This is a genomic window from Frigoribacterium sp. CFBP 8766, from assembly GCF_014841435.1.
GTDB lineage: Bacteria > Actinomycetota > Actinomycetes > Actinomycetales > Microbacteriaceae > Frigoribacterium.
Genome location: NZ_JACYTX010000001.1, coordinates 393,170 through 450,054, shown reverse-complemented (window position 1 = coordinate 450,054; position 56,885 = coordinate 393,170). Strand labels below are relative to the sequence as shown.

52 protein-coding genes and 1 pseudogene (2 of these 53 running past the window's edge) are annotated in these 56,885 nt (G+C 70.4%); 14 read left to right on the top strand and 39 right to left on the bottom strand.

The features are described 5' to 3' along the window. From IFT90_RS02165 to IFT90_RS02155, 3 genes are all read left to right on the top strand, one after another. Window positions 1-1,124, top strand: the 3' portion of a protein-coding gene (locus tag IFT90_RS02165; protein ID WP_192040772.1) for a RecQ family ATP-dependent DNA helicase. It extends 601 nt beyond the left edge of the window; 1,124 of the gene's 1,725 nt are visible here — the last part of the coding sequence; its start codon lies off the left edge, out of view; it ends in the stop codon at window positions 1,122-1,124. A gap of 104 nt (window positions 1,125-1,228) precedes the next feature. Continuing rightward, window positions 1,229-1,639: an ester cyclase gene (locus IFT90_RS02160; RefSeq protein ID WP_192040771.1), complete on the top strand. Its 411-nt coding sequence runs from the start codon at window positions 1,229-1,231 to the stop codon at window positions 1,637-1,639. A gap of 48 nt (window positions 1,640-1,687) precedes the next feature. Beyond that, window positions 1,688-1,921, top strand: coding sequence for a hypothetical protein (locus tag IFT90_RS02155; protein WP_192040770.1), 234 nt, complete (start codon window positions 1,688-1,690; stop codon window positions 1,919-1,921). A gap of 247 nt (window positions 1,922-2,168) precedes the next feature. On the opposite strand, the gene IFT90_RS02150 is transcribed toward IFT90_RS02155, so the two are convergent. Continuing rightward, entirely contained in the window at window positions 2,169-2,864 is a 696-nt protein-coding gene (locus tag IFT90_RS02150) for a hypothetical protein (protein ID WP_192040769.1), read from the bottom strand. A gap of 657 nt (window positions 2,865-3,521) precedes the next feature. Further along, on the bottom strand, window positions 3,522-3,740 hold the full coding sequence (locus IFT90_RS02145) for a hypothetical protein (protein WP_192040768.1): 219 nt from the start codon (window positions 3,738-3,740) through the stop codon (window positions 3,522-3,524). A 405-nt stretch (window positions 3,741-4,145) separates the two neighbouring features. Here IFT90_RS02145 and IFT90_RS02140 point away from each other — a divergent pair, with 405 nt between their 5' ends. Further along, complete coding sequence (locus tag IFT90_RS02140; protein WP_192040767.1) at window positions 4,146-4,862, top strand: DUF3223 domain-containing protein; 717 nt, start codon at window positions 4,146-4,148, stop codon at window positions 4,860-4,862. 94 nt (window positions 4,863-4,956) lie between these two features. Here IFT90_RS02140 and IFT90_RS02135 read toward each other — a convergent pair whose 3' ends face one another. Beyond that, window positions 4,957-5,481, bottom strand: a complete 525-nt coding sequence (locus tag IFT90_RS02135) for a hypothetical protein (RefSeq protein WP_192040766.1) — start codon at window positions 5,479-5,481, stop codon at window positions 4,957-4,959. Window positions 5,482-5,670: 189 nt separating this feature from the next. Continuing rightward, on the bottom strand, window positions 5,671-6,408 hold the full coding sequence (locus IFT90_RS02130) for a hypothetical protein (protein ID WP_192040765.1): 738 nt from the start codon (window positions 6,406-6,408) through the stop codon (window positions 5,671-5,673). Window positions 6,409-6,773: 365 nt separating this feature from the next. On the opposite strand from IFT90_RS02130, the gene IFT90_RS02125 reads away from it, so the two are divergent. Beyond that, window positions 6,774-8,402: a DUF6119 family protein gene (locus IFT90_RS02125; protein WP_192040764.1), complete on the top strand. Its 1,629-nt coding sequence runs from the start codon at window positions 6,774-6,776 to the stop codon at window positions 8,400-8,402. A gap of 50 nt (window positions 8,403-8,452) precedes the next feature. On the opposite strand, the pseudogene IFT90_RS02120 reads toward IFT90_RS02125, so the two are convergent. The 4 genes and pseudogenes from IFT90_RS02120 to IFT90_RS02105 form a co-directional block, all read right to left on the bottom strand. Continuing rightward, window positions 8,453-9,010, bottom strand: a pseudogene (locus IFT90_RS02120) (recombinase family protein). Between the two features lie 361 nt (window positions 9,011-9,371). Beyond that, window positions 9,372-11,798 carry an ATP-dependent helicase gene (locus IFT90_RS02115; RefSeq protein ID WP_192040763.1) on the bottom strand — a complete coding sequence of 809 codons (2,427 nt, stop codon included), beginning with the start codon at window positions 11,796-11,798 and terminating at the stop codon, window positions 9,372-9,374. Window positions 11,799-11,910: 112 nt separating this feature from the next. Beyond that, window positions 11,911-12,537 (bottom strand): hypothetical protein, encoded by a 627-nt coding sequence (locus IFT90_RS02110; RefSeq protein WP_192040762.1) that lies wholly within the window; start codon window positions 12,535-12,537, stop codon window positions 11,911-11,913. A 10-nt stretch (window positions 12,538-12,547) separates the two neighbouring features. Beyond that, window positions 12,548-13,534: a glycerophosphodiester phosphodiesterase family protein gene (locus IFT90_RS02105; RefSeq protein ID WP_192040761.1), complete on the bottom strand. Its 987-nt coding sequence runs from the start codon at window positions 13,532-13,534 to the stop codon at window positions 12,548-12,550. A 243-nt stretch (window positions 13,535-13,777) separates the two neighbouring features. Between IFT90_RS02105 and IFT90_RS02100 the strand changes: the two genes are divergently transcribed. After that, window positions 13,778-14,623: a Bax inhibitor-1/YccA family protein gene (locus IFT90_RS02100; RefSeq protein WP_192040760.1), complete on the top strand. Its 846-nt coding sequence runs from the start codon at window positions 13,778-13,780 to the stop codon at window positions 14,621-14,623. A gap of 248 nt (window positions 14,624-14,871) precedes the next feature. On the opposite strand, the gene guaA is transcribed toward IFT90_RS02100, so the two are convergent. From guaA to IFT90_RS02065, 7 genes are all read right to left on the bottom strand, one after another. After that, entirely contained in the window at window positions 14,872-16,458 is a 1,587-nt protein-coding gene (gene guaA, locus IFT90_RS02095; protein ID WP_192040759.1) for a glutamine-hydrolyzing GMP synthase, read from the bottom strand. Continuing rightward, complete coding sequence (locus IFT90_RS02090; protein WP_123547737.1) at window positions 16,455-16,898, bottom strand: DUF3817 domain-containing protein; 444 nt, start codon at window positions 16,896-16,898, stop codon at window positions 16,455-16,457. Before IFT90_RS02090 ends, guaA begins: the two co-directional genes overlap by 4 nt. Window positions 16,899-16,997: 99 nt before the next feature. Then, the gene (locus tag IFT90_RS02085; protein WP_192040758.1) at window positions 16,998-17,813 is read right to left on the bottom strand and encodes an SURF1 family cytochrome oxidase biogenesis protein; all 816 of its coding nucleotides are present in this window, start codon (window positions 17,811-17,813) and stop codon (window positions 16,998-17,000) included. 136 nt (window positions 17,814-17,949) lie between these two features. Next, window positions 17,950-19,458 (bottom strand): cation:proton antiporter, encoded by a 1,509-nt coding sequence (locus IFT90_RS02080; protein WP_192040757.1) that lies wholly within the window; start codon window positions 19,456-19,458, stop codon window positions 17,950-17,952. Window positions 19,459-19,464: 6 nt separating this feature from the next. Further along, window positions 19,465-19,977 (bottom strand): cation:proton antiporter regulatory subunit, encoded by a 513-nt coding sequence (locus IFT90_RS02075; RefSeq protein ID WP_370544911.1) that lies wholly within the window; start codon window positions 19,975-19,977, stop codon window positions 19,465-19,467. Window positions 19,978-20,208: 231 nt separating this feature from the next. After that, window positions 20,209-22,068 (bottom strand): glycerol-3-phosphate dehydrogenase/oxidase, encoded by a 1,860-nt coding sequence (locus IFT90_RS02070; protein ID WP_192040755.1) that lies wholly within the window; start codon window positions 22,066-22,068, stop codon window positions 20,209-20,211. 117 nt (window positions 22,069-22,185) lie between these two features. Next, on the bottom strand, window positions 22,186-23,307 hold the full coding sequence (locus IFT90_RS02065; RefSeq protein ID WP_123547732.1) for a GuaB3 family IMP dehydrogenase-related protein: 1,122 nt from the start codon (window positions 23,305-23,307) through the stop codon (window positions 22,186-22,188). A gap of 291 nt (window positions 23,308-23,598) precedes the next feature. On the opposite strand from IFT90_RS02065, the gene IFT90_RS02060 reads away from it, so the two are divergent. Then, window positions 23,599-24,552 (top strand): hypothetical protein, encoded by a 954-nt coding sequence (locus IFT90_RS02060; RefSeq protein ID WP_192040754.1) that lies wholly within the window; start codon window positions 23,599-23,601, stop codon window positions 24,550-24,552. 145 nt (window positions 24,553-24,697) lie between these two features. On the opposite strand, the gene guaB is transcribed toward IFT90_RS02060, so the two are convergent. Continuing rightward, the gene (gene guaB, locus IFT90_RS02055; protein ID WP_192040753.1) at window positions 24,698-26,200 is read right to left on the bottom strand and encodes an IMP dehydrogenase; all 1,503 of its coding nucleotides are present in this window, start codon (window positions 26,198-26,200) and stop codon (window positions 24,698-24,700) included. A 377-nt stretch (window positions 26,201-26,577) separates the two neighbouring features. On the opposite strand from guaB, the gene IFT90_RS02050 reads away from it, so the two are divergent. The 4 genes from IFT90_RS02050 (at window position 26,578) to IFT90_RS02035 (ending at window position 30,797) form a co-directional block, all read left to right on the top strand. After that, window positions 26,578-27,843, top strand: coding sequence for a branched-chain amino acid ABC transporter permease (locus tag IFT90_RS02050; protein WP_123548293.1), 1,266 nt, complete (start codon window positions 26,578-26,580; stop codon window positions 27,841-27,843). A gap of 11 nt (window positions 27,844-27,854) precedes the next feature. After that, window positions 27,855-28,841 (top strand): branched-chain amino acid ABC transporter permease, encoded by a 987-nt coding sequence (locus IFT90_RS02045; protein WP_123547729.1) that lies wholly within the window; start codon window positions 27,855-27,857, stop codon window positions 28,839-28,841. A 103-nt stretch (window positions 28,842-28,944) separates the two neighbouring features. Beyond that, window positions 28,945-30,012, top strand: a complete 1,068-nt coding sequence (locus IFT90_RS02040) for an ABC transporter ATP-binding protein (protein ID WP_371812136.1) — start codon at window positions 28,945-28,947, stop codon at window positions 30,010-30,012. A gap of 17 nt (window positions 30,013-30,029) precedes the next feature. After that, entirely contained in the window at window positions 30,030-30,797 is a 768-nt protein-coding gene (locus tag IFT90_RS02035; RefSeq protein WP_371741009.1) for an ABC transporter ATP-binding protein, read from the top strand. A gap of 359 nt (window positions 30,798-31,156) precedes the next feature. Here IFT90_RS02035 and IFT90_RS02030 read toward each other — a convergent pair whose 3' ends face one another. The 3 genes from IFT90_RS02030 to groES all read right to left on the bottom strand — a co-directional run bounded on the left by IFT90_RS02030 (window position 31,157) and on the right by groES (window position 34,092). Further along, complete coding sequence (locus IFT90_RS02030) at window positions 31,157-32,485, bottom strand: ABC transporter substrate-binding protein (protein ID WP_192040750.1); 1,329 nt, start codon at window positions 32,483-32,485, stop codon at window positions 31,157-31,159. Window positions 32,486-32,593: 108 nt separating this feature from the next. Further along, window positions 32,594-33,634, bottom strand: coding sequence for an EamA family transporter RarD (gene rarD, locus IFT90_RS02025; protein WP_192040749.1), 1,041 nt, complete (start codon window positions 33,632-33,634; stop codon window positions 32,594-32,596). Window positions 33,635-33,795: 161 nt separating this feature from the next. After that, window positions 33,796-34,092 carry a co-chaperone GroES gene (gene groES, locus IFT90_RS02020; RefSeq protein ID WP_123355202.1) on the bottom strand — a complete coding sequence of 99 codons (297 nt, stop codon included), beginning with the start codon at window positions 34,090-34,092 and terminating at the stop codon, window positions 33,796-33,798. Window positions 34,093-34,233: 141 nt separating this feature from the next. Here groES and IFT90_RS02015 point away from each other — a divergent pair, with 141 nt between their 5' ends. Then, window positions 34,234-35,421 carry an SAM-dependent methyltransferase gene (locus IFT90_RS02015; RefSeq protein ID WP_192040748.1) on the top strand — a complete coding sequence of 396 codons (1,188 nt, stop codon included), beginning with the start codon at window positions 34,234-34,236 and terminating at the stop codon, window positions 35,419-35,421. Between the two features lie 72 nt (window positions 35,422-35,493). On the opposite strand, the gene IFT90_RS17410 is transcribed toward IFT90_RS02015, so the two are convergent. From IFT90_RS17410 to IFT90_RS01985, 6 genes are all read right to left on the bottom strand, one after another. Beyond that, the gene (locus IFT90_RS17410) at window positions 35,494-36,012 is read right to left on the bottom strand and encodes a DUF4190 domain-containing protein (protein WP_192040747.1); all 519 of its coding nucleotides are present in this window, start codon (window positions 36,010-36,012) and stop codon (window positions 35,494-35,496) included. Between the two features lie 637 nt (window positions 36,013-36,649). Next, window positions 36,650-37,024 carry a DUF4190 domain-containing protein gene (locus tag IFT90_RS02005; RefSeq protein ID WP_192040746.1) on the bottom strand — a complete coding sequence of 125 codons (375 nt, stop codon included), beginning with the start codon at window positions 37,022-37,024 and terminating at the stop codon, window positions 36,650-36,652. A gap of 101 nt (window positions 37,025-37,125) precedes the next feature. Next, window positions 37,126-38,175, bottom strand: coding sequence for a tRNA (adenosine(37)-N6)-threonylcarbamoyltransferase complex transferase subunit TsaD (tsaD, locus tag IFT90_RS02000; RefSeq protein ID WP_192041392.1), 1,050 nt, complete (start codon window positions 38,173-38,175; stop codon window positions 37,126-37,128). A 26-nt stretch (window positions 38,176-38,201) separates the two neighbouring features. Further along, window positions 38,202-38,723: a ribosomal protein S18-alanine N-acetyltransferase gene (gene rimI / locus IFT90_RS01995; protein WP_371812057.1), complete on the bottom strand. Its 522-nt coding sequence runs from the start codon at window positions 38,721-38,723 to the stop codon at window positions 38,202-38,204. After that, window positions 38,720-39,394: a tRNA (adenosine(37)-N6)-threonylcarbamoyltransferase complex dimerization subunit type 1 TsaB gene (tsaB, locus tag IFT90_RS01990; RefSeq protein WP_192040745.1), complete on the bottom strand. Its 675-nt coding sequence runs from the start codon at window positions 39,392-39,394 to the stop codon at window positions 38,720-38,722. The genes rimI and tsaB overlap by 4 nt, the downstream gene beginning before the upstream one ends. Window positions 39,395-39,460: 66 nt before the next feature. Next, window positions 39,461-40,207 carry an SDR family oxidoreductase gene (locus tag IFT90_RS01985; protein ID WP_192040744.1) on the bottom strand — a complete coding sequence of 249 codons (747 nt, stop codon included), beginning with the start codon at window positions 40,205-40,207 and terminating at the stop codon, window positions 39,461-39,463. A 165-nt stretch (window positions 40,208-40,372) separates the two neighbouring features. Between IFT90_RS01985 and IFT90_RS01980 the strand changes: the two genes are divergently transcribed. Continuing rightward, window positions 40,373-41,215 (top strand): helix-turn-helix transcriptional regulator, encoded by an 843-nt coding sequence (locus IFT90_RS01980; protein ID WP_192040743.1) that lies wholly within the window; start codon window positions 40,373-40,375, stop codon window positions 41,213-41,215. Here the strand turns inward: IFT90_RS01980 and tsaE are convergent. From tsaE to glmS, 5 genes are read right to left on the bottom strand one after another with little or no spacing between them, the layout of a single operon-like run. Beyond that, complete coding sequence (tsaE, locus tag IFT90_RS01975) at window positions 41,202-41,783, bottom strand: tRNA (adenosine(37)-N6)-threonylcarbamoyltransferase complex ATPase subunit type 1 TsaE (protein WP_371812135.1); 582 nt, start codon at window positions 41,781-41,783, stop codon at window positions 41,202-41,204. The two genes, IFT90_RS01980 and tsaE, sit on opposite strands and share 14 nt — an antisense overlap. A gap of 2 nt (window positions 41,784-41,785) precedes the next feature. Beyond that, window positions 41,786-42,985, bottom strand: coding sequence for an alanine racemase (gene alr / locus IFT90_RS01970; protein ID WP_192040742.1), 1,200 nt, complete (start codon window positions 42,983-42,985; stop codon window positions 41,786-41,788). Further along, window positions 42,982-44,070, bottom strand: coding sequence for an alanine racemase (gene alr, locus IFT90_RS01965; RefSeq protein WP_192040741.1), 1,089 nt, complete (start codon window positions 44,068-44,070; stop codon window positions 42,982-42,984). Before alr (IFT90_RS01965) ends, alr (IFT90_RS01970) begins: the two co-directional genes overlap by 4 nt. Further along, a complete protein-coding gene (locus IFT90_RS01960) occupies window positions 44,067-44,501 on the bottom strand; it encodes a holo-ACP synthase (RefSeq protein ID WP_192040740.1) in 435 nt (144 codons plus the stop codon). The genes alr (IFT90_RS01965) and IFT90_RS01960 overlap by 4 nt, the downstream gene beginning before the upstream one ends. Before the next feature lie 30 nt (window positions 44,502-44,531). After that, entirely contained in the window at window positions 44,532-46,391 is a 1,860-nt protein-coding gene (glmS, locus tag IFT90_RS01955) for a glutamine--fructose-6-phosphate transaminase (isomerizing) (protein WP_192040739.1), read from the bottom strand. Between the two features lie 161 nt (window positions 46,392-46,552). On the opposite strand from glmS, the gene coaA reads away from it, so the two are divergent. Further along, complete coding sequence (gene coaA, locus IFT90_RS01950) at window positions 46,553-47,497, top strand: type I pantothenate kinase (protein ID WP_123547713.1); 945 nt, start codon at window positions 46,553-46,555, stop codon at window positions 47,495-47,497. A gap of 43 nt (window positions 47,498-47,540) precedes the next feature. Here coaA and IFT90_RS01945 read toward each other — a convergent pair whose 3' ends face one another. The 9 genes from IFT90_RS01945 to IFT90_RS01905 form a co-directional block, all read right to left on the bottom strand. Beyond that, window positions 47,541-48,578 (bottom strand): YdcF family protein, encoded by a 1,038-nt coding sequence (locus IFT90_RS01945; protein ID WP_192040738.1) that lies wholly within the window; start codon window positions 48,576-48,578, stop codon window positions 47,541-47,543. 60 nt (window positions 48,579-48,638) lie between these two features. Continuing rightward, window positions 48,639-50,000, bottom strand: a complete 1,362-nt coding sequence (glmM, locus tag IFT90_RS01940) for a phosphoglucosamine mutase (protein WP_192040737.1) — start codon at window positions 49,998-50,000, stop codon at window positions 48,639-48,641. 23 nt (window positions 50,001-50,023) lie between these two features. Beyond that, entirely contained in the window at window positions 50,024-50,509 is a 486-nt protein-coding gene (gene rpsI / locus IFT90_RS01935) for a 30S ribosomal protein S9 (RefSeq protein WP_123547710.1), read from the bottom strand. Between the two features lie 32 nt (window positions 50,510-50,541). Further along, entirely contained in the window at window positions 50,542-50,988 is a 447-nt protein-coding gene (gene rplM, locus IFT90_RS01930; RefSeq protein ID WP_146902850.1) for a 50S ribosomal protein L13, read from the bottom strand. A 210-nt stretch (window positions 50,989-51,198) separates the two neighbouring features. Next, window positions 51,199-51,681, bottom strand: coding sequence for a GNAT family N-acetyltransferase (locus IFT90_RS01925; RefSeq protein WP_192040736.1), 483 nt, complete (start codon window positions 51,679-51,681; stop codon window positions 51,199-51,201). Next, window positions 51,678-52,604, bottom strand: a complete 927-nt coding sequence (locus tag IFT90_RS01920; protein WP_371741016.1) for a tRNA pseudouridine(38-40) synthase TruA — start codon at window positions 52,602-52,604, stop codon at window positions 51,678-51,680. Before IFT90_RS01920 ends, IFT90_RS01925 begins: the two co-directional genes overlap by 4 nt. A 109-nt stretch (window positions 52,605-52,713) precedes the next feature. Then, window positions 52,714-55,476, bottom strand: coding sequence for an ExeM/NucH family extracellular endonuclease (locus tag IFT90_RS01915; RefSeq protein WP_192040735.1), 2,763 nt, complete (start codon window positions 55,474-55,476; stop codon window positions 52,714-52,716). Between the two features lie 211 nt (window positions 55,477-55,687). Continuing rightward, a complete protein-coding gene (rplQ, locus tag IFT90_RS01910; RefSeq protein WP_192040734.1) occupies window positions 55,688-56,254 on the bottom strand; it encodes a 50S ribosomal protein L17 in 567 nt (188 codons plus the stop codon). A 49-nt stretch (window positions 56,255-56,303) separates the two neighbouring features. Then, window positions 56,304-56,885, bottom strand: the 3' portion of a protein-coding gene (locus IFT90_RS01905) for a DNA-directed RNA polymerase subunit alpha (protein ID WP_123547705.1). The gene runs 411 nt beyond the window's last position; the window shows 582 of its 993 coding nt (coding positions 412-993); its start codon lies off the right edge, out of view; its stop codon occupies window positions 56,304-56,306.

The window sequence follows — 56,885 nt, the reverse complement described above, 5'->3', positions numbered from 1 at the left end:
ACGAGGTGATCGAGCGGCTGCGGCTGCGCGACCCGCTCGTCATCAGCCGTGGCTTCGACCGCCCCAACCTGTCGCTCGCCGTGCACCGCCACGAAGACGAGGCCGAGAAGCGCCGCGCGATCGTCGAGCAGGTCGCCGAGCTCACGACGCCGGGCATCGTCTACGTCGCCACCCGCAAGGAGAGCGAGCGCTACGCCGACGAGATCGGCGAGCGCTGCCCCGACCGCACCGTCGAGGCGTACCACGCAGGCCTCCGCTCGGCTGAGCGCGGGGCGCTGCACGAGCGCTTCCACGCCGGCGAGATCGACGTGATCGTCGCGACGAGCGCCTTCGGCATGGGCATCGACAAGCCCGACGTCCGGTTCGTCGTGCACGCCGACGTGCCCGAGTCGCTCGACGCCTACTACCAAGAGATCGGGCGCGCCGGGCGTGACGGCGAACCTGCCGACGCGACCCTGCACTACCGGGCAGAGGACCTGTCGCTGCGGTCGTTCTTCGCGGCGGGGCTGCCGTCACGAGCCGAGCTGCGGCGGGTGCACGAGGCGATCCGCGCCTCCTCGGGTCCGGTCAAGCGCAAGGCGGTCACCGAGGCGACCGGGCTCAAGCCGCGGCAGGTCTCGCGGCTCGTCGACCTCCTGCTCGAGGCGGGCGTGGTCGCCGAGACCACGAAGGGCGCTGAGACGTCGAGGGGCTACGAGGTCACGACCGATCTCGGGTCGAAGGAGGCGGCCGAGGAGGCGCGCCAGATCGCCGAGGGACGCGAGCGGGTCGAGAAGTCGCGCATCGAGATGATGCGCACGTACGCCGAGTCGCACGGCTGCCGGCGGCGGTTCCTGCTCGGCTACTTCGGCGAGGAGGCGCCGGAGCGCTGCGGCAACTGCGACGACTGCCGTGCCGCTGCGGCCGAGCCCGACCGCCCGGCCGATGCCGAGAAGGCGCGGGTCGACGACTCGGAGCACGCTCCGCTCTTCGACCCCGACACCCGCGTCTCGCACCCTGCCTGGGGCGAGGGCACGGTGATGAGCACCGAGGGCGACCGCATGACGGTGTTCTTCGAGGGCGAGGGCTACAAGGTGCTCGCCCTGGAGGCGGTCGAGGAGCACCACCTGCTCACGGCCGTCTGAGCACGATCCCGACGCTCGTTCCCTGTGAAGCTCCGCAGGGGCCGGGGCACGGGGCGGGAGTAGACGGGAACCACCTGACACACACGAGAGACACGGAGAACGAGATGTCGAAAGACAAGAACGTCGCCACCCAGCAGCTGATCGGCGAGATCCTGACCGCCCGCGAGATCGACCGACTCGGCGAGGGCTTCCACGCCGCTGTCGTCGACCACGACCCGGCGCCGGGTGCGCCCGCAGGCGTCGAGGGGATCAAGGCGTTCTGGAGCGACTTCTTCACGGCGTTCCCCGATGCCGACCTGGGCGTCGAGACGCTCGTCGCCGACGATGAGAACGTCACAGCGGTCTTCACGATCAAGGGAACGCACACCGGGCCGTTCCAGGGCCACCAGGCCACGGGCAAGAGCTTCACGGTGCGCGGCATCCAGGTCGGTCGCTTCGACGACGACGGCCTGCTCGTCGAGCGCTGGGGCGCCACCGACGAGGCCGGCCTGATGCAGCAGCTCGGCCTGGCCTGAGCCGCTCCCCCACGAGCAGCACCGCACCACCGATCGGAAGGACGCACCATGAGCGACACCCAGACCCCCGCATCCTCGGGCGACGAGCCCTACGACGAGGGGACCCAGTTCGAGGAGAGCCAGCAGATCGTCACGAACGACGCGGTCGCCGGCGAGACCGTGCTGCCGGGCCTCGGCGACGGCAACGACGGCCCCACCGGCGGCTCGCCGCGCGAAGCTGAGCCGAGCCTGGCCGAGAACGACCTCGACGACCAGGACGTCGACCTCGACGAGACCGAGTAGCGCGAAGCACCACCCGATGCCCATCAACTACACCCGCGTAGATGGGCGCAGACAGTGGTTGGCAAAAGAATTCAGACCAGAAGAGTCGGGTTATGCGTGTAACAGAAGATGCGAATCTGCACGCCATGACACCCCGCCGCGGGCTTGCGCGTTGAACGTGGCAGGCCTACTGACAACGTCGGCGAGGGCGACCTACTCAACAGGACCGAGTAGGTCGCCCTACCGTCTACCTCAGAGAGGTCGGAACTTATGCGCGAGTCAAGGTATCCGCGTTAATCGGTCTCGCGAATGTCCGAGATTTGTAAGGCTGCGCGGTGTAGTTCACGTTGCCCACCCAGAGGCCAGAGGATTTGTCACCCCCCGCGAGACGAACAACATTGAGCCAGGTGCCTTTCAACGCACCGGTGCCTCGGTATCCATAGTGGATGTTCGAAGTGTTCGTGATGCAGGCGCTCGTCGTTGAGCAACCCGGCCCGACCGGGGTGATGGCTCGCGTTCCAGGACGCTGCGGCACAGCGACAGCGGCGCTAGTGCTGCCATCCAGCTCGGTCAGCAGCTCAACGCTCATCCCCGGCCCCGCCATTGCCTCGATGGCAGCCATTTCGGCGACGGTTTGCGACCCGCGCGCCGCGAAAAGTCTTTCACGAATGACCTCGTAAGGCGCCCCGGCCTCCAAGACTGCGCCCTCGGACGCGTCAGCCGCCGGGGAAGCCGTGGCCGCACTTGCGCCTACCCCCGCCAGTCCAGTGGCAAGCATGCCCGTAACGGCTACGTGGACAACCACTCTTCGAATATTCATCAGGATCCAATCTGTCAACCGACGGGTCTGTCCCGCCGCGAGCAGCATACAGATACTCTTCATTTCGTACATCACCGCCTCGGGTGCCGAATGGAGCAGCTCGGCCTGGTCTGAGCCGCTCGCCCCAAAGAGCAGCCACAGCATCAACGATCAAAGGATGGATGAGACCCCCGCATCCTCGATCGATGAGCCCTACGACGACGAGACCCAGTTCGAGGAGAGCCAGCAAATCGTCACGAACGAGGCGATCGCCGGCGAGACTGTGCTAGCGAGCCTCGGGTCCGGCAACGACGGCCCCACCGGTGGCTCACGCATGAAGACGAACCGTCGCATGCCGAGAATGACCTCCACAACCAGGACGTCGACCTCAGCGAGACCGAGCAGCTCGCGGGGCCCGCTGCTGCTAGGACCTTGGACGTCCAGAGCCCAAGTTGTGGAGGGAAGCGGCCCCGTCGGCCCGGCCTTAGTCTGGCGACGTTCAGGAGGAAGCCCCCGACCGGCAGGGAGAAGCCGGCGTGCGCGGGATGCCGCTGCCTAGCAAGCTAAGGACCGCGCGGCAGCTCTCGGACCGCTTGGGGGGAATCTAACCGGAGCCAAGCTACGCGCGACCGCTGACGGCTTTCTCGGGGCCAAGAGGGAGCAACCGAGGTCACGATCCGTTCCTCAGGGAGCGTGCCGCGCACCTGGTCGATCGCGTCGGCCGGCGTCGTGGCATTCACCTCGACGGCCGCGGCCTCGGCGCTCGTGTCGCCCTTGGGGCCGTGCCTGACGAACCAGCTCAGGGCTCGACGCTACCCGCGGTCACGACGGCCACTCGTCCGGCTCGGGGTGAAGCCGGACCGTCAAGGCCGTCAGCTCGGCCTCGTGCTGGATCATCCACGCGACGGCGCTGTTCAGGCTGCCCTCCCGGCGCAGCCAGGGCCGGCCGCCGGCATCGTCTCGGCCGTGGGCGTAGCAGTGGTAGGCGATGCCGCCCAGCTCGGGGCGCGAGAGGACGTAGCCAAGGGGCGCAGAGCGCACCCGGCGGACTTGCCACACACCGAACTGTTCCGGCGCCGGCGGCACCGCAAACGGGTGCGTCGGGATCGGCCGGCGCAGAATCTTCGCCGCTGCCTCACCCGACCCTCTATGTGCCACGGCGGGAGCGTAAGCCGCGCCACCGACGCTGAACACGGGGGTCGAGCAAGCTCGACCCCCGCTGGTCCAACCCGTAATGAGGGGAGGCGGCACATGCGTTGCCCGGTGTAACCCATGAACTCTCGCGGTCACCGTACGGCCTCGCTGCGCGTCTGTCATCGGGAGTACGCGTCCCCCTACCCGAGCGGTCTTGGCGCCCCCCAAGGGCACTAGAAAGCAACTAGATTCCGAGTATGGACATCCGCTCAACTTGCACAACGTCTCCCGAGTGGAAGGGACGAAACTGACGTGGGCGTTTCAATTCCAGTCATTCTTGATTCGTTCTCTTGGTCTTCCAAGTCACGCGCAGAGGCAGCGTTTCGCGACATTCTGCGAAATAGCGGTTATGACACGTACGACACCGTTTCCGACCCAATTCACGATCAAATGCTCCGCGAGCTTGTTGACCGGCACTCTGAGGGCGGGGAGAAAACTGGCGCAGGAATTGACCACTTCTACATCGGCAAAACCAGCGACGGCGACATGTTCAATGTGCCAAGCGACGCCATTGGCATTTGGATTTCGCGCGTTGACGGAAGCAAGGCCGACTTCAGCTACGTAACAGCCATCAAGAGCAGCACGCCGAAGTCCGACGCCAAAGAGGCCATGAGGGCCGCCGTAGACACCAAACGCATGGCCTACCGGGCAGACCGTTTTAAGTCGGGAGGCCCTGTCCCTAGCGACATCACCGGTGCCGGTATTGCTGATCGGGAAAGCGCGCATGTTGTTTACCTCGACCCGACGTGGGGCCAGCTGACCTACCGGTTTGCCGAGTCAGAAGGAGGCTGGGACAAGATCAACATTCGACGCGGCGGAACAGCCGTCCAAATCGGCAGCTCGCTTCTTGACTCCCCCGTGGAAAAGCGGTGGCTGGATTTTCACGCCAAGCACGCACAGCTGGGTGTCGCGACGGCGAGCGAAAGCGCGCAGCGGCGTCGCACTCCTGATGACGGCTGGACCCCATAACTGCGCCTCATTAGCCGGCCGACCACGGACGCGACGAACCCCCGCCGCACAGATGTGCTGTGGGGGTTCGTTGTGTCTGCCAAAGCAGGGATTCTTACCGCAGCCAGCGACCGAAGATGTACATGTTCGACCAAGCACCAGCGTCGCTCGGACTTCCGCTTTCCGTGACACTGACAATCTCGTAGCCGCTTTCGTTGAGTAGCTGCACGGCTTCCGCAACCGATCTGGCGGCGTCCACTCCTTCAACCCCTGAGAACGTCCATGAGGCGACAGAAGGGGAACTCCTTTGAAAACGCCCGTAGACGACGACGTTCTCGGGCGTTCGAGCCTTGTAATTGTCCTCCAACGACTGCCGCTCCCCTTCGATGTAGGCGATCGAATCAGCGGTGTGCCGCGCAGCACCTCGCTCGTCCGGCAGCCACGTCTCAGTGATTGCGAAGCGAAGGCCAGGACCAAAAGCAAGCTGCACAGAGACTTCGTCCCGTTCGTCCCGGTAGCCCGCAACTGGCCACACTGCGTACTTGCCCTCTTGCATGAACGCCGTAGCCGACTCTTCAATCGTTTGTGCCAGACGATCGGAGATGGCGATGACGAGACTGTCGTAGTGAAGGTGCTTCATTGGAGCACCATAAGCGAAAGCGTTGCCCGTCATCCTTGCTACGGCCAGGGTTTGGAGGGTCGCTGATCATGCGCAGAGGCGTCCGATAGCCGAACCCTTATCGGGGCACGCAGCAGCTCAAGGCCCGCACACCGATCGTCTATCGAATACCTGTGTTGCACCTTCATCGAACTCGACGCACGGTGAGCGCTAGAAAGGCTCGTTACCAACTTCTCCGGTGCGCCTTTGGCCAGCGCCCAGGAATTCGAGGAACCGACGCCCCTGCTCTGTCGTCCGGATCTGAGTGAGCGCGGAGCCCGATGTGGTCGCTTCTAAGGTCCGAACGGGGAGAGACAGGAGTCCCTCGCGGTCCAATTCGGCGACCATGTCAGTGAGGTGTCCCTTCAGCTCTCCGTCACCGCCAGCGATGTCATCGCGGATAAAGGTGTGGAGGGACGTAAACGTCACTCGCTCATACTTCTCCGGGTCGCCGCCATGAGAAGCGATCCATCCGGCTGGATTGTCGTAGGCCACGAGTAGACGGATGTGCCAGGGCCTCAGGCGCGCAACCCAGTCGATGAAACGGTCCTGCTGCTCCGGTGTAGCCGCATTGCCGGCGCCGATGCCTGCGGCAGCTTCTGCAAGGAGTCGTCGCTTCTCATCGCCAGCGGACTCGTGAGCGGCACGCAAAAGCCTGTTCACTGCCGCGCAAAAGTCTGGGTCCGCCGCATCGAACCGGATGTCGCCGTTCTGCTCTTCTAACCATCGCACTCGTGCTGCGAGTGAAGCCAGGTACTCGTCTTGGACTTCTTGTCGTCGGGTCTCGATAGCTGCCTGGATGCCGCCCAGAACAATACCGAGGCCGGGCACCTGGCTTGCAGCAGCCATGCCGACTCCGACAACGACACTCTGAACAATTGAACGGTCAGGAAGGGCCTCGTCGCTCATGAACCCATTCTTGACGCAATAAGAGACCGAATCCAAGGCAAGCAATCCTGCGCCCTCAACGCCTAGCACCAGATCCATTTTCGCGCAGACCCGAGTCGCAGCGCCCACCCTTCGAGGGCGGGAGCTGGCACTTGATCCCCCTATCAGCGGAGGCAGGCGTAAGCGGTGCAGCCCAGGTCAGGTAGTGGCTCGCTTGAGCGCACGCATGAGTTGAGGCCAGACACCCAGTTCCAAACCGTTTGCCCGATATGACCAGCCTGCCCGGCGCGCATAGCGTGAACACCTTGCTCCCTAGGCTAATTTGAGTCATTCACACTTCTGCTGGCCTTGCGCCAGAGCGACCTAGTCCGGAACGAGTACCACCAATGGCTGACATTGAAGTTATCGCCACGAAGCGAACGACGCTCTACCGAATGGTCGACGACACAACAGTCGAGTCCGCCTTCGTCGAAGAGAGACGTACGACTACTTACGACTACGAGTCCACCCCGATACAGCTCGAAGGCCAGCCTGCACTGTTGGTGCGCGGCGCCATCACCTCCTCGGCCAAATGGACCAACGACGTGGCTCTGCTGACCGGAGAGTCGGTCAGCCTGAAGACCAGCTCGCCGGGTGCCGCGCTTGCAGTTCAGGACAAGCATGGAACCGTCTGGGCGGTCACATGGGGGACCGGCTTCCATTTTCTCGATTCCGAACGAATCGATTTCCGCTTCGGCCCTGGCGTGGTCGCTCGATCTGCCTTGCCAATGGAGATCAAGTCCTTGACGAAGACCATCCTTGATCACCGCGCTCGAGTGGACCGTAGTTCGCTACCGAATGGCAGCACGGTGCGAGATCTAGGCGTGGACGGTTACGGCGAAGTCGTGAGCCGCATTGAAGCCAAGGCGCGGATTCCTGGACTCGGGGTCGGGGATGATGTCATCCAAGTCCGTGCAGCAGAGAGCCTGAACCTGCCCCTCTCTAAGAGAGCGGACCATTTGCTTGAAGACCTGGAGGTGCTTCATAAGCTGTCTGAACAGGAAGTGCTTCAAGGTCTAGAAAGCCTGGAGCAGCTTGTCGCACTCAAGCCGCGCGATCGCCAGGTCCCCCGCCTAGAGCAGATGCTCTTGAACGACATTTACTCAGGCGAGAACACGACCATGGGCCTCTCCTGGCCCCACGAGCGCCTTAACATCTGGGGGCCAGTCGTGGCCTGCAAAGTGACTGGATTGGGCGATCGAAAAGTACGCATCTCAAACGACGTCCCGGTTATCGATGAAGTCCTCGGGTGGCTCCGTGAGGTCCCGCGCGAGCAGCTCCTCGCCCGTCTCGACGCCATCCGTATTGAGCTGCACAGCAGTCCAGATCCTGAACCAAGCACGCTCGTTGCCACCACGGTGCCCCTACGTCGTTGGCTCGCCTTTGAGGTCCGGGAGGACGGGCAACGCTTTTGCCTTCACGATGGACGTTGGTACCGCATGGATGACCAGTATCTAGATCGCATCGATCGCCGCGTCGTGGAAATTCTTGCTCGACCCGCCCCCGTACAATTCCCCGCTTGGCCTTTGGAAGAGGACGAAAAGGACTACAATCTGCGCGCGGCCAAGGCTCTCGGAGGCTTGAGCATGGATCGCAAATTGATCACGACACCCCTGCACTCCCGAGGAGGCATTGAGCCGTGTGACATTTACCTCTCCCCAGGCAAGCTCATTCACGTCAAACGCGGTCGGAGCTCAGCCGATCTGAGCCATCTCCTGGCTCAAGGCCTTGTGTCCACGGACTCACTGGCCAGAGACGACACTGCAAGGACGGCCTGGACCAAGCGCGTGCTTTCTGAATCGGAGGGCACCATTACGGATGCAAGCGTGACGGATGTAGTTCTCGCAATTGGAACGCCAAAGCCGCTCACCATCGAAACCCTCTTTACTTTTACCAAGGTCAACCTTGTCAAACAGGCTGACGCACTCCATGCTCTCGATGTCGTAGTAACGGTGTGTGCTGTTCCCCAGAAATAGCGATCGCGGACTATGCCTTAGCAATATTTCCCGCGCGGCGCTCACGCTTATTAAGCACGTTGAATAGCGCGGTAAACCGTGGAGCGGGCGACGCCGAACAGATCCGCGATTTCAGTGGCCAGATGGGCGCCGCCGCGGTGCAGCTGTATGAGGTGCTTTTCCTGCGAGGCGGTGAGCTTGGGCTTGCGGCCGCGGAGCTTGCCGGTAGCTTTCGCGATCGCCATCCCCTCACGGTACGAGCCCGATGAGGCGGCCTCGTACTCGGCCACCATTCCGAGCGCGTTGAACAGGAGTCGGCCGACCGGGTCGGTGGGGTCGTAGACCGCTCCTCCGAGGTTCAGGGCCACGCTCTTGTTCGTCAGCTCGTCCGTGATGTTGGTCGCGTCACGCAGCGACCGAGCAAGCCGGTCGAGCTTCGTGACGACCGGGACATCGCCGGCACGGCACGCAGCCAGCGCCTCACGGAGCCCCGGCCGAGCTCGAGTCGTGCCCGACAAGCCGTGATCAAGATGCACGTGGTGATCATCAACACCGAGTGCTGCGAAACCGTCACGTTGTGCTGCGAGATCTTATCCCGAGGTCGAGACACGGGCACATCCGATGAGCATTCGACGCCTGTAGCGTTTAAACCCCATTACCGAGCATCTTTGCGCGACAGGCATACGCGAATCCGCAGGCCAGATGCCACTTGACCTCAACCGACCGAGATGGGCCCGAGCATTTATTCCGATGAACGACCAGCCAACGTCACGTCCGCTGACGATGTCCCCGCCAACCCGAGAGGAATTACTGCAAGTTCAAGCCTTGACCTTCACGCCGGGACTTGAAAATCGCACGCGTGAAGCGGCTCAAGGTCTCGGACAAAGTCCAAGTCGCGATCAGAGGGAGAGACGACCAAAGACACGCCCGTAGACGTCCAAATTATGCCTGTCGGCGGACCTGGAGGAAATGGACCCCGCTCAACCACCCCTAACTCACCTTCTCGATCGGCGCGACCTTGATCAGCAGCTTCTTGCGGCCGGCGGTGTCGAAGAGCACCTCGGCGATGCGGCGGGCGCCCTCGCCGGTGACGGCCATGACACGGCCCTCGCCGAAGTCGACGTGCGAGATGCGGTCGCCCGCCTCGAGCACCAGGTCGCCGTTGTCGCGCACCGTGCCGGTGACGCGGTTGGCCCACTCGGTCTTCGGCTTCGTCTTCGCCGCCGCCGTGGCGCGGTCGTAGCTGCCGCTGCCGTAGCCGCCCGACGCGCGCGGCGTCGCCCCGCGGTTGGTGTCAGGGCCGCCCTCGCGACGCGCGTTGAGCGCCCGCGGCTGGGTGCCTCCTCGGCTGTTCGCCATGCCCGGCGACTGCTTCCAGTCGATCAGGTCGACCGGGATCTCCTGCAGGTAGCGCGACGGCATCGCCACGTTCACCTCGCCGAACTGGGCGCGGGTCATCGCCAGCGACAGGAACAGCTGCTTGCGAGCCCGGGTGATGCCGACGTAGAACAGCCGGCGCTCCTCAGCGGGGCCGCCGGGCTCGCTCGCCGACATGCGGTGCGGGAGCAGGTCTTCTTCGACACCGGTGAGGAACACCGCCTCGTACTCGAGGCCCTTCGCCGTGTGCAGCGTCATCAGCGAGACCGTGCCGCTCGAGTCGTCGAGGTCGTCGGCCGCGGCGACCAGCGTCACCTCGGTGAGGAAGTCGAGCAGGGTGCCGTCGGGGTTGTTCCGCTGGAACTCTTTCGTGACCGCGACGAGCTCGTCGATGTTCTCGGCCCGCGCCTCGTCTTGCGGGTCTCTCGACGCCCGCAGCGCCTCCACCAGGCCGCTGCCCTCGATCAGCCGGGTGAGGATCTCGTGCACCGGCGCCGTGTCGGCCGTCGCCTGCACCTCGTCGAGCAGGGTCGCGAGACCGGTGATCGCGCCGGTGACCTTGGGGCCGAGGCCGAGCTCGCGGGCGTTGCGCATCGCGTCGCGCAGGGGCGCCTCGCGCTCGTCGGCCCAGCGCTGCATCGCCGTCTCGGTCGCCGGGCCGATGCCGCGCTTCGGCACGTTCATGATGCGGCGGAGCGCCATCGGGTCGGAGGGGTTCGCGACCGTGATCAGGTACGCCATCGCATCTTTGATCTCGGCACGCTCGTAGAACTTCGTGCCGCCGAGCACCCGGTACGGGATCGCCGAGCGGATGAAGATCTCTTCGAGCGCACGGGTCTGCGAGTTGGTGCGGTAGAAGACGGCGACGTCTTTGTAGGCCGTGCCCTGCTCGTGCAGCTTCGCGATCTCGTCGGCGACGAACTGTGCCTCGTCGTGCCCGGTGTAGCCCGTGAACCCGACGATCTTGGCGCCCTCGCCGACGGTCGTGAACAGGTTCTTGGCCTGCCGGTCGAAGTTGTTGGCGATGACGGCGTTGGCCGCGTCGAGGATGTTCTGGGTCGAGCGGTAGTTCTGCTCGAGCAGCACCACTTTCGAGTTGGGGAAGTCGCGCTCGAACTCGACGATGTTGCGGATGTCGGCACCGCGGAACGCGTAGATCGACTGGTCGCTGTCGCCGACCACCGTGAGCGACGCCCCGGGGATGCGGCCGCTGCCGTCGCGCATCGACTGCACGAACTGCCCGCCGCGCTCGAGGGCGTCGACGTGGTCGGGGTCGACGGGACGCGTCAGCTCGCGGATCAGCGCGTACTGCGCGTGGTTGGTGTCCTGGTACTCGTCGACCAGCAGGTGGCGGAACCGCCGCTGGTACGTCGCCGCCACGTGCGGGAACGCCCGGAACAGGAACACCGTCTGCGCGATCAGGTCGTCGAAGTCGAACGCGTTCGCCTGCTGCAGCGACCGCGTGTACTGCCGGAAGATCTCGAGGAACATCACGTCTTGCGGGTCGCCGGCGTTGATCTGCCGCGCGTACGTCTCGACGTCGCTGAGCTCGTTCTTGAGCTTCGAGATCTTGCCGGCCGCCTGGCTGACGGTGAAGCCGAGCGAGTCGGCGTCGAGCTGCTTGAGGATGCGCTTGAGCAGCGCCTTCGAGTCGGCCGAGTCGTAGATCGTGAAGCTCTTCGTGAAGCCGAACTGCTCGGCCTCACGGCGCAGGATGCGCACGCACGCCGAGTGGAACGTCGAGATCCACATGCCCTCGGCCGCCTGGCCGACGAGCTGCTGCACGCGCTCGCGCATCTCGGCCGCGGCCTTGTTCGTGAAGGTGATGGCGAGGATCTGGCTCGGCCAGGCCTCACGCGTCGCGATCAGCCCGGCGATGCGGCGGGTCAGCACGCTCGTCTTGCCCGAGCCGGCACCGGCGACGATCAGCAGCGACTGCCCGCGGTACTCGACCGCCTCTCTCTGCTGCGGGTTCAGCCCCGCGGTCAGGGGATCACCGGCAGAACCGGAAGCGTCAGAGGGCTCGAGCACGATCGTCATGGCGCGGCCAGTCTAAGCCGGGCCCCCGACATCCGAGGCGGGACGGAGGAGGCGCACCAGCCGAGCGAGCACCAGGTCGAGCACCGGCTCGAGCACCAGCTCGACGACCAGGTCAGAGAGGCACGCCCGCTGCCCAGCACACGAGGGCGTAGAGCCCCGTCTGTGCCCCGGCGGCGACGAAGACGACGTACCACGTCCCCCGCGGCGCACTGGTGCGCACGCGGTCGAAGAGCCGGCTCGGCCACGGCGCCCGGAACGGTCGCGGCGGGACGAGCCAGCGCTCTGGCCGGGGCGGCAACGACCCCGCCGCATCGGTGTGCAGCCACCGCTCGTCGCCCGTGTGCACGGGAGTGAAGAAGAAGCCCACGAAGCGCACGCCGGTGAGCAGCCAGTCGACCTCGAGGTCGGAGTCGGGGAGGTGCGGCGAGCGTCCGGCGCGCTGGGCCACCGCCTCCTCGTGTCGTCGCGTGCGCACGCGCGCGACCCAGACGGCCGGGACGACGCTCGTGCTCAGGACGGAGCTCACGACGAGGCCGCACATCATCGCGGCGAAGGGTCCTGCGACGAACAGGCCCGCACCGGTGCCCTGCGCAGCCGAGACGGGCCCCGCCACCACCAGCACGGCCCAGAAGACGGCGACCGGCACCTGCACGAGGGTGAGCACGAAGGCAGCGAGGCACGCGACGACCGCCCGCGCGAGCAGCACCTCCGAGCGCTGCCACCACCGGTCTGCGCTCACGACCTCGCCCTCACAGCGCCTCGCGCACCGCGACCGCGCGCTCGGGGTGGTCGGCGAAGACCCCGTCGAGGCCCAGCGCCATCAGGTCGGCGAACTCCGACTCCCAGTCGCCCTCCGCCTCCTTGCCGCCGGCCTGGCGGTTGCCCTTCGCGAGGAACGCGTTCTCGATCCGCAGGGTCCAGGCGAACACGTCGAGACCGACCGCGTGCGCCCGGTCGACCAGCTCGGGCCGGGTCTCGCCGGAGGGGCGCAGCAGCATCGCCTTGTCGAACGAGACCCCGTGCAGGCCCGCCTCGACCAGGGCCGTCAGCGACGCCTCGTCGAGCTGGTCGGCGTAGGTCGGCGCCGCCGAGCCGAGCCGGGCCACCTGGTCGGCCGCCGAGCCCGCCTTCTCGACGAGCCAGACGAGGCTGCCGCCGACTCCCCTCTCTTGCAGCTGGCACAGCACGGTCTGCTCGAAGCTCTCGACGGTGAGGCGCGAGTCGTCCGCCCAGCCGTGCTCGGCCAGCTCGGCGGCGACGAGCTCGTCGAGGGGCAGCCCGAGCGCCTCGAAGTGCTGGGCGTGCTTCACCTCGGCGACGAGGCCCACCTCGCGCGGGGCGTCGTCGAGCAGCCGCAGCAGGTCGCTCAGCCGCTGGATGCCGCCCTCCCCGTCGTGGGCCGCGCTGAGCGGACGCAGGTGCGGCAGGCGCTCGCGCACGGCCAGGGTGGCGAGCTCGGCCCAGGTGAAGTCCTCGGTGAACCAGCCTGCCACCTCCTTGTCCTCGATCTGCTTGGTGGTGCGCCGGTCGGCGAACTCCGGGTGGTCGGAGACGTCGGTCGTGCCCGAGATCTCGTTCTCGTGCCGCAGCACGAGCACGCCGTCGCGGGTGGGCACGATGTCGGGCTCGATCGCGTCGGCTCCCAGGTCGATCGCCAGGCGGTAGGCCGCCTCCCCGTGCTCGGGCCGGTGCCCGCTGGCTCCGCGGTGGGCGATGACGAGGGGGCGAGGCGACATGGCAGCCACGGTACCGGCGGCGGGCGACGGACGAGGAGGTGCGGCGTCGACAGGCAGCTGCACCCCGGCCCCGAGACGGTGCAACCCTGCAGCCGGTGCACGTTCGCCTGCCGCGAATACGGGCCTCATCAGGCAAATCCTCAGCCCTCCCCTGGCCGACACCCGTTAGCCTCTTCTGTACGGCGACGCAGCACACAGCACCTCGCGTCGCGACCACGTCTCACGACCAGAAGAGGAACTCCCTTGGCATTCTCGAATCCCGGCTTCAGTCAGTCGCCGGCCTTCTCGGAGAAGGGCGCCGCCGTCATCCGACAGGAGCGCGCCGCTGCGGGACAGCGCCCCGTCGAGTACAACGGCATGACCGCCGAGCAGCTGCAGGATCTCTACACGCAGCCCGCCGCCGGCCCCGTCGAGACCGACCGCATGACCTACGAGGACACGATCACGAAGACGGTCATCGCCTTCGCCGTCGTCGCCCTCGGTGCGGCCGTGGGCTGGTTCATCCCGGCCCTCGCCATCGTCGGTGCGATCGCGGGCTTCGTGCTCGCCCTCGTCAACATCTTCAAGAAGCGCCCCTCCGCCGGTCTGGTGCTCGCGTACTCGGCAGCCCAGGGCCTCTTCGTCGGCGGCATCTCGTCGATCTTCGAGGCTCGGTTCGACGGGATCGTCACGCAGGCGCTGCTCGCCACCGCCTCGGTGTTCGTCGTCACCCTGCTGCTGTTCCGCAGCGGCAAGATCCGCGCGTCGGCCAAGGCCACGAAGATCTTCATGATCGGCATGATCGGCTACGCCGTCTTCTCGCTGCTCAACCTCGGCCTCATGGCCTTCGGCGCCAACTCGAACCCCTGGGGCCTGCGCGGCACCGACATCCCCGGCACCAGCATCCCGATCGGGTTCGTCCTGGGCATCCTCGTGATCCTCATGGCCGCCTACTCGCTGGTGCTCGACTTCACGAACATCAAGACGGGCGTCGAGCGCGGCGCCCCGCGCATCTACGGCTGGTCGGCCGCCTTCGGCCTGGTCATGACCGTCGTGTGGCTCTACGTCGAGATCCTGCGTCTCCTCGCCATCCTGCGAGGCAACGACTAGCAAGCCGGCGACACCAGGAGGCGGGGCTCGTTCCGAGAGGGACGGGCCCCGCTTCTCTGTGTGCACGGCGCCGTGCGCGGNTTTTCACCTGCGACGCGGGGTCGGTGCCACCCGTGGGCTCCACCCGCCTCAGCACGCTTCGCCGAGGCGTCTGCGGAACGCGATGCTCAGCACCTACTGGTGGGCACCGGGGTCGCAGGCTCCCCCGGAATGACGGGGCTCGACGCTTCGCGTCGAGACCAGCCCCGTCATTCCCACTCGATGGTGCCCGGCGGCTTCGACGTGACGTCGAGCACGACGCGGTTGACGCCGTCGACCTCGTTCGTGATGCGGTTCGAGATCTTGGCGAGCACGTCGTAGGGCAGGCGCGTCCAGTCCGCCGTCATGGCGTCCTCCGACGAGACCGGGCGCAGCACGATCGGGTGGCCGTAGGTGCGACCGTCGCCCTGCACGCCCACCGAGCGGACGTCGGCGAGCAGCACGACGGGGCACTGCCAGATGTCGCCGTCGAGGCCGGCGGCGGTCAGCTCGGCGCGCGCGATGGCGTCGGCGTGACGCAGCAGCTCGAGGCGCTCGTGCGTCACCTCGCCGATGATGCGGATGCCGAGGCCGGGCCCGGGGAACGGCTGGCGGCCGACGATGACCTCGGGCAGGCCGAGCTCGCGGCCGATGGCGCGGACCTCGTCCTTGAAGAGGGTGCGGAGCGGCTCGACGAGCTCGAACTGCAGGTCCTCCGGCAGGCCTCCCACGTTGTGGTGGCTCTTGATGTTCGCGGTGCCCGTGCCGCCGCCGCTCTCGACGACGTCGGGGTAGAGCGTGCCCTGCACGAGGAACTTGACGTCGGACTCGCCCTCGGCCGCGGCCTCGAGCACGAGCGCCTCGGCGGCGCCCTCGAAGCTGCGGATGAACTCGCGCCCGATGATCTTGCGCTTCTGCTCGGGGTCGGTGACGCCGGCGAGCGCGTCGAGGAACTGCTGCTCGGCGTCGACCGTGACGAGGCGGACGCCCGTCGAGGCGACGTAGTCCTCCTCGACCTGGCGACGCTCGTCGGCGCGCAGCAGGCCGTGGTCGACGAAGACGCAGACGAGCTGGTCGCCGACCGCCTCGTGGACGATGGCGGCCGCGACGGCCGAGTCGACGCCTCCGGAGAGACCGCAGATCACGCGCGACGAGCCGACCTGCTCGCGGATGCGGGCGACCTGCTCGGCGATGACGTTGCCGCTGTTCCAGTCGGCGGGGATGCCGGCGGCGCGGTGCAGGAAGTTCTCGAGCACAGCCTGGCCGAACGACGAGTGCTTCACCTCGGGGTGCCACTGCACGCCGTAGAGCTTGCGGGCGTCGCTCGAGAACGCGGCGACGGGGGTCGCGGCGCTCGACGCGAGCACGTCGAAGCCCTCGGGCGCCTTCGAGACCGAGTCGCCGTGGCTCATCCACGTCGTCTGCGAGGTCGGCTGGCCCGAGAGCAGGGTGCTGTCGCCCGCGGCGAGGGTGACGTCGGTCGCGCCGTACTCGCGCTGGCCGGTGCGCGAGACCTCGCCGCCGAGGGCCTTGGCCATCGCCTGGAAGCCGTAGCAGATGCCCAGCACGGGCACATCGAGCTCGAGGATGGCGGGGTCGAGGCCCGGCGCGCCCTCTTCATAGACGCTCGACGGCCCGCCGCTGAGCACGATGCCGACGGGGTTCTTCGCTGCGATCTCAGCGGCGGTGATCGTGTGCGGCACGATCTCGGAGTAGACGTTGGCCTCCCGCACGCGACGCGCGATCAGCTGCGCGTACTGCGCCCCGAAATCGACGACGAGGACGGGGCTCTGGGCCGTCTCGGTGGCTTCTGTCACGCGGGGGCTCCCTGGGTGCTGGGGGTGGGCTCGGCGACCAGCGCTGCGTGCTCACGCATCGCCAGCTTGGTCATGTGGCTCTCGACGAAGAACGAGAGGAACGGCACGACGCCGCCGAGCGCGATGATGATGAACCGCGAGAACGGCCAGCGCATCAGGCTCCAGAGGCGGAAGTCGGCGAAGAGGTAGACGACGTAGAGCCAGCCGTGCGCGATCAGGATCGCGGTCGACAGGTTGAAGCCGGTGGTGATCGAGTCGACGGGCACGAGGAACCCGCCCTCGCCGCCGAGCTGCATCTCGAGCTGCAGGGGCGTGTACTTGAAGGCCATCTCGAAGACGAGCAGCAGCAGCATCACGCCGGTGACGTAGGCGGAGATCTTGTAGAACTTGACGGCACCCGGGATCTTCGGGATGTCGCGTTGCCGGGGCTTCAGGGGCATGGCCTCGATCCTACCCGCGGAGCCGGAGCCGCCACGGCGGGGTCGGTCGTCGTCGAGCCAGCGCAGGAGGCGCGGGTCGGCGCGCGCAGGAGGAGCAGGTCAGGAGGCGGTCCCGGCCTCGAGCCGCGCCTCCTCGGCCTCGTCGACCTCGCGCTCGAACCGGTCACGGACCAGCCGGAACCACAGGAAGATGGCGAAGCCGGCGAACACGACCCACTCGATCGCGTAGAAGACGTTCAGCCAGTTGAGCGAGCGGTCGCTCTCGGGGGCGACCGAGTCGATGGCGGCGAGGCCGTCGACCGGGTCGGCCGAGACGACGTAGCCGGAGTAGACGTCGCCATCGAGGTCGGTCCACTCGTTGACGAGCATGGGCACCGACACGACGTTCTCGCGGCCGCCCTTGAAGTCGCCGTCGGAAGGCTGGTCGCTCGGCATGTACCGGCCGGTCACGGTGACCGTCCCCGTGGGCACGGCGCGCTCGGCGGCCTCGGCACCTCCCTCGTCGCTGCTCCAGCCGAGGGCGACGACGACCGACGACCCGTCGACGTCGTCGACGAGACGGCCGATCAGCCACGAGCCGGGGTTGCCGCCGTTGTAGCGGTCGACGACGACGCGGTAGTCGTCGGGCGCGAACTGCCCGGTGAGCGTGACCATCTGCCCGCCGACGCGGTCGTAGAACGGCGACTGCGGGTCGACGACGTCGCTGAGGATCTTGACCGTCTCGGTCCCGGGGTTGACCTCCTGCCCGCTCTCGACGCTGCGCTCGATCTGCCAGTGGCCGAGCCAGGCGAAGATGCCCGAGATGACGAGGCAGAGGGCGAGCATCGCGATCCAGCGGGGGCGCCGGGCGACCTCCCACATGGAGGCGGGCACGTCGACGTCGCGCGAGACGGGAGGGTTCTCGGTGCGGGTCACGAGCCCGATGGTACCTGCGCCCCCGCGGGAGCCTGCTGGGTGCCGACCGTGCGCGCGACCTGCATCGGGGACCTCAGCACTCGGGTCAGCCCCCGGCGTCAGCGCTCAGGGTCAGCGCTCGAGTCGGCACTCGGGATCAGTACTCGGGGTCGCGCTGACGCGTGGCCCGCTGGTCGGACTGCTGACCGGCCTGGTCGGCGAGGATCGCGGCCCGGGCCCTGTCCTGCTCGTCGAGGTCGTCGTCGTCTGCGGCGTCGGCGTCGGCCTCCGCTGCCGCCTCGGCGGCGGCGCGCTCGCGCGTGCCGAGCAGCGCCTCCTCGTCGTCGGCGTCCGCGTCGGCGCTGCTGCCGCTGCCGTCGCTCCTGCGGGGCGTGCCCGGCTCGCCGCCGGCGAGCGCCGCCTCCATCAGGGCGATCTCCTCCGACTGGCGCGTGTCGCGCTCGAGGCGCCGGGCCTCTCTCGCCTCGCGCTCCGCCCGTCGACGGGTGCGCAGCACGACCCCGCCGATGCGCTCGGAGTTCGAGGCGAGCACCGGGCCGAGCACGGCCATGATGAGGACGTAGAGCCCCGCGAAGGGCTGCAGCCGCTCGTCGAGCCCGGCCCCCGCCGAGAGCGTCGCGAGGATCAGCGCGAACTCGCCCCTGTTCTGCAGGATGACCGCGGTGTTGATGCCCGCCTGCGGCCCGAGCTTGTTGAGCCAGGCGACGAACTGGCCCGCGATCACGTTCAGCGTGATCGTGATGCCGACGGCGATCGCGACGGGCCCGAGCACGCTCGGGAACAGCGACGGGTTGAGGCCGAGGCCGAAGTTGAGGAAGAAGAAGGCGCCGAAGACGTCGCGCATCGGCAGGGCGAACTGCTCGACCCTGTTGCGGTACCGCGTCGCGCCGATGATCAGGCCGATGAGGAACGCGCCGATCGCGTCGGTCACGCCGAGGATCTCGCCGAGGCCCGCGAACAGCACGGCGAGGCCGAAGAACAGCACCGTGAAGAGCTCGTCGTCGCGCGTCCGCATCAACTTCGACACGACGGCGCCGCCCCATCTCGCGACGGCGAACATCGCGACCAGGAACGCGAAGGCGACCACCAGCTTCAGCACGACCGGCAGCGGGTCGGTCTCGCCGCTGAGCACCACCGACACGATCGCCAGGTAGATGGCGATGAAGATGTCCTCGACGACGGTGACGCCCAGGATCATCGGCGTCTCGCGGTTCGCCAGGCGGTTCAGCTCGATGAGCAGCTTCGTGACGATGGCGCTCGACGACGTCGCCGTCATGCCGGCGATGATCAACGCCTCCCGCGTGCCCCAGCCGAGCATGAAGCCGAAGACCAGGCCGACGCCCATGTTGACCGCGATGTAGCTGCCGCCCGAGACGATCAGGCGGCCGGCGTTGGAGAAGAACTCGTCCTGGTCGAACTCGAGGCCGAGGTTGAACAGCAGCAGGATGAGCCCGAAGATCGCGATCAGCTCGATGTTGTGCGAGTCGAAGCTGATCGGGAACCAGCCGGTGTTCGTGCTCGCCAGCAGGCCGACGATCATGTAGATCGGGATGGACGGCAGGCCGATCAGCTTGCCGGCCCTGCCCAGCCCGTAGGCGATCAGCAGCAGGACGCCGAGGACGACCAGCTCTTCACCCAGGTGCACCGGCGATCAGCTCCCGGGCGGGGCGTCGGCCGGGCTGCGGTGGCGCAGCTCGCCCGTGCGGTACCAGGCGAAGGCCTTCGCGACCTTCTCGGGACTGCCCGCCACGACGAGGGTGTCGCCCGGGAACACCTTGAAGTCGCCCGACGGTGCCGGGTTCGCCGCGTCGCCCCGCACGACGGCGACGACCGTGAGGCCGACGACGCCCTTGGCGCCGAGGTCGCCGAGCGGCTGGCCGGCGATGTGGTCGTCGTAGTCGACCGTGAACCAGTCGATGCTGAGGCCGGGGATCTGGTCGAGCGCCGACAGGGACTCGGTGATGCGCGTGCCGCCGAGCAGCTCGGCGAGCGTGTGCGCCTCGTCCTCGCTGAGGCGGAGGGACACCTTCTTGACGTCGGCGCCGTCGGCGTCGTCGCTGAACGTGATCAGGTCGCTGTGGCCCGATCGGTGCGTGATGACGCCGCACTTGCCGCCGTCGTCGGTGACGAAGGTGTGCAGCACGCCCACACCGGGGAGCTTCACTCGACGCACATCAGCCATGGTCCGACTCCAGGTCACTCAGGGGCAGTCGTCTCAGCTTAGCGACGGGCACGGACGCGGACACCGGGCTGCTCATGCGGTGGACAACCCGCGCCTCTCCCCCGGTGTTCCCGGAGCGACGCGGTGTTCTCGGCGGGCGGACGCAGGAGGCGCGGTGCCCGACCAGCGTGCACCGCGCCTCCTGCAGCCTGGTCGCGTCGCGACCTCGTGGTGCTAGCTGGCGCGACCGCCTGGGGCGTCCGCCGACGTGTCGTCGCCGGGTGTGCCCGCGGGCTCCACGACGTCCTCGCCGGGCTTGGGCGCGCCGCCCTGGTCGGCGCCGGGCACCACCATGTCGTCCTCGTCGAAGCCGAAGGTGATGTCGGGCGCCTCGAGGCGGACCCGGTCGGCGGACTCGTCGTCGGGCTCGAGCTGGCTCGCGCGCTCTGCCGCGACGCGCTTGAGGTAGTTGCCGACCTCCTCCTCGGTCTCGGCGTCGGACCAGCCGAGCACCTCGGCCATCAGCTTCGCGGCGACGGGAGCGGCGGACTCGCCCCTGTCCCACGCCTCGATCGAGATGCGGGTGCGCCTCGCCAGCACGTCCTCGAGGTGGAGGGCGCTCTCGTGGCTGGCCGCGTAGACGACCTCGGCCCCGATGTAGTCGTCGGCGCCCGGCAACGGCTCGGCGAGCTCCGGACGCTCGCGCACCAGCGCGAGGACCTCGTCGGTCAGCGTGCCGTAGCGGTTCAGCAGGTGCTCGACGCGCACCCGGTGCACGCCCAGCTGCTTCGCGATCTTGCCGCGCTTGTTCCAGGCGGCGTGGTAGCCCTCGGCGCCGAGCAGCGGGATCTCCATCGTGGTGCTCTCGGGGATGCGGCCGTCGAGCGCGGCGACTGCCTCGTCGATCGCGTCCTCGGCCATCACGCGGTAGGTCGTCCACTTGCCGCCAGCGACGACCACGAGGCCGGGCACGGTGTGCGCGACGATGTGCTCACGCGACAGCTTCGACGTCTGGTCGGACTCGCCGGCCAGCAGGGGCCGGAGACCCGCGTAGACGCCCTCGACGTCGTCGCGGCTGAGGGGCACGGCCATCACCTTGTTGACGTGCTCGAGGATGTAGTCGATGTCGGCCGCCGTCGCCGCCGGGTGCGCCTTGTCGAGGTCCCAGTCGGTGTCGGTCGTGCCGACCAGCCAGTGGCGGCCCCACGGGATGACGAACAGGACGCTCTTCTCGGTGCGGAAGATCATGCCCATGTCGGAGTGGATGCGGTCGCGGGGCACGACGAGGTGCACGCCCTTCGACGCGCGGACCTTGAACTGGCCCCGCTCGCCGACCATGGCCTGGGTGTCGTCCGTCCAGACGCCGGTCGCGTTGACGACCTGCTTCGCGCGGATCTCGAAGTGTTCGCCCGTCTGGTAGTCGTGCGCCTTCACGCCGACGACGCGCTCGCCGACCTTGACGAAGCCCTCGACCCGCACGCGGCTGGCGGCGTGCGCGCCGTAGCTCGACGCCGTGCGCACGAGCGACGAGACGTAGCGGGCGTCGTCGACCTGGGCGTCGTAGTAGGTGAGGCCGCCGACGACCGCGTCCTTCGAGAGGCTCGGGATCGCCCGGAGCACCTGCGTCTTGCTGAGGTGGCGGTGATGAGGCACCCCGGGCGGACGCCCGCCCGTCCAGCTGAAGATGTCGTAGAGGGCCATGCCGGCGCCGATGTAGAAGCGCTCGTAGACGGGCTTGCTCAGGGGGTAGAGGAACCGCACGGGCTTGACGAGGTGCGGCGCGAGGCGCTGCAGCAGCAGCCCGCGCTCGATCAGGGCCTCGCGCACGAGGCGGAAGTTGAGCTGCTCGAGGTAGCGGATGCCCCCGTGCACCAGCTTCGAGGAACGGCTCGAGGTGCCGGAGCCCCAGTCGCGAGCCTCGACGATGCCGACGTTCAGGCCCCGCGTGACCGCGTCGAGGGCGGAGCCTGCCCCGACGATGCCGCCCCCGATCACGAGGATGTCGAGCTCTTCGGTCTTCAGCGCCTCGACGGCGCGCTCGCGCTCGTCTGGCCCGAGCTTCGCGGAGAGGGATTCGGTCGCGGTCGTGGCCATGCGGTGCCTCCATCGTCGGATCGGTCGCGGGCCCGAGGACCCGTGCATGCGACCATCCAACGCCCGATCAGCTGGCAGCGCCAGGTGAGATCGGGGTGCCTGGGGAGGCGATGCCGCCTAGTGCGGCTGGTAAGGAGCGACGACGACCTCGCTGCGCTGGAACTCCTTGAGGTCGCTGTAGCCGGTCGTCGCCATCGAGCGGCGGAGCGCGCCGATGATGTTCGCCTGGCCGTCGACCGAGTCGGCCGGTCCGTAGAGGATCTTCTCGAGCGTGCCGACCTGGCCGACGTGGACGCGACGGCCTCGCGGCAGCTCGGGGTGGTGCGCCTCGGCGCCCCAGTGGAACCCGCCGCCGGGCACGTCGGTGGCGCGGGCCAGCGCGGCACCCAGCATGACCGCGTCGGCGCCGCAGGCGACGGCCTTCACGATGTCGCCCGAGGTGCCGAGCCCGCCGTCGGCGATGACGTGGACGTAGCGCCCGCCCGACTCGTCGAGGTAGTCGCGGCGCGCACCGGCGACGTCGGCGACCGCGGTCGCCATCGGCGCGTGGATGCCCAAGGAGGCGCGGGTCGTGCTGGCGGCACCGCCGCCGAACCCGACGAGCACGCCCGCCGCGCCCGTGCGCATGAGGTGCAGCGCCGACGTGTACGTGGAGGCGCCTCCGACGATGACCGGCACGTCGAGCTCGTAGATGAACTTCTTGAGGTTGAGCGGCTCGGTCGTCTTCGACACGTGCTCGGCCGACACCGTGGTGCCGCGGATGACGAAGAGGTCGACGCCGGCGTCGACGACCGTCTGGTACAGGTCCTGCGTGCGCTGCGGGCTGAGCGAGCCGGCGACCGGCACGCCGGCGGCGCGGATCTCGGCGATGCGCGCCGTCACCAGCTCGGGCTTGATCGGCTCGGCGTAGATCTGCTGCATGCGGGCGACCGTCTCGTCCTCGGGCAGCCCGCGGATCTCGGCGAGCACCGCCTCCGGGTCGTCGTAGCGCGTCCAGACGCCCTCGAGGTCGAGGACGCCGAGGCCGCCGAGCTCGCCGATGCGGATGGCCGTCGCCGGGCTCACGACCGAGTCCATCGGCGCCGCGATGATCGGCGACTCGAAGTGGAACGCGTCGATCGACCAGCTGACGGACACGTCTCGGGGGTCGCGGGTGCGCCGGCTCGGGACGATCGCGATGTCGTCGAACGCATAGGCGCGGCGCGCGCGCTTGGAAACGCCGATCTCTACCTCAGTCACGCCGCAACCCTACCGGAGGCGCGGGCCGAGCCCCCGGGACCGCCCGCGCCCTGCCCCGCCCCGGTCGCCCGCGCGCTGCCCCGAGCCCGGGCCAGGGCCTGCCACGTTCGAGTCAGCGGCGTCGAGGGACGAGGTAGGCGCGGCCCCACGCCTCATTCGTCCCAGGACGCCGCCGACGCTGCTGACCTGCGCCGTCGCGTGACTCCTCCCCAGCCGCCGTCGGGCTCGGCGCGTTCCCCCGCGGGCAGCTGCAGGGCTGCAGCGACCTGCGTCGGTCGGCAAGCTGGCGTCGTGATCACGTCCCTCGCCGAACAGCTGCTCCTGGCCCGCGACCTCGTCGAGACAGGGCGCGACGACCGCGAGCTCGCCCGCGCCTGCGCCGCGGGAGAGGTCGCTCGCGTCTGGCCCGGTGCCTACGTCGAGATCGGCACCTGGCGCATGCTCGATCCGCGTGAACAGCAGCGCCTCCGCTCGATCGCGGCCCTCGCGACTCGCCGGAAGGACGGGCTCCTCCTGTCCCACGAATCGGCCGCGCTCCTCTGGGGGCTTCCGACATGGGGCTGGCCTGCCGGACCGGTCGAGCTCGTCGACCCGACCGCCCGGCGAGGCACGTCGACCGCGCGCCTCCGCGTCCGGGCCTCGCCCCTCCACGCGGTCGAGCGAGCGAGCCGCTCGGGACTCCCGGTCACGTCCCTGGACAGGACGGTCACGGACCTGCTCTTCTCACGGAGCCGGGTCCAGGCCGTCGTCCTCGTCGATCACCTGTTGCACTCGGGGCTGGCGACCCGCGAGCACCTTCGTGTCCTGCTCGCTGCACGCCCCGCCGCAAGGCGACGTCGAGCGGCGGGATGGGCCGTCGACTTCGGGAGCGCCGGGGGCGAGTCACCCGGGGAGTCCGTCAGCCGCGTCCTCGCGCACGACGCGAGGTTCGTCGAGCCTCTGCTCCAGGTCCCGTTCGCCGACGGGGACGGGCCCATCGGGGTCGTCGACTTCGCGTTCCCCGTCCCGAACGACTCGGGTCGGCTCGTACTCGGGGAGTTCGACGGCGACGTCAAGTACCGAGGCGCGACCTACCGGCACGGTCGGACTCCGGAGCAGGTCGTCCAGGACGAGAAGGAGCGGGAAGACCGTCTCCGCGCCCTGCCCGCGACGGCCGGCTTCGTCCGCTGGACGCGCCGAGACCTCGCCGACGCCTCTCGCCTGACGGAGAAGTTGCGCCGTGCGGGCGTCGCCCGGAGGCGGTGACGGCGAAAAGGGACGAGGTAGGGGCGGACCCGCCCCTACCTCGTCCCTTTTCGCCTGTGACACGCGGCGCGGCGCCCGGGGCCGGCGCGCCGGGGCCGCCGCGCACCGCGGCGCACCGCGGCGCGGCACGGCGCGCGGCCAGGCGCTAGCGGCGGTAGTTGGGCGCCTCGACGACCATCTGCAGGTCGTGCGGGTGGCTCTCCTTGAGGCCGGCCGCCGTGATGCGGACGAACTTGCCCTTCATCTTCAGCTCGTCGACCGTGCGGCCGCCCACGTAGAACATCGACTGGCGCAGTCCGCCGGTGAGCTGGTAGACGACGTTGCCGAGCGCGCCGCGGTAGGGCACCTGGCCCTCGACGCCCTCGGGGATGAGCTTGTCGTCGGTGGGGACGTCGGCCTGGAAGTACCGGTCCTTCGAGTACGACGTGTTCTTGCCGCGGGTCTGCATGGCCCCGAGCGAGCCCATGCCGCGGTAGTTCTTGAACTGCTTGCCGTTCACGAAGACGAGGTCGCCGGGGCTCTCGTCGCAGCCGGCGAGCAGCGAGCCGAGCATGACGGTGTCCGCGCCGGCGACGAGCGCCTTGGCGATGTCGCCCGAGTACTGCAGGCCGCCGTCGGCGATGACCGGCACGCCGGCCTCCCGCGCGGCGAGCGACGCCTCGTAGACGGCGGTGACCTGGGGCACGCCCACGCCCGACACGACGCGGGTGGTGCAGATCGAGCCGGGGCCCACGCCGACCTTGATGGCGTCGGCGCCCGCCTCGATGAGCGCCGCGGCGCCCGAGCGGGTCGCGACGTTGCCCCCGATGACGTCGATCGCCGCGAACGACGGGTCGGCCTTGATGCGCTTGATCATGTCGAGCTCGCCGGCGCTCTCGCCGTTGGCGGTGTCGACGACGAGCACGTCGACGCCGGCGTCGCGGAGTGCGCACGCGCGCTTCCAGGCGTCGCCGAAGAAGCCGATCGCGGCGCCGACACGGAGGCGGCCCTCGTCGTCCTTCGTGGCGTCGGGGTACTTCTCGCTCTTGTCGAAGTCCTTCACAGTGATGAGGCCGCGGAGCTTGCCCGACTCGTCGACGAGGGGCAGCTTCTCGATCTTGTGCTGCGCGAAGATCGCGACGGCCGAGTCGGGGTCGACGCCCTCGGGGGCCGTGATGAGCGGCGCCTTCGTCATGACGTCGCGGACGAAGGTCGTCTGCATCTCGAACGGCGACACGAAGCGCATGTCGCGGTTGGTGATGATGCCGACGAGCGTGCCGTCGCGCTCGACGACCGGCAGGCCGGAGACGCGGAACTGGCCGCACAGGGCGTCGACCTCGGCCACGGTCGCGTCCGGGGACGTCGTGACGGGGTTCGTGATCATGCCCGACTCGCTGCGCTTGACCTTGTCGACGTGCGCAGCCTGATCTTCGATCGAGAGGTTGCGGTGGATGATGCCGATGCCGCCCTGCCGGGCCATGGCGATCGCCATGCGCGACTCGGTGACCGTGTCCATCGCGGCGGAGAGCAGCGGGACGGCGACGCGGATGCGCTTGGTGAGGCGCGACGAGGTGTCCGCCTCGCTCGGGATCACGTCCGTGCGCCCGGGGAGGAGCATGACGTCGTCGTACGTGAGTCCGATGAATCCGAACGGATCCGGCTGGTCCATGAGTCCCCTTCGAAGGAGCGAGTGAGGTGGGAGGAGGGAGCACCGGATCGCCGTCGAGTCCGGTGATCGATCTTAACCCGGCCCGCGCCTCCTGCATTCCTGCCCCTGACACGCCGAGATCCGGCCATCAGGACACGATTCGATGACGAATTTTCGACTCTCGCCTGTGTCCTGCACGAAACACGGCCGACACACAGCGAAAGTATCTTCACCAACGACGGTGAGCCAGCGGCACCCGGGGCATCGCCCCGACTGGCACCTGTCCAGGAGGTTCCGTGAAACCCGACACGACCATCGCACCGCGCGCGCTGCGGCCTGCCCTGATCGTCACCGTCCTCGCGCTGTTGCTCGGCCTCGCCGGCTCCTTCGTCTCGGTGATGCTGGCGCCCGCCGCAGCCCACGCGTCCGGCGGTGCGACCGCCTCGTGCACCGTCGACCCCGCCACCGGCTGCATCCAGGGCAGCATCCGCACCTCGGAGGGCGAGCCCGCGAGCGGGGTCGTCCTGCAGGTGGCCGGCCCCGGCGGCTTCGAGCAGACCGCGGAGGTGGACGGCACCGGCCGCTGGGCGCTGCCCGTCACCGAGGCCGGCCAGTACACGGTCACCCTCGACACCGACTCGCTGCCCGACGGCCAGTTCCTCACCAACGCGGAGCAGGACGAGCGCATGGTGAACGCCACGCTCGGCGCCAACGCGGGCGTGATCTTCCAGCTCAGCGAGACCGAGGGCGCCACCACCGGCGGCGCGCAGGCCTCGTCGTTCAGCTGGGACCGCGTCGCGCAGCAGTTCGCCTCGGGCATCCGCCTCGGCCTGCTGCTGGCCCTCGCGGCGATCGGCCTCTCGCTGATCTACGGCACCACGGGCCTCAGCAGCTTCTCGCACGGCGAGCAGGTCACCCTCGGCGGGCTCCTCGCCTACGTCTTCGCGAACCAGCTCGGCATGAACATCTTCCTGGCGGCGACGCTGACGGTGGTCATCTGTGCCGCGACCGGGTTCCTGCAGGACGCCGCGATCTGGAAACCGCTGCGGAAGAAGGGGCTGAGCCTCACGCAGCTGATGATCGTCACCATCGGCCTCTCGATCGCCCTGCAGTACGCGTTCCAGTACTTCTTCGGCGCCGCGACGGTGCGCATCCAGACGGCCAACCCGACGACGATCACGCTCGCCGGGGTCACCCTGACCGTGCAGTCGTACGTGGCCATGGGCATCTCGATCGTGGTGCTCGTGCTCACCGGGCTGTTCCTCACGAAGACGCGCACCGGCCGCGCCACCCGCGCCGTCTCGGACAACCCGGCGCTGGCCGCCGCCTCCGGCATCGACGTCGACCGCATCATCCGCCTGGTCTGGACGCTGGCCGCCGGCCTCGCGGGCCTCTCCGGCGTGATGCTCGGCCTCGTCCTCAACGGCGTCAACTGGATGACCGGCCTGCAGATCCTGCTGCTCATGTTCGCGGCCGTCACGCTCGGCGGACTGGGCACCTCCTTCGGGGCGCTCGTCGGCTCGCTCATCATCGGCGTCATCGTCGAGCTCACCAACCTGGTGCTCCCGGGTGACTTCAAGTACGCCACCGCACTGCTCATCCTGATCGTCATCCTGCTGTTCCGGCCGCAGGGCATCTTCGGTCGCGCCGAGCGGATCGGTTGAGGGGAAGAACCATGGACTACGTCATCGACCTCATCCGCCAGCTCACCGGCGAGGCGCTCGCCCCGACCACCGCGGCGTTCGCGCTCGCGGCCATCGGCCTCAACATCCACTTCGGCTTCACCGGCCTGATCAACATGGGCCAGGCGGCGTTCCTGCTCGTCGGCGCCTACGGCTTCGCGATCTCGCTCGTCAACGGCCTGCCCCTCGGGCTCGCCGTGCTCATCGGCCTCGCCGGCGGTCTCGTGTTCGCGCTCATCCTCGGCGTGCCGACGCTGAAGCTCAGGGGCGACTACCTCGCCATCGTGACCATCTGCGCCGCGGAGATCATCCGCATGGTCGGCCGCTCGAGCATCCTCACCGACGTGACCGGCGGCTCCAACGGCATCACGGGCTCGTCGTACCGCGACCCGTTCACCGCCCTGTCGCCGCTGCCGGACGGCCAGACCACGATCCTGTGGTTCACCTACGACAACAACGGCGTCAACGGCTGGTGGATCCGCATCGTCGCCTGGGCGCTCGTGGCCCTGCTCTGCCTCATCGTGTTCCTGCTCAGCCGCAGCCCGTGGGGCCGCGTGCTCAAGGGCATCCGCGAGGACGAGGACGCCGTGCGCAGCCTCGGCAAGAACGTGTTCTCGTACAAGATGCAGGCGCTGGTCTTCGGAGGCGTGATCGGCTCGTTGGCGGGCATCATCTACGTGCTGCCCTCGTCGGTCCAGCCCGACGCCCTCGGCCGCTCGACGACGTTCTTCATCTGGACGGCCCTGCTGCTGGGAGGCGCCGCGACGGTGTTCGGACCGGTGCTGGGGGCGATCCTGTTCTTCGTCGTCCGCCTCCTGATCCGCACCCTGGCAGGCGACTTCATCCCCGCGAGCATCATGAGCAACCAGCAGGCGGACCAGTTCTCGTACGTCCTCGTCGGCATCGCCCTGATGTGCCTCATCATCTTCCGCCCGCAAGGGATCCTCGGGAACAAGAAGGAGTTGTCGTTCAGTGTCTGAGACGAACGCGTCGAGCACGACCTCGGCGAACACGACCGGCGCCGCCGGCACGTCCGGCACCGCCGGCCGTCGCGACAAGCCCGGCTACGACTACGACCGCGAGGTGCTGCGCGGCAAGCTCGGCAGCGTCGAGCGCACCCCCGGCTCGGCCAAGCCCGACTCGATCCTCACCGTCGACAACGTCGTCCGTCGCTTCGGTGGCATGACCGCCGTCGACGTGCAGCACGTCGAGGTGCAGCGCGGCGCCATCACCGCGCTGATCGGCCCGAACGGCGCCGGCAAGACGACCTTCTTCAACCTGCTCACCGGGTTCGACAAGGCGTCGTCGGCACCGACCACGTTCAAGCGCGGGGCCGACACGGCCAAGTGGGTCTTCGACGGCAAGCCGATGGGCAACGTCGGCGCGGCCAAGGTCGCGCGGGCCGGCATGGTGCGCACGTTCCAGCTGACGAAGGCGCTCTCGCGCCTCACCGTCATGCAGAACATGCTGCTCGGGGCCCGCGACCAGCCCGGCGAGAACTTCTTCGTCGGCATCGTGCCGCCGCTCTGGCGGGCACGTGAGCGCGAGATCACGATCAAGGCCGAGGACCTGCTGCACCGCTTCAAGCTGCACGAGAAGAAGGACGACTACGCGGGCAGCCTCTCCGGCGGCCAGCGCAAGCTGCTCGAGATGGCCCGCGCGCTGATGAGCGACCCCGAGATGATCATGCTCGACGAGCCGATGGCCGGTGTGAACCCGGCCCTGACGCAGTCGCTGCTCGGCCACATCCAGAGCCTGCGCGACGAGGGCACCACGGTGCTCTTCGTCGAGCACGACATGCACATGGTGCGGCACATCTCGGACTGGGTCATCGTCATGGCCGAGGGCAAGGTCGTGGCCGAGGGCCCGGCCGACACCGTCATGGACGACCAGGCCGTCATCGACGCCTACCTCGGCGCGCACCACGACACCGACCTCGGCGACGACTCGCTGCTGACGGACGCGGTGCTCGAGGAGCTCGAGCAGGAGGTGGCGGCCGAGGACGCGGCCCGCGAGGGCGACGCGACGGGCGCCTCCTCGACGACCGGCTCAGGCGGCACGCCGGGACGCGACCTGCCCGGCTCCCCCGACCCGTCGACCCCGGCGGCCACGAACGCGGCCGCCGACCAGCAGAGCGGAGACAAGCGATGAGCGCCTCGACGACCGAGATGCACCCCGGCACCGAGAAGTTCGCCGGCATCGAGCCGATCATGAACGCCAGCGACCTCACGGCGGGCTACCTGCCGGGGGTGAACATCCTCAACGGGTGCGACCTGGTCTGCTACCCCGGCGAGCTGATCGGCATCATCGGCCCGAACGGCGCCGGCAAGTCGACGCTGCTCAAGGCCCTGTTCGGCCTCGTCAAGATCCACTCGGGCAGCGTCACGCTCGGCGGCGAGGACATCACGAACCTCAAGGCCAACAAGCTCGTGCAGGCCGGCGTCGGCTTCGTGCCGCAGACGAACAACGTGTTCCCCTCGCTCACCATCGAGGAGAACCTGCAGATGGGGATGTTCCTCCGCCCCAAGCTGTTCGCCGAGCGGCTCGAGTACATCTACGACCTGTTCCCCGTGCTCGGCGACCGCCGCGGCCAGCGTGCCGGGTCGCTCTCGGGCGGTGAGCGCCAGTCGGTCGCGATGGCCCGCGCGCTGATGATGGACCCCAAGGTGCTGCTGCTCGACGAGCCGTCGGCCGGCCTCTCGCCGGTGCGCCAGGACGAGACCTTCATCCGCACCCGCCGCATCAACAAGGCCGGCGTCTCGGTGATCATGGTCGAGCAGAACGCCCGCCGCTGCCTGCAGATCTGCGACCGCGGCTACGTGCTCGACCAGGGCCGCAACGCCTACTCGGGCACCGGACGCGAGCTGGCGGACGACCCGAAGGTGATCGAGCTCTACCTCGGCACCCTGGCCAAGGACGTCGACGACTCGCACTGACGACAGCACGACGAAGGCCCCGCACGTTCTCGTGCGGGGCCTTCGTCGTGTTCGAGGGGCAACTTGGATGCGTGGGGAAGATGTGCGTCGCGGGTGTCTCGGTGACGGGACCTGTCGCGTGGGTGCTGCCCGCACCTCCTTCGCCGGGGTCGTCGTCTCAGCGCGCGACGAAGTCGACAAATGCCGACCGTGAGCCTCTCAGCGGCTCGCTGAGCCTCCGAAAGTCCGTCATTGCAGGTCCTTTGGTCGGCATTCGCGAGCCCGGCAGCAGCGACCGGCGACCACCAGCCCGAAGGAGGCGCGGGCGACCGCCCAGNGGTGCCGCAGCACCGGGGCCTCTCCGTCACGCATGGGCCGTGTTACTCGACCTGGCCCTCGACCGCCGTCTGGTAGACGGGGACGTTGTTGTCGTCGAACTTGTAGATGCCGATGAAGGCGCTCGACGGGTCGTTCTGGTCGTCGAACGGACCGATGCCCGAGGGGCCGGTGTAGTGGATGTCGTCGCCGGCCTCGATGGCCGTGACGCACTCCGCGAACGTGGTGCACTCGGTGCCCTCGTCAGCACCGGACACCGCAGCCATGTTGGCCTGGATGGTGCCCGAGTCCGTGCCCCCGCCCTTCACCGCGGCGAGCGCGGCGAGGATGACGGCGTCGTAGGACTCCTGCGCGTACGAGTAGTCGGCCAGGGCCGAGCCCGCGGTGCGCTGGTAGTACTCGGCGAAGCGCGACTGCAGGTCGGTCGACGGGAACGCACCGGGGATGGTGCCCTGGGCGCCGGCGAGGGTGCCCGGGTCGAAGTCCTCGCTGTAGTCGGCCGTGTTGCCGTCCGACATGTAGACCGTGCTGATGTCGGCGCCCTGCGAGATGAGCTCGGGGACGATCGACTTGGTCTCGTCGAAGGTGACGATCGCGTCGGGGTTCGTGGCCAGCGCGGCCGTCACCTCGGACGAGAACGTGGTCTGGCCGGGGGGGAACTCCTGGCCCTCGCCGGACGCGCCGTAGACGACGGTGCCGCCCGAGGCCTCGATCGACTCCTGGACGGAGTCGCGCAGGCCGGTGCCGTAGGTGTCGTTGAAGACGAGGAACGCGACGTTGGCACGGCCGTCGTTGACGATCTGCGTGCCGAGCGCGCTGCCCTGGACCGAGTCCGGCGGAGCGGTGCGGAAGTAGTACGACGAGTAGCCGCTGAGCGAGGTCGCCGTGTTGGCGGGCGAGATCTCGACGATGCAGGCGGCGGTGAGCTGGTCGATGACGTTGAGCGTGACGCTCGACGACTCTGCGCCGATCGCGACCGGCACCTTCGCGTCGATCAGCTGCGTCGCTGCGGCGCTCGAGACGGTGAGGTCGTTGCTGTCGCCGGAGTCGGTCGCGGGGTCGATCGTGACGTCCTGGCCGAGCACGCCGCCGGCGGCGTTGATGTCCTCGACGGCGAGGCCGACGCCGGCCTCGGCGGGCGGGGCCAGGTAGGCGAGCGTGCCCGTGTTCGGCAGGATGGTGCCGATGCGGAGGGCGTCCTGGCCGGGGCTGCTGGGCGCCTCGCAGGAGGCCGCGGGGTCGGCCTTGGTCGTCGACGACGCGGACGACGAGGGGTCGTCGGTCGAGGAAGAGGTGGTGGAACAGGCTGCGAGCAGAACGGAGGCGGCTCCTGCGAGCGCCAGGGCCCTCAGCCCTTTGGTGGATCGGATCATCCGTGGTCCCTTTCATGAAGCGCGTACAGCCGGACCGACACTAGGTGGACGGTCCCCGCGATTGAGAAGAAACTAGGGGCGGAATGTTTCCTGCGTGTGTTCTCCCGGTCACCCTGCCGTTTCGTTAGCAATTCGTGACATCGACTCAGCACCTGCCGCGCGGTCGCCCGCAGGGCCGGCGTCACGTCCGCCGGCGGGGTCAGGGGCCAGGGCCGCCGCACGGTCGGCCTCGCGGCCTCGCGCACGGCTCCTCCGGCTCGTCACGACCATGTCGGTGGTGAGCACGATCAGCGCGACCCAGACGATGGCGAAGCCGATCCACCGGCTCGTCGGCATCTCCTCGTGCAGCAGCACGACCCCGACGACGAACTGCAGCACGGGCGCGAGGTACTGCGTCAGCCCGATGGTCGCCAGCGGCAGCCGACGTGCGGCGGCGGCGAAGAGCAGGAGCGGCACCGCCGTCACGATCCCCGAGCTGATCACCGTCAGCGTGTGCACGAGGCTGACGGTGCCGAACACGACACCCCCGCCGATGCCCGTGACGGCCAGCACGACGAGCGCGACCGCCGCGAACGGCGCGACCGCCATCGTCTCGAGGGTCAGCCCGCTGACGGCGTCGACCTTGCCGCCCATCTGCTTCTTGACGAGCCCGTAGGCCCCGAACGAGAAGGCCATGATCAGCGAGGGCCACGGCACCCCGCCCGTGCCCACCGTGATGACGACGACGGCCACGGCGCTCAGGCCGATCGCGACCCACTGCACCGGCCGGAGGCGCTCGCGCAGCACCAGCACCGCGAGCAGCACCGTGACGATCGGGTTGATGAAGTAGCCGAGGGCAGCCTCGACCACGTGCCCGGCCAGGGTCGCGACGATGAAGGTCGTCCAGTTGACGACGATGAGCACGCCGGCCAGCGCCATGGTGCCGACGACCCGCCCCTGACGCAGCAGCGCGAGGAAAGCCGGGAACCCGCGGGTGACGGCGAGCAGCACGACGCAGAAGGCGAGGGAGAAGAGGATGCGCCACGAGACGATCTCGAACGGCCCCGAGGGCGACATGAGCAGGAAGAACACCGGCAGCACGCCCCACAGGCCGTAGGCGCTGACGGCGTAGGCGAGGCCGCCCGACGAGGAGGTGCGGGTGCGGGTCACGAGAGCGCTCTGCGGTTCACGGGACGACTCTAGGGCGGGCCGCCGTCGTCGGACACGGCCACTCCTGCCACGCTGGCTCGCTCCGCTGCCGTTCCCGCCCGGGGACGACGGAGGCCCCCGCCTGGGCGGGGGCCTCCGGGTGGAGCAGGTGCGTCGTCTGCCTAGCGGACGATGACGGCGAGGACGTCGCGCGCCGAGAGGACGAGGTAGTCCTCGCCGGCGTACTTGACCTCGGTGCCGCCGTACTTGCTGTAGATGACCTTGTCGCCGACGGCGACGTCGAGCGGCACGCGGTTGCCGTTGTCGTCGATGCGACCCGGTCCGACCGCCACGACCTCGCCCTCCTGGGGCTTCTCCTTGGCGGTGTCGGGGATCACGAGGCCGGAAGCCGTGGTCTGCTCGGCTTCGACCTGCTGGATGACGATGCGATCTTCGAGCGGCTTGATGGAGACCGACACGGTTGACCTCTGCTTTCTCGGAACTTCGTAGAACGTGGGCTGGCACTTGCCACGTGCGAGTGCCAGAACAACTGTAGAGCCGAACTGGCACTCGGTCAATCCGAGTGCCAGAGTCGGTCGGCGATGGGCGAGACTGGTGGCATGGACACTGCTGAGCTGCTCGACGTGCTCTCGCCCGAGGGGCTCCGACTGCTCGACTCGCTCCCTGCGTGGAGCGCGTCCGACGACGTCGTCGGCGCCGTCGCGGCGCTCCGCCGGCAGGGCCACTCGCCCTCCCTGGTCGCGGCCGTGCTGAGTCAGTCCCGGCTCCGGGCCAAGGCCGTCGCGAAGTTCGGCGACTTCGCCAGCCGCATGCTCTTCACCGAGGCCGGTCTCGAGCAGGCCACGCGCCTCCCCGTCGCCGCCCGTCACGCCGGCCGCTACCGGGCCGCCGGGCTCCGCAGCGTCGCCGACCTCGGCTGCGGCATCGGCGGCGACGCGCTCGCCCTGGCCGCCCTCGAGCTCGACGTGCTGGCGGTCGACCGCGACGAGGTCACCGCGGCCGTCGCCTCCTACAACCTCGCGCCGTGGGCCTCGTCCCGCGTCGTGCACGGCGACGCCGCGACGGTCGACGTCGGCGACGTCGAGGGCGTGTTCCTCGACCCGGCCCGCCGCACGGCCGGCCACTCCGCGACGAGGCGCCTGGCCGACCCGGCCGACTGGTCGCCCTCGCTCGACGTCGCGTTCGGCTGGGCCGAGCGACTGCCCACCGGGGTCAAGCTCGGCCCCGGCGTCGACCGCGAGCTGCTGCCCCTCGACGCCGAGTGCCAGTGGATCTCGGTCGACCGCGAGGTCGTCGAGGTCGGCGTCTGGTTCGGGCCGCTCGCCCGCCCCGGCGTGGGCCGGGCCGCGCTCGTCGTGGGAGCGCACGGCACGGCCGAGCTGACCGCTCCCGCCGACTCCGACGACGTCGAGGTCGGCGAGCTCGGCGAGTACCTCTACGAGCCCGACGGAGCCGTCATCCGCGCCCGGCTGATCGGCGACCTGGCTCGGCGGCTCGGTGCCCGGTCGCTCAGCCGGGACATCGCGTGGCTCACCTCCGACGAGGCGGTCGAGACGCCGTTCGCCCAGGTGTTCCGCGTCGTCGAGACGTTCCCGCTCGACGAGAAGACCCTCAAACGCGAGCTGCGCACCCGGGGCATCGGCCGGCTCGAGATCAAGAAGCGCGGCGTCGACGTCGACCCCGCCGCGTTCCGCAAGCGGCTGTCGCTGCAGGGCACGCACGCCGCGACCCTGGTGCTGACCCGGGTGGCCGGTCGCCACACGGCTCTGCTCTGCGAGCGCGTCTGACGTCCGGTCGTCCCGGCGGCCGGCCGTCCCGACGGACCGTCGCCCGGACGAACTGCCCCTGGGAGGCGCGGGTCAGGACTGTCCGTAGCCCCCGTCGAACGTGCCGGACGACCCGCCGGGCATGCTCGCGAAGAAGACGATCAGCCCGATCCAGATGATCACCGCGAGCGCGATGCCCGCGTAGCCGACGATGAGGCCCGGCAGCCAGAGCTTGCGGGCCTGCCGCTCACGCCGGCCGGCGATGTGGCCGAGCACGACCGCCGCGATCGAGAACACGACGCCGGCACCGAAGGTGACGATGACCCCGAGGAACCCGACGATCGACGCGACGAGCGACAGGACGCTGAGGACGCTCGAGGGCTTCGTGGCACCTGCCGAAGCGTAGGGCGAGTACGCCGCGCCGTAGGGCTGCTGGGGGGCGCCGTACTGCTGCTGCGCTCCGTAGGGCTGCTGCTGCGGGGGTGCGCCGTAGGGCTGCTGAGTCGCGCCGTACTGCTGCGGGGGCACGCCGTACTGCTGCGGGGGCACGCCGTACTGCTGCTGAGGCTGCGACGGGCCGCCGTAGGGCTGCTGCCCCTGCTGCCCGTACACGGGCCGAGGCGGAGCCTGCGGCGCACCGTACGGAGCAGACGCCGGAGGCTGCGGCGCACCATACGGAGCAGACGCCGGAGGCTGCGGCGCACCATACGGAGCCGACGCCGGAGGCTGCGGCGCACCATACGGAGCCGACGCCGGAGGCTGCGGCGCACCGTACGGAGCCGACGCCGGAGGCTGCGGCGCACCGTACGGAGCCGACGCCGGAGGCTGCGGCGCACCGTACGGAGCCGACGCGGGAGCCTGCGGCGCGGACGGCGCGGCGCCCGGCGCGACGAACGGGTGGTGCGAGGGCTGGGGCGCGGGCGGCTGCGAGGCGGCGCCGGGGAAGGCGGTGGGCGGCAGCGGCGGCGACGAGGCGGGTCGGTCGTGGTCGCCCGACGAGGCAGGCGCGTGCTCGCCCGACGGGGCAGGCGCGGGAGCCGAGCCGGTTGCCGGCTGCTCGGTGTTCGGGTCGTCGGTGGCCATGGGGAGCCTTTCGCGTGCGGGGCTGCTGCGGACGAGTCGTGCGGTCGGCACGCTCAGGATGCGGGAACGGGGCCCGCGCCGGTGAGCGCGGACCCCGTCATGCTATCCACCGAGTCGATGAGGGGACCCAGGACCCCGGTCGCGGACCCAGAGGCCCGCGGACGTGTCAGTAGGTCTCGTAGTCGCCGAGGCCCGCCGAGGCGGCGGCCGCGAAGAAGACGACGAAGATGATCACGAGGATGATGCCCAGCGCGATCGCGGCGTAGCCGAGGATCGTGCCCCACAGCGCCATGCTGCGGCCCTCTTCGCCGGTCTTCTTGATCTGGCTCAGCGAGATGTGGCCGACGACGATGGCGCCGATGCTGGCGATGCCCGTGAAGAAGCCGGCGATGCCGAGGATCAGGGCGACGAGGGCGAGCGAGTTGCGCTGGGCCGGGGCGCCGTAGCCGCCGTTCGGCGCCGGGGGCGCCTGGTACGGGTTCTGCTGGTAGGCGTCCTGCTGGTAGGGCTGGCCCTGGGGGGCCGGGTTCTGGTCGGTCATGTCCGGGGTCTCCTTGGTCGTGAGGCCCCCACCTTAGCGCGAGGGGCCAGCGACGGCTCGGCAGCGCTCGGGGCCTGTGGACGACGGAGGCGCGGTGCGCGTCAGACCTGGACGACCGTCACCGGCAGCGTGGAGTCCGCCCCGAAGTCGAGCGGCGACGGCGCCCGCCCCCGGGAGACGAGCTGTGCGCCGAGGGCCGCGATCATGGCGCCGTTGTCGGTGCAGAGCGACAGGGGCGGCACGCGCAGCTCCACTCCGGCTGCCGCGCAGCGCTCCTCCGCGAGCTGCCGCACCCGGGCGTTGGCGACGACTCCCCCGCCGAGCAGCAGGCGCGGCACGCCGAGCTCGGCGCACGCGTCGAGCGCCTTCGTGAGCAGGACGTCGGCGACCGCCTCGCGGAAGCTGGCGGCCACGTCCGCGACCGGCACCTCCTGCCCCTCGTCGCGGCGGCGCTCGACCCACCGGGCGACGGCGGTCTTGAGACCCGAGAACGAGAAGTCCCAGCGGTGGGCCGCCCTGTCCTTCGGCAGGGTGAGCCCCCGGGGGAACCGGATCGCGGCCGGGTCTCCCCCGACGGCGACGCGGTCGATGTGCGGTCCGCCGGGGTAGGGCAGGCCGAGCAGACGGGCGACCTTGTCGAAGGCCTCGCCCGCCGCGTCGTCGATCGTCTCGCCGAGCAGCTCGACGTCGTCGACGAGGTCGCGCACGTGCAGCAGCGAGGTGTGTCCGCCCGAGACGAGCAGGGCGACGGTCGGCAGCTCGAGGTCGCTGCCGTCGTCGCGCAGCACGTCGGCGCCGACGTGCCCGACGAGGTGGTTCACGGCGTAGAGGGGCTTGCCGGTGGCGAGCGCGAGCGCCTTGGCCGCGCCGACCCCGACCATGAGGGCGCCGGCCAGCCCGGGGCCGCTCGTGACGGCGATCGCGTCGACCTCGTCGAGCGTCAGCCCGGCCTCGGCGAGCGCTGCGCGCAGGGCGGGCTCCATCGCGTCGAGGTGGGCGCGGGCGGCGACCTCGGGCACGACGCCGCCGTAGCGGGCGTGCTCGTCCATCGACGACGAGATGACGTTGGCGAGCAGCTCGGTGCCGCGCACGATGCCGACCCCGGTCTCGTCGCAGCTCGTCTCGATGCCGAGCACGACGGGGGCGTGCATCGGCGCCGAGGAGGTGGTCGTCTCGGTCACAGCAGGGGCTCGCTCTCGCTCGTCTCGATCGTCGCGCCTGCCGGCTCGGTCGTCGTCGCCGGCACCCGCAGCCGCATGACCACCGCGTCGACGGCGTCGGGCATGTAGTAGCGGGGGCGCACGGCGATCGCCTCGAAGCCGAGCGACTCGTAGAGGCTCTGCGCCCCGGGGTTGTCGGCACGCACCTCGAGGAACACCTCGCGGACGCCCCGACGCCGGGCTTCGGCGATCATCTGGCCCATCAGCGCCCGTCCGAGCCCCGAACGCCGAGCCTCGGGCAGCACGGCGATGGTCTGGACGTCGGCGTCGGGAGCGCCGGGCAGCACCATGAGACCGCTGTAACCCACGATGCGGGTGTCGTCGGCGTCGGGCGTGGCGACCAGGTAGAAGCCGTCGCGGGAGGCGAGCTCGTGCGCCATCCCGTCGCTCGACCAGGCGTCGTTCACGAAGACCGACGTCTCGATCGCCATCACGGCGTCGAGGTCGTCCACGGAGGCGCGTCGCAGCCGGAAGCTCACTGGCTGACCGTCTTCGGCCGGGCCGCCGGCGTCACGTCGGGCTCGCGCAGGTAGAGCGGAGCAGCGTCGGCGAACGGCCGGCCGTGCTCGAAGAGCCGCTCGGCCAGCATGCCGAGCGCACCGGCCGAGACGACGGTGTCGTCGGGATCGGTGCGGGGCCAGGCCGAGGAGGCGCCGGTCGCGTCGTCGAGGAGCGCCGGCACCACGAGCGCCGGCCCCCCGGCGGACACGGGGAGGCCGTCGTCGTCGAGGCCCGACCACGCCGTCCAGGCCACCTCGCGACGGCGCGCGTCGGTCACGACGACGAGCGGGGAGTCGAGACGGCCGCCGGCGTCGGAGACCGATCTGCCGGCCGCGGCGCTGAGGCGCTCGAAGGCGATCGCGTCGTGGCTGCCGACAGCGAGGCAGGGCACCCCGGCGCCGAACGCGTAGGCACGGGCGGCGACGATTCCGACCCGGAGACCGGTGAACGGGCCGGGCCCGACGCCCGCGACGACCGCGCTGAGGTCGCGCGGGGCGACGCTGGCCTCGGTCGTGACGGCCTCGATCAGCGTGCCGATCACCTCGGCGTGCCGACGCGTGTCGGCGACCGACCGCTCGGCGAGGACCCCGCCGTCGCGGTCGACGACGGCGACGGCCGTGCCGGCGGAGGTGTCGATGGCCAGGATCACGAGGTCAATCGTAGGCGGTGCCGCCGACGCGGCCCGCGCCTCCTCGGCTCGACCGGGACGGGCAGGTCAGCGGTGCTGCGAGAGGAGGTCGAGCACGTCAGCGTGGCGCCCCTCGGCCTCGGCGTCGCGGAGGAACCGCACGCGCTGCACGAGCACCTCCTCGACGTCGGGCTGCTGCTCGAGGATCCGCACGGTCTCGTCGAGGAACTCCTCGAGCGGCATGGCCGACTCGTCGTCCTGCTGGCCCATGAGCGTCGTCTGCACGGCCGGCGGCACGAGCTCGACGACCTGGAGGGGCGTGTCGGCCCACTGCACGCGGAGGCTCTGGGTGAACGAGTGCACCGCGGCCTTCGTGGCGGAGTAGGTCGGCGTCACGGGCAGGGGCACGAACGCCAGGCCCGACGAGACGGTCATCAGCACGCCGTCCGGCTTGGCCGCGAGCCAGGGGCCGAACGCGGCCGCCGTGCGGATCGTGCCGAGCAGGTTCGTCGTGACGATCGACTCGGCGACGTCGAGGTGCCCGGGGTCACGGAGGTCCTCGGGGAGCATGATGCCCGCCATCGTCACGACGACGTCGAGGTCGGGGTGGTCGCGGGTGACCGTCTCGAAGGCCGAGCGGATCGACTCGGGGTCGGCGACGTCGAGCTCGACCGCGTGCACGCCGGGGTGCGTCGCGACGATCTCGTCGAGCAGCGCACGGCGGCGTCCCGCGACGATGACGGTGTCGCCACGGGCGCTCAGGCGCTCGGCGAGGCCGAGGCCGATCCCGGACGTGGCGCCGGTGATCAGGACGGTGTTCCCGGTGGTCTTCATGGTGTCTCCTCGGTCGTGCGGCCCGTCGGTGTCGTCCGGCGGCGTCGGGGCCCGGGGCCCCGTCGCAGCCCAGCCTGCGCCGCGCCTCCCTGTCCGGGAAGGGAGCGCCCATCGGGGGAGCGCCGGTCCCTGGTCCGCGCCGCCGCCAGGGGCGAGGATGGCCCCATGGACCGTCCCGGACTCGCCGAGTTCCTCCGCGCACGCCGCGAGGCGCTGCAGCCCTCCGACGTCGGCCTGCCCGCCGGCGCCCGTCGTCGCACCGCCGGCCTGCGGCGCGAGGAGATCGCCGCGGTGGTCGGCATGTCGTCCGACTACTGGGCCCGCCTCGAGCAGCGCCGGGGGCCGCAGCCCTCCGACCAGATGCTCACGGCCATCGCCCGCGGGCTGCGCCTCGACCTCGACGAGCGCGACCACCTGTTCCGCCTCGCCGGCCACGAGGCTCCCCGCCGCGCACGCCGCTCTCCGCACGTGAGCCCCGGCCTGATGCGCGTGCTCGACCGCCTCGACGACACTCCTGCCCTCGTCATCACCGAGCTCGGCGAGACCCTGGCGCAGAACCGGCTCGCCGCCGCGGTCTTCGGCGACGGGCTCGGCTGGACCGGCCTCGACCGCAGCGGCATCCACCGCTGGTTCGCCCACCCGGAGGCGCGCGGCCAGTACCCGGAGCACGACCACGAGCACCAGGGCCGGCTCCAGGTCGCGCAGCTGCGCGTCGCCGCGTCGATGCCCGATCCCGACCCGCTGGCGGCGCGCGTCGTGGCGAGCCTCCTCGCGTCGAGCGACGAGTTCCGTCGCTACTGGGACCTGCAGGAGGTGGGCAGCCGCTTCGACGAGCACAAGACCCTGCGGCACCCCGAGGTCGGCGAGATCGAGGTGCACTGCCAGGCGCTCTTCACCGAGGACCAGTCGCAGGTGCTGCTCGTGCTCACCCCCGTGCCCGGGTCGGGCGCCGCCGAGGCGCTCGGGCTGCTCGGCGTCGTGGGGGAGCAGCGGTTCAGCCGGTCGTGAGCCGGACGCCCTCCCAGCGCGGGCCGTGCGCCGTGATCGTCAGGCGGCGCGGCTCGTCGGCGACGTCGTCGGGGTCGGTGTCGGAGTCGGAATCGGCGAGGCCGTCGGGGTCGGGGAGGCCCTCGGGGTCGCGGCCGTCGTCGCCGTGCCCGCCTCCCGCTCCCGTCGGGCGCTCGATCACGACGTCGAGCCACGACTCCGCCACGCCGTCGAGCAGCCCGGCGCCCCACTCGACGACGACGACCGCCCCCTCGTAGTCGAGGTCGAGGTCGTCGAGCTCGTCGGCGCCGCCCAGCCGGTACGCGTCGACGTGCACGAGCGGCACGCCCGAGGCCGTCGGGTGCGTGCGCGCGAGGACGAACGTGGGGCTCGCCACCTGGCCGCGCACCTGCAGCCCGGCGCCGAGGCCGCGGGTCAGCGTGGTCTTGCCGGCGCCCAGCGGCCCCGTCAGCACCAGCAGGTCGCCGGCCCGCAGCAGCCCGGCGAGCCGGCGGCCGAGCGCCTCCGTCGCCTCGGTGTCGGCGAGGTCGCCGGCGAACAGCACCCGGCCCGCAGGAGGCGGCGGCACGGTCACGAGGACGCCCCGGCGGCCGCCCCGTCGGGCGCCGTCGCGGTCGCACCAGAGTCGACTCCCCCGCCGGTCCTGCCGAGGTAGTGCCGCGGCACGCGCGCGCCGATGCGGCAGGAGACCTCCTCCGGGATGCTGTCGGTCAGGTCGGCCCACTCGCCGATGGTGAGCTCGCCGTCGTCGCCGGGGCCGAAGAGCAGCACCTCGTCGCCGACCTCGACCTCGTCGTCGCCGACGTCGACGAGGAACTGGTCCATCGCGACGCGGCCTACGATCGGGTACCGCCGGCCGTGGATCGTCACCTGTGCCCGCTGCTGCGCACGCCGGCTCACGCCGTCGGCGTAGCCCAGGGGCACGAGGGCGAGCGTGGTGTCGCGCTCGGCCCGCCAGGTGTAGTCGTACGAGACGCCGGTGCCGGCCGCGACGCGCTTGACGCGCACCACGCGGGCGCCGAGGGTCAGCACGGGGCGGAGCCCGCGGTCGGCGGCGGTCACGCCCTCCGTGACGGGGTTGCCGTAGCCGTTCGAGCCCATGCGGACCATGTCGAAGCGCCGCTCGGGGTGCTCCATGCCCGCCGAGCTCGACGACATGTGGCGCTTCTCGAACGTCGCGCCCAGCGCCTCCGCGTCCTCGAGCGCCCTGCGGAACACGAGGGAGGCGGCGTGGTCGTCGGCCTCGCTCGTCTCGGACACGTGCGAGAACGCGCCGCGCAGCCGCACCGTGCCCTCGTCGCGCAGCTCGACGGCGCGCGCGACGAAGGCGGGCCAGTCGGCGGGCAGGCAGCCCTCGCGGTGCAGCCCGGTGTCGATCGTGAGGTGGACGAGGGCCTCGTGGTCCGGGCCCGCCGCCCGGGCGGCGGCGGCGAACGACTCGAGCTGCTCGAGGGTCGAGACCCCGAGGTCGACCCGGAGCCGCACGGCGGCGTCCCAGTCCTCGTCGGGGCCGAGCTGCCAGGCGAAGAACGACGCCTCGTCGCCGACGCCCGCCCGGCGCATCTCGTACGCGGGCTGCGGCTCGACCGTGCCGAACCAGCGGATCCCGGCGGCGAGCGCCTCGGGCACGATCACCTCGGCGCCCAGCGAGTAGGCGTCGGCCTTGACGATCGCGAGCACCTCGACCGGCGCCATGCGCTCGATCAGCGAGGTCAGGTTCGCCCGGTAGGCGGCCAGGTCGATCGTCGCGCGGCGCATCCAGGCCGTCATGCGGTGCTCCTCGGGAGTCGTGCGGAGAGCGAGGCGACGACGTCCCAGGTGATGCTGCCGGAGGCGCGGGCCCAGTCGTCGGCGCCCTGTCGCCCGAGCGCCGGGTCGCCGAACACGACGACCTCGTCGCCGACCTCGACCGGGTCGTCTCCGACGTCGATCACGAGGGCGTTCATGGCGATGCGCCCGCGCACGCGGTAGGTGCGCTGGCCGATCGTCACCGACGCGCGGTCGCTCGCGGCGCGGTCGATCCCGTCCGAGTAGCCGACCGGGACGACGGCGATGGTGGTGTCGCGCTCGGGCCGGAACAGGTACCCGTACGAGACGCCCTCGCCGGCGGGGACGCGCTTGGTCGACGTCACGGGCGCCGTCATCGTCAGGGCAGGCCGGAGACCCAGGTCTGCCGAGGTGCGGTCGGGGAACGGGCTCAGTCCGTAGGCCGCCAGCCCGAGACGCACCATCGTGGTGTGGGAGCCCTCGTAGTGCAGGGCCGCCGCCGACGCCGCGAGGTGCCGGAGCGGCGGCTCGACGCCCCGCTCGCCGAGGGCGGCGGAGGCACGGAGGAAGGAGGCGAGCTGCAGCCCGTCCTCCTCGGGCGACGTGTTCGAGAGGTGGCTCATCAGCCCCTCGACGGGCAGCACGTCGCGCAGCTCGGCGGCCCGGTCGAACAGGGCGGGCCACTCGGACTCGACGGCCCCGTTGCGGCTGAGCCCGGTGTCGACGCAGAGGTGGACGGCGCGGACGCCCGCCGCCGCGGCCGCCTCGAGCTGCGCGAGGTCGGAGACCGCGGGCGTCACGTCGTGCCGGGCCGCCTGCTCGAACGTCTCGCCGGGCGCGTGCAGCCAGGCGAGCACCGGCGTCGTGATGCCCGCGCGGCGGAGCTCGAGGGCCTCGTCGAGGTCGGCGACGCCGAGCCAGTCGACGCCGGCGGCGGCGAAGGCCCGGGCGCTCTCGACGGCGCCGTGCCCGTAGGCGTTCGCCTTGACGACGACCATCACGAGGGCGGAGCCCGCCCTCTCGCGGAGCACCCCGACGTTGTGGGCGAGGGCCGCCGTGTCGACGGCGAGCCGGACGTCCTGCGTCACGCGACCACCGCCTCCTCGTCCGACGAGCGCGCCGAGCGCGCCGACGGCTCCTGGCCGGGCTCGGGCCCCTCGGCGACGACGTACGCGACGGCGACGCCGCCGTCGTGGCTGAGCGACAGGTGGAGGCGCGTCACGCCCCGCGAGTCGGCCAGCGACCGCGCTCCCCCGGCGAGCACGAGGCTCGGCGCCCCGTCGGGGTCCGACTCGACGACGACGTCGTGCCAGCGCACCCCGGCCGAGCCGCCCAGGGCCTTGATGAGCGCCTCCTTGGCGGCGAAGCGGGCCGCCAGCGACTCGACGCGACGGGGCGAGCCGTCACGCAGCACCAGCTCGGCCTCGCCGAACAGGCGGGTGCGCAGGGCCGGCGTGCGGTCGAGCGAGCCCTCGAAGCGGTCCAGGTCGACCACGTCGACCCCGATGCCCACGATCACGATCTGCGGGGGTGCGTCATCGGCGGCCCGCTACTCGACGGTGACCGACTTGGCGAGGTTGCGCGGCTGGTCGACGTCCAGGCCCTTGGCCGCGGCGAGCTCCATCCCGAAGACGTGCAACGGCACGACGGCGAGCAACGACTCGAAGAGCGGCGCGGCGAGCGGGATGTGCAGCACCTCGTCGGCGAAGGGCAGCACCGCGGCGTCGCCCTCCTCGGCGATCGCGATGACGCGGGCACCTCGGGCGCGGATCTCCTGGATGTTCGAGACGACCTTCGGGTGCAGCGAGCGCGGGTCGCGGGGCGACGGCACGATCACGAAGACGATCTGGCCGGGCTCGATCAGCGCGATCGGGCCGTGCTTCAGCTCGCCGGCGGCGAAGCCCTCGGCGTGGATGTACGCGAGCTCCTTGAGCTTGAGTGCGCCCTCGAGGGCGATCGGGTAGCCCACGTGGCGGCCGAGGAACAGCACCGACCGCGTGTCGGCCATCCAGCCCGCCAGGGTGCGGATGCGCTCGGACGACTCGAGCACGCGCTCGATCTTCTCCGGGATGGCCTGGAGGTCGGTGACCTGCGCGGCGATCTCGTCGGTGCTGAGCGTGCCGCGCAGCTTCGCGAGGTGCAGCCCGAGCAGGAACAGGGCCGTGCCCTGGGCGACGAACGCCTTGGTCGACGCGACGGCGACCTCGGGGCCGGCGTGCGTGTAGATGACCGCGTCGGACTCGCGCGGGATGGTCGAGCCCTGCGTGTTGCAGATCGACAGGACCTGCGCGCCCTGCTCACGGGCGTACTTGACGGCCATGAGCGTGTCCATGGTCTCGCCGGACTGGCTGATCGAGACGACCAGCGTCTTCCCGTCGAGCACGGGGTCGCGGTAGCGGAACTCGTGGGCGAGCTCGACCTCGACGGGCACGCGGGCCCACTGCTCGATGGCGTACTTGCCGAGGATGCCGGCGTAGGCGGCGGTGCCGCAGGCGATGACGATGACGCGGTCCACCGTCGCGAGCCGGTCGGCGACGCCGTCGAGCTCGCGGAGGGAGACGACGCCGCCCGACACGCGGCCGAGCAGGGTCTTCGCGACGGCCTCGGGCTCCTCGCTGATCTCCTTCGCCATGAAGCTGGACCAGCCGCCCTTGTCGGCGGCCGAGGCGTCCCAGTCGATCTCGAACTCGCTCGTCTCGACGGGTGCGCCGTCGAAGTCGACGACCTCGACCGAGTCGGGGCGGATGGTGACCAGCTGGTCCTGGCCGATCGACATGGCGCGACGGGTGTGCGCGACGAACGCCGCGACGTCGCTGCCGAGGAAGTTCTCGCCGTCGCCGAGCCCGATCACGAGCGGCGAGTTGCGGCGGGCCCCGACGACGACGCCCGGCTGGTCCGCGTGCACGACGAGCAGGGTGAAGGCGCCGTCGAGGGTGGCGACGACGGTGCGCAGGGCCTCGGCCAGGTCGCCGGTGGCGCGGTAGGCGCGGGCCACGAGGTGCGCCGCGACCTCGGAGTCGGTCTCGCTGAGGAACTCGACGCCCTCGGCGAGCAGCTCGGCCTTGAGCTCGGAGAAGTTCTCGATGATGCCGTTGTGGATGAGCGCCAGCTTGCCGTCGTCGGCGAGGTGCGGGTGCGCGTTCTCGTCGGTCGGGCCGCCGTGCGTCGCCCAGCGGGTGTGGCCGATGCCGGTCTGGCCGTCGCGCAGGGGGTCGGCCTCGAGGTCGTCGACCAGCACCTGGAGCTTGCCGGCCTTCTTGCGGCTGTCGAGCGCGCCGTCCGCGCCGATCACCGCGACCCCGGCCGAGTCGTAGCCGCGGTACTCGAGCCGCTTCAGGCCGCCCAGCAGCACCTCGACGCTCTTCTCACCGGCTCCGGCAGAGCCCACGTATCCCACGATTCCACACATGCAGACGATCCTAGGGCGTCGGCACTGGTCGGTCGGCGAGGCCCCCGGGCGTGGCCCGGCGAGGCGTCGCGAGACGACCCGACGAGCCCCCACGAGACGGCACGGTCGGCCCCGGTGCACGCCCGCGTGCGCCGAGCGGCTGACCGGGTAGCCTCGGGCCCATGGCCGACGCGAGCTCCCCGACGACCCACGCGACGCCGTTCGTCGAGATCCACCGCGACGCCTGGGCCGACCTCGCCCCGGCGACGCGCCTCCCGCTGACCGAGACGGAGATCGTGCAGCTCCGCGGCCTCGGCGACCGGCTGGACATGCGCGAGGTGCAGGACGTCTACGTGCCGCTCAGCCGCCTCCTCAACCTCTACGCCGCCGGCGCACGCAACCTGCACCGGGCCACCAGCGACTTCCTGGGCGAGCGGGCGCAGCGCACCCCGTTCGTGATCGGCGTCGCGGGCTCGGTGGCCGTCGGCAAGTCGACCGTCGCGCGCCTCCTGCGCGAGCTCCTGAGCCGCTGGGACGACACGCCCCGCGTCGAGCTCGTCACCACCGACGGGTTCCTCTACCCGAACGCCGAGCTCGAGCGCCGCGGCATCATGGACCGCAAGGGGTTCCCCGAGTCGTACGACCGCCGGCACCTGCTTCGCTTCGTCTCGCAGGTCAAGAGCGGTGCAGAAGAGGTGCGGGCGCCCTTCTACTCGCACACGAGCTACGACATCATGCCGGGGGCCGAGGTGGTCGTGCGGCGGCCCGACATCCTGATCGTCGAGGGCCTCAACGTGCTGCAGCCCCCCGTCGCGGGGCGGCTCGCGCTGAGCGACCTCTTCGACTTCACCGTCTACGTCGACGCCCGCACGAGCGACATCGAGAGCTGGTTCGTCGACCGGTTCCTCGCGCTGCAGAAGAGCGCCTTCACGCAGGAGCGCTCGTTCTTCCACCGGTTCGCCGACATGGACGAGGCCGAGGCCAGGGCCTTCGCCTCGACCGTGTGGCGCTCGGTGAACGAGCCCAACCTGATCGAGAACGTCCTCCCGACGCGGTCGCGCGCCACGCTCGTGCTCCGCAAGGCCGCCGACCACAAGGTCAGCTCGGTCCTGCTCCGCAAGATCTAGGCCCGAGGAGGCGCGGGCCGGCAACCTGGCCCGCCGCCGGTCGTCACACCGGCAGGAACGACACCACGGTCAGCAACGCGACGAAGGCCACGACGGCGCCGATCGCGACCGCGTTGAGGCGCTCGTGCTCGACCATGATGGCCACGTACTCGCGGAGGAAGGCGCTCGGCACGTAGTACGCGGCCGTCGGCGAGCCGACCACCTGGGCGTCGCTGCCGACCGCCCTGGCGAGCAGGGCGGCACGGAGCACGTGGTAGTCGTTGGTGACGACGAGCGTGCTGCCCCCGCGACCTGCCGCGTGCTGCACCTCGCGCGAGAGCACGAGGTTCTCGCGGGTGCTGGTGGACGCGGTCTCGGGGTGCACGTCGGCCGGGTCGGCTCCCTGGGCCAGCAGGTACTCGGCCATGGCCTCGCCCTCCGGCCGCGGCTCGTCGGAGCCCTGCCCGCCGGACGGCACCAGGATCGGTCGCGCCGTGCCGACCGGCACCGACCGGTAGATCGCGAGGGCCTTGTCGAGCCGGCTGCGCAGCAGCGGGGGCACCTCGCCGCGGATGAGCCCGGAGCCGAGCACGACCAGCGCGTCGGGACGGTCCGTGTGGCGGTACCGGCTGTAGACGAGCGAGTAGAGCCCGAAGGCCGCGAAGGTGGCGGCGGCGTAGAGGCAGGCCAGGAAGACGAGGACGCCGAGCGACACGAGCACCGTGACGAGGCCCGACGGCAGCGCCGTCCTCGCGGGGAGGAAGACGAGCAGCACGGCGGCGGTCGGCAGGGCGACCAGTGCCAGCCCGGCCAGCAGCGACAGCAGGTTGCCGAGGCTGCGCCCCTCGAGGCGCAGCATCGTGACCCCGTTGGCCACCAGGAACACGGCCAGGACGAGGATCAGGACGCCCGCGAGCCCGAAGCCGAGGAAGACGACCAGCTGGAGCAGCGCGCTGGCGGCCGCCAGCTCGAGCACCCCTGCGAGCAACAGCGAACCGAGCGCCCCGACGAGGAAGACCCCGTTGCGCAGCCGCCGGGCGTCGCGGCGCCGGCTCACGACGTAGAGGATCCCGAAGACGGCGGCCGGCACGAGGAACGTCATGCGCCCATCGTGCCCGACCAGCGGTGGCGCGGCACGATGCGCGTGCCGTCCGAGCGGTCGCTAGAGGGCGAGCCGCTCGCGGACGACGTCGGCGAGCGCGTGCGCGACGCGGTCGGCGGTCTCCTGGTCGGCGGCCTCGACCATGACCCGGACGACGGGCTCCGTGCCCGACGGGCGGAGCAGCACGCGACCCGAGTCGCCGAGCTCGCGCTCGAAGGCGGCGACGGCCTCGGCGACGCCCTCGTCGCCCGCCAGGCGCTCGCGGTCGACGCCCTTCACGTTGATCAGGATCTGGGGGAAGACCGTCATGACCTGGGCCAGCTCGGCGAGGGTCTTGCCGGTCTCGGCCATGCGCGCCACGAGCGAGAGGCCCGTGAGGATGCCGTCGCCGGTCGTCGCGTAGTCGCTGAAGACGATGTGGCCGGACTGCTCGCCGCCGAGCGTGAAGCCGTGCTCGTTCATGTCCTCGAGCACGTAGCGGTCGCCGACGCGCGTCTGGCGGACGGTGATGCCGTGGTCGCCCATGGCCCGGATGAGCCCGAGGTTGCTCATGACCGTGGCGACGAGCGTGTCCTTCGCCAGCTTGCCGTGTTCCTTCTGGGCGACGGCGATGATCGCCATGATCTGGTCGCCGTCGACGACCGCGCCGGTGGCGTCGACCGCGAGGCACCGGTCGGAGTCGCCGTCGTGGGCGATGCCGACGTCGGCGCCGTGCTCGAGCACGGCGGCGGCCAGGTTGTCGAGGTGGGTCGAGCCCACGCCGTCGTTGATGTTCATGCCGTCGGGGTCGGCCCCGATCAGGGTGATCCTGGCGCCGGCGTCGGTGAAGACCTCGGGCGACACGGCCGACGCCGCGCCGTGGGCGCAGTCGAGCACGACGTGGATGCCGTCGAGCCGGTTCGGCAGGGCGCCGAGGAGATGGAGGACGTACCTGTCCTCGGCGTCGGCGAACCGGCGGATGCGACCGACGTCGCCGCCGACCGGCATCAGCTGCGGCTCGCTCATGGCGGCCTCGATGCGGTCCTCGACCTCGTCGGGCAGCTTCGTGCCGCCGAACGCGAAGAACTTGATCCCGTTGTCGGGCGCGGGGTTGTGCGAGGCGCTGATCATCACGCCGAAGTCGGCGCCGATGTCGTCGACGAGGAACGCCGCCGCGGGGGTCGGGATGACCCCTGCGTCGAGCACGTCGACGCCGGAGCTGGCCAGGCCCGCCGAGACGGCGGCGGTGATGAACTCCCCCGAGATGCGGGGGTCACGAGCGACGACGGCCACCGGCCGTCGGCCCTCGGCACGACGCGCCTCGGCGTGGTGTCCCTTGGTGAGCACCACCGCGCTCGCCTGGGCGAGGCCCAGGGCGAGCGCGGCGGTCAGCTCACGGTTGGCAAGTCCCCGAACGCCGTCGGTACCGAAGAGTCGCGACATCGCGGACCTGCCCCTCGTGGTTCTTAGCGCTTCGAGAACTGCGAGGCCTTGCGGGCCTTCTTGAGACCGGCCTTCTTGCGCTCGATGACGCGGGCGTCGCGGGTGAGGAAGCCGGCCTTCTTGAGCGTGGCGCGGTTGTTCTCGCGGTCGATCTCGTTCAGCGTGCGGGCGATGGCGAGACGCAGGGCGCCCGCCTGGCCCGAGGGGCCGCCGCCGGTGACCTTGACGGTGACGTCGTAGGCGCCGAGCAGGTCGAGCACCTTGAACGGGTCGTTGATCAGCTGCTGGTGCAGCTTGTTCGGGAAGTACTCCTCGAGGGTGCGTCCGTTGACCACGAAGGTGCCGGTGCCGGGCACGAGGCGCGCACGGGCGATGGCCTCCTTGCGGCGGCCGACGGCCGAGCCGGAGACGTTCAGGACGGCGCGGGGCGTCGCCTGGGCCTCGGGAGCCGAGCTCTCGGTGGTGAAGCTCTCGGGAGCCTGGTCGATGGAATCTGCGATCTGAGCCACTGTGTGGGGGTCCTTAAGTCTGAAGGCGGACGCTACTGGGCGACCTGGTCGAGGGTGTAAACCGTGGGCTGCTGAGCAGCGTGGGGGTGCTCGGCACCCGCGTACACCTTCAGCTTCTTGATCTGGGCACGGCCCAGCGAGTTCTTCGGCAGCATGCCGCGGATGGCCTTCTCGACGGCACGCGTCGGGTGCTTCTCGACCATCTCGGAGTAGGTCGTCGCCGTCAGGCCGCCCGGGTAGCCCGAGTGGCGGTAGTAGAGCTTCTCGGCCAGCTTGGAGCCGGTGAGGGCCACCTTGTCGGCGTTGATGACGATGACGAAGTCGCCCATGTCCATGTGGGGGGCGAAGGTCGCCTTGTGCTTGCCGCGCAGCAGGGCTGCCACGTGCGAGGCCAGACGGCCGAGGACGACGTCGTTCGCGTCGATGATCAGCCACTGCGGCTGGACGTCAGCCGGCTTGGGGGAGAAAGTGCGCGTCACAGTAGTGCTGCTTCCTGGTCGAGGTGAGGTGTCCGTGAATCCCGCTCCGTTGCCGTTGTCGCGACGATGTCGCGAGAACGAGTCAGGTGGAGGGCTCAACTTCGGGCGCCGCGCGCAGTTGCGCAGGCACCAAGGGTCGACGATACCCGACACGCCCGGAGGCGTCAAACGGTCGCGCCCGGCCGACCCGGCCGGCGGACCGCTCCCTCGTCAGGAGGCACCGAGCGAGGAGAGCGCGTCGCCGTCGAGCCGGAAGGTGGTCCACTCGTCCATCGACGAGGCGCCGAGCGACCGGTAGAAGCCGATCGAGGGCTCGTTCCAGTCGAGGACCGCCCACTCGACCCTGGCCAGCCCCCTGGCCACCGCCTCCTGCGCCAGCCTCGCCAGCAGGGCCCGGCCGTGGCCGGCGCCCCGGTGCTGCGGCGCGACGTACAGGTCCTCGAGGTGGATGCCGTGGACGCCCTCCCAGGTCGAGAAGGTGAGGAACCAGATCGCGAGGCCCGCCAGCTCGCCCGGCTCGTCGCCGTCTACCACGAAGGCGAAGACGGCGGGCGCCTCGCCGAAGAGCGCGCGCTCGAGGTCGGCCTCGGTCGTCTTGACGGCGTCCGGCTCCTCCTCGTAGACCGCGAGCTCGACGATCAGGCGCAGCAGCTCGGGGACGTCGGACGGGGCAGCGGGGCGGGGAGCGCTCATCCGTCGAGGCTAGCGGCCGACCTCTTCACCTGCGTGAGCACGACGCGCGCCGCGACCTCGTCGTCGGGCGGGTAGCCCACCTCGACCATGGTCAGGCCCGTCGCCGGGACCACGCGGAACTCGCCGTTGCGCGCGGCCTCGCGGCGCACGCCGACGGCCCGGTGCTCGGGCATCGCGCCCTCCCCCACCGCGACGCAGGCGCCGACGAGGTTGCGCACGAGGTTGTGGCAGAAGGCGTCGGCCTGCACGGTCGCGACGAGCACGCCGTCGGCGTCGCGCCTCCAGGTGAAGTGCTGGAGCTCGCGGATGGTGGTCGCGTAGTCGCGGTGCCGGCAGTAGGCGGCCCAGTCGTGCAGCCCCACGAGGCCCGCGGCCGTCGCGCTCATCAGGTCGAGGTCGAGCAGGTGGTCGTACCAGAGCGTGTGGCTGCGCCTCGTCGGGTCGCGCTCGGCCCCGCGGTCGGCGATGCGGTACTCGTAGCGCCGCCAGAGCGCGCCGAAGCGCGCGTGGAAGCCAGGAGGCGCGAGTCGCGCCCCGGAGACGACGATCTCGTCCGAGGAGCCGGCCAGCCCGTTCAGGCGCCGGGCCAGGACGGTCGGGGCGTCGAGCGGCGACCGGTCGACCATGCCGCGGTGCGGCCGCTGCAGCTGGGCGATCTGCTCGTCCGTCAGGTCGAGGTGCACCACCTGGCCGCGCGCGTGGACGCCGGCGTCGGTGCGGCCGGCGACCGTGACGGTCGGGACATGCTCGTGACGGCCGAAGAGCGTGCGGAGCGCCGCCTCCATCTCGCCCTGGACCGTGCGCCGGCCGGGCTGCTCGCTCCAGCCCGAGAACGCGGTGCCGTCGTAGGCCACGGTCAGCCGCACCCGGGTCAGGCCCGCCTGCACGAAGGCCGGGTCGTCGAGGGCCGGGGCGTTCGTCACAGGGTCGATCCTACGGGGACCGGGGCGCGCCTCCTCGTCGCCCTCCCCCGCGGACGACGACGACCGCGGCACGGTCTCCCGTGTCGCGGCCGTCGATCGGCGAGGGGCGTCAGGCCCCCGAGGAGGTGCGGCGCCGGCGGACGAGGAGGGTCCCGCCCGCGGTCAGCAGCCCGAGCGCCAGCGCGACCCACGCCGCGACGGAGTCCGAGCCGGTGAAGGCGAGCCCGTCGGCGGTCGTCGAGCCCTGGCCCGCGGGGACGGTGCCGCCGGGGGCTGCGGGCGCCGCCGGGTCGGCCGGCGGGCCGGGCTGGGCAGGCGCGTCGGGGTCGATCGGCTGCGTCGGGTCGGTCGGCTCGATCACGTCGGCGAGCAGGTCGACGCCCACGACGACGGGGTCGTGGTCGCTCGACCGGAACTGGTCGGGCTGCCAGAGCGGCCTCACGTTGTTGTTGAAGCGGCTGTACTCCAGGCCGATGCCCTCGCCCGAGTTGATGTTCCAGATGTCCACGCCCGTGACGACCTCAGCCGCTGCCGGCGAGGCGAGCACGTGGTCGAGCGAGCCGCTGAGCCCGCTGAACACGTAGCTGTACTCGTCCGTCTCCGTCGAGCCGAGGTCGACGTAGCCGGCGGCCCTGAGCACCTCGATCGGGTCCTCCATGCTGTAGGCGTTGAAGTCGCCCAGCAGGAACACCTTGTCGGTGCCGGCCGCGGCCTCACGCTCGGCGGCGAAGGCGACCAGGGCGTTCGCCTGGTTGATGCGCGAGCCGTTCGACCCGCCCTGGCCGTCCCCTGCGTCGGCGTCCGGACCGGTGCCGCCGCTCTTCGACTTGAAGTGGTTCGCGATCGCGACGAAGGTCGACCCGGCGTCGCCGCCGACGGGGCGGAACGCCTGCGACAGGGGCTGCCGGGCGTTGCTGAACGCTGCGGAGCCCACCAGGATGGTCGACTCGCCGACCGGCTCGACGACGGCCTTCTTGTAGATGAAGGCCAGACGGATGACGTCGGGGTTCGCCGGCTGGACCGCGGGCGAGCGCGGGTAGTCCCAGACGGCTCCGCCGGCAGCGTCGTTCAGGGCTGCCACCAGGATGCGGAGGGCCTCGTCGCGGTCCTTGCCGAAGCGGGCCGAGTTCTCGATCTCCTCGAGCGAGACCACGTCGGCGCCGAGGGCGTTGATCGCCGTGACGATCTTGACCTGCTGGCGTGCCAGGCTCTCGGCGTTCGCGGCGCCGCGGGCGTCGCAGCCGCTGTTCACCGTCAGCGGAGCACCCGCACGGTCGCGGTAGAACGTGCAGCCCGGGATCGAGTCGCCCGTCGTGGTGAAGTAGTTCAACACGTTGAAGCTGGCCAGCTTCACGTCGCCCCCCACCTCGAGCGGGGCATCCGTCCGGATGTCCTCGAAGGTGACCGGGAGGTCGGCGTACGGGGTCTCGCCCGTCACCGTGGTGGTGGGCTGGTACTTCCACACGCCGTTCCGGTACTCGAGGACGACGGGCTTCGTGAACGCGACCGCTGCGCCCACCGTCACCGGGTCCTCGTTCGAGAGGTACGACACGGGCGCCGACTGGTTCGTGAAGAAGGCCGTCGACTGCCCGTCGTCGAGCGTGACGGCGCGCGCGGCGTTGTCGGCCGCGACGGCCGCGGCCTCGGCGCTGCCCGGCAGGGCGACCTCGGTCGGCTGGATCAGCGGACGGTCGCCGACGGCCAGCTTCACCTCACCGTACTGGTTCGTCGTGTACGTGTCGGTGACCGTGAACCCGCCCTGGGGCAGCACGAGCATGCTCTCGAGCGACTCGCGCTGCGCGTCGGTCGCGGGGAAGCCGAGGGTCGCCGGCAGCGGGGCGACGGCGGGCTCGTCGAGCACCGTCAGCGAGGTGGCGCCGGTGACGACCACCTGCGTCAGGCCGTTGAACTCCGTGACGCCGCCCACGACCTCGACGTGGTCGCCCAGCTCGACCGAGCCGACGGTCGACGCCGAGTAGACGAAGACGGCGTCGGAAGCGAGGTGCGTGCCGAGGTCGAGCGCGCCGCCGGTGCCCGGCGTCTGGATGACGTAGCCGTTGAGCCCGCCGGTCGGGTAGGTCGCGGTGACGACGCCGCGTGTGGTCACGGTGAGGCCGGCCCACGGGCTGACGTCGGTCGTGCCCTGCAGCTCGGCGATCGTGACGTCGGCCTCGCTGACCGGGTCGGGGACGGGCACCGGGTCGGTGGGCGTCGTGCCGCCTCCCCCGGAGTTCTGCGGCGTGACCTGCGACTGCTGCGTGAAGTCGGCCGAGTTGACGTCGGTGTCGGCGAAGTCGGTGCGCACGTAGGAGGTGGGGGTCCCGTTGCCGGAGCCGAGCTCGGCCGCGCTCGTCTCGAACACCGACGCCAGGCCCCAGCCGAGGGCGTCGACGACCCCGGGCGTGGTGGACGACACGGAGCCGGCGGGCAGCGTCAGCGGCGTGGCCGCGTTCGACAGGACCAGCACGCCGCTCGCGCCGGCCGGGTTGAGGGTCGTGACCGCGTCGGGCGTCGGCAGCGCGGCACCGGTGGAGCCGTTCGAGGACATCTGCACGAGGTAGTGGCCACCGGGAGCGATCGCGCCCGAGAGGTCCGCCGCGGTGAAGGCGCCGGTGCCGGTCGCGGAGCGGTACTGGAGGGACCAGCCCGCCAGCGACACGGAGGCGGTGGTCGGGTTGTACAGCTCGGCGAACTTGTTCGTGTACGGGGCGTTCGCGCTGCCGCCCTTGGCGTACACCTCCGCGATGACGACGCCGGCGTCGCCGGGAGCCGCGGAGGCGGCGGCGGCGGGGACGAGAGGACCGAGCAGGACGGCGAGACCGGCCACCAGGGCGACCGCCCTCGGGGTGGTGTGTCGGGGTCGGGGTGACATGAGTTCCTTCGGCAGGGAGAACGGGACCCTGTGACCCTAGGCGCGCCGCCGGCCCGGCTGGTTTCCGTCACGTGTCGCCTAGGTGAACGACACCTGTTCGGGGGACGTCGCCTGTCGGCACGACGCCCCACCAGCGGGGCGGCCTGGGGCCGAGAACGACGGAGGGCCCGTCACCTCGCGGTGACGGGCCCCCTGCCGGTGGTGCTCGTGACTACTTGTCGTCCGACTTCACGTCGTCCGACTTCGCGGCGGCGTCGGTCTCGACCTCGTCGGCGGCAGCCGTCTCGGTCTCGGCCTCGACGGGCTCGCTCTGCTCGACCGTCTCGGTCTCGTCGACGGGGGCCTCGGCGGGCTCCTCGACGGGCGCGGCGGCCGGCGTGGCCTTCGAGCTCGACGACGACTTGACCTTGGGGGTGACGGGCTCGAGCACGAGCTCGATCGACACCATCGAGGCGTTGTCGCCCTTGCGGAAGCCGAGCTTCGTGATGCGGGTGTAGCCGCCCTCACGGTTCTCGACGAGCGGCGCGATCTCGGTGAAGAGGATGTGCGCGGCGTCCTTGTTGTTGCGCAGCGTCTGCATCGCACGACGACGCGACGCGAGGTCGCCCCGCTTCGCGAAGGTGACGAGGCGCTCGGCGACGGGACGGAGGCGCTTGGCCTTCGTCTCGGTCGTCTTGATGCTCTTGTGCTCGAAGAGCGATGCGGCGAGGTTCGCGAGCATCAGACGCTCGTGAGCCGGTCCGCCTCCGAGGCGGGGACCCTTGGTGGGCTTGGGCATGATCGTTGGTTCCTAGCTGTCGAAGATGGAGGGCGTCGGGAGACGAGACCTAGTTGGTCTCTTCCTCGTCGTAGCCGCTGTAGAAGTGGGCTCCGTCGAACCCGGGGACCGTGTCCTTGAGCGAGAGACCCAGCTCGACGAGCTTGTCCTTCACCTCGTCGACCGACTTCTGACCGAAGTTGCGGATGTTCATGAGCTGCGTCTCCGAGAGGGCGACGAGCTCGGACACCGTGTTGATGCCCTCGCGCTTCAGGCAGTTGTAGCTGCGCACCGACAGGTCGAGGTCCTCGATCGGCGTCTGCAGCTCGCTGGAGAGGACGGCGTCGACCGGCGCGGGGCCGATCTCGATGCCCTCGGCGGCGGTGTTGAGCTCGCGTGCCAGGCCGAACAGCTCGGTCAGCGTGCGACCGGCCGACGCGATGGCGTCGCGCGGCGTGATCGCGGGCTTCGTCTCGACGTCGACGACGAGGCGGTCGAAGTCGGTGCGCTCACCGGCACGAGTCGCCTCGACGCGGTAGGTGACCTTGAGGACGGGCGAGTAGATCGAGTCGATCGGGATCTGACCGGCCTCGCTGAACTCGGCGCGGTTCTGCACGGCCGAGACGTAGCCGCGGCCACGCTCGATCGTCAG

Excerpts from the sequence above, each read along its gene's own strand:
- IFT90_RS02105 (WP_192040761.1), bottom strand. The coding sequence starts at position 13,534 with ATGTCGCCTCGCCCCCTCGTCATCGCCCACCGCGGAGCCAGCGGGCAC.
- glmS (WP_192040739.1), bottom strand. The coding sequence starts at position 46,391 with ATGTGTGGAATCGTGGGATACGTGGGCTCTGCCGGAGCCGGTGAGAAG.
- IFT90_RS02015 (WP_192040748.1), top strand. The coding sequence starts at position 34,234 with ATGGACACTGCTGAGCTGCTCGACGTGCTCTCGCCCGAGGGGCTCCGA.
- IFT90_RS02070 (WP_192040755.1), bottom strand. The coding sequence starts at position 22,068 with ATGGCCACGACCGCGACCGAATCCCTCTCCGCGAAGCTCGGGCCAGAC.
- IFT90_RS01985 (WP_192040744.1), bottom strand. The coding sequence starts at position 40,207 with ATGAAGACCACCGGGAACACCGTCCTGATCACCGGCGCCACGTCCGGG.
- IFT90_RS02115 (WP_192040763.1), bottom strand. The coding sequence starts at position 11,798 with ATGACGATCGTGCTCGAGCCCTCTGACGCTTCCGGTTCTGCCGGTGAT.
- IFT90_RS02130 (WP_192040765.1), bottom strand. The coding sequence starts at position 6,408 with ATGAGCGACGAGGCCCTTCCTGACCGTTCAATTGTTCAGAGTGTCGTT.
- IFT90_RS01945 (WP_192040738.1), bottom strand. The coding sequence starts at position 48,578 with ATGACGTTCCTCGTGCCGGCCGCCGTCTTCGGGATCCTCTACGTCGTG.
- glmM (WP_192040737.1), bottom strand. The coding sequence starts at position 50,000 with ATGTCGCGACTCTTCGGTACCGACGGCGTTCGGGGACTTGCCAACCGT.
- IFT90_RS02050 (WP_123548293.1), top strand. The coding sequence starts at position 26,578 with ATGCTGGCGCCCGCCGCAGCCCACGCGTCCGGCGGTGCGACCGCCTCG.
- IFT90_RS02045 (WP_123547729.1), top strand. The coding sequence starts at position 27,855 with ATGGACTACGTCATCGACCTCATCCGCCAGCTCACCGGCGAGGCGCTC.
- rplQ (WP_192040734.1), bottom strand. The coding sequence starts at position 56,254 with ATGCCCAAGCCCACCAAGGGTCCCCGCCTCGGAGGCGGACCGGCTCAC.
- IFT90_RS02125 (WP_192040764.1), top strand. The coding sequence starts at position 6,774 with ATGGCTGACATTGAAGTTATCGCCACGAAGCGAACGACGCTCTACCGA.
- tsaD (WP_192041392.1), bottom strand. The coding sequence starts at position 38,175 with ATGCACGCCCCCGTCGTGCTCGGCATCGAGACGAGCTGCGACGAGACC.
- guaB (WP_192040753.1), bottom strand. The coding sequence starts at position 26,200 with ATGGACCAGCCGGATCCGTTCGGATTCATCGGACTCACGTACGACGAC.
- IFT90_RS01915 (WP_192040735.1), bottom strand. The coding sequence starts at position 55,476 with ATGTCACCCCGACCCCGACACACCACCCCGAGGGCGGTCGCCCTGGTG.
- IFT90_RS02035 (WP_371741009.1), top strand. The coding sequence starts at position 30,030 with ATGCACCCCGGCACCGAGAAGTTCGCCGGCATCGAGCCGATCATGAAC.
- IFT90_RS02160 (WP_192040771.1), top strand. The coding sequence starts at position 1,229 with ATGTCGAAAGACAAGAACGTCGCCACCCAGCAGCTGATCGGCGAGATC.
- IFT90_RS01925 (WP_192040736.1), bottom strand. The coding sequence starts at position 51,681 with ATGAGCGCTCCCCGCCCCGCTGCCCCGTCCGACGTCCCCGAGCTGCTG.
- IFT90_RS02135 (WP_192040766.1), bottom strand. The coding sequence starts at position 5,481 with ATGAAGCACCTTCACTACGACAGTCTCGTCATCGCCATCTCCGATCGT.
- alr (WP_192040742.1), bottom strand. The coding sequence starts at position 42,985 with ATGACGGCCTGGATGCGCCGCGCGACGATCGACCTGGCCGCCTACCGG.
- IFT90_RS02030 (WP_192040750.1), bottom strand. The coding sequence starts at position 32,485 with ATGATCCGATCCACCAAAGGGCTGAGGGCCCTGGCGCTCGCAGGAGCC.
- IFT90_RS02090 (WP_123547737.1), bottom strand. The coding sequence starts at position 16,898 with ATGCCCCTGAAGCCCCGGCAACGCGACATCCCGAAGATCCCGGGTGCC.
- IFT90_RS02150 (WP_192040769.1), bottom strand. The coding sequence starts at position 2,864 with ATGCTGTGGCTGCTCTTTGGGGCGAGCGGCTCAGACCAGGCCGAGCTG.
- IFT90_RS02155 (WP_192040770.1), top strand. The coding sequence starts at position 1,688 with ATGAGCGACACCCAGACCCCCGCATCCTCGGGCGACGAGCCCTACGAC.
- IFT90_RS02005 (WP_192040746.1), bottom strand. The coding sequence starts at position 37,024 with ATGACCGACCAGAACCCGGCCCCCCAGGGCCAGCCCTACCAGCAGGAC.
- IFT90_RS01980 (WP_192040743.1), top strand. The coding sequence starts at position 40,373 with ATGGACCGTCCCGGACTCGCCGAGTTCCTCCGCGCACGCCGCGAGGCG.
- coaA (WP_123547713.1), top strand. The coding sequence starts at position 46,553 with ATGGCCGACGCGAGCTCCCCGACGACCCACGCGACGCCGTTCGTCGAG.